General features: G+C 64.0%; 53 protein-coding genes, 1 tRNA gene and 1 pseudogene. 28 read left to right on the forward strand and 27 right to left on the reverse strand.

Annotated features, from left to right (window positions below):
• The 4 genes from J7E83_RS20235 to J7E83_RS20250 form a co-directional block, all read left to right on the forward strand.
• Positions 1-316: transaldolase family protein (locus J7E83_RS20235; protein WP_285289384.1), on the forward strand; the 316-nt coding region annotated here is incomplete at its 5' end.
• A gap of 356 nt (positions 317-672) precedes the next feature.
• The gene (tpiA, locus tag J7E83_RS20240) at positions 673-1,485 is read left to right on the forward strand and encodes a triose-phosphate isomerase (RefSeq protein ID WP_214965824.1); all 813 of its coding nucleotides are present in this window, start codon (positions 673-675) and stop codon (positions 1,483-1,485) included.
• Between the two features lie 268 nt (positions 1,486-1,753).
• The gene (locus tag J7E83_RS20245; protein WP_214965826.1) at positions 1,754-2,332 is read left to right on the forward strand and encodes a TetR/AcrR family transcriptional regulator; all 579 of its coding nucleotides are present in this window, start codon (positions 1,754-1,756) and stop codon (positions 2,330-2,332) included.
• A gap of 78 nt (positions 2,333-2,410) precedes the next feature.
• Complete coding sequence (locus J7E83_RS20250) at positions 2,411-3,268, forward strand: MBL fold metallo-hydrolase (RefSeq protein ID WP_214965833.1); 858 nt, start codon at positions 2,411-2,413, stop codon at positions 3,266-3,268.
• 587 nt (positions 3,269-3,855) lie between these two features.
• Here J7E83_RS20250 and J7E83_RS20255 read toward each other — a convergent pair.
• Together J7E83_RS20255 and J7E83_RS20260 are read right to left on the reverse strand one after the other, a co-directional pair.
• On the reverse strand, positions 3,856-4,659 hold the full coding sequence (locus J7E83_RS20255) for a maleylpyruvate isomerase N-terminal domain-containing protein (protein WP_214965849.1): 804 nt from the start codon (positions 4,657-4,659) through the stop codon (positions 3,856-3,858).
• Positions 4,660-4,712: 53 nt separating this feature from the next.
• Positions 4,713-5,231, reverse strand: a complete 519-nt coding sequence (locus J7E83_RS20260; RefSeq protein ID WP_214965966.1) for a TetR family transcriptional regulator — start codon at positions 5,229-5,231, stop codon at positions 4,713-4,715.
• A gap of 144 nt (positions 5,232-5,375) precedes the next feature.
• On the opposite strand from J7E83_RS20260, the gene J7E83_RS20265 reads away from it, so the two are divergent.
• The 3 genes from J7E83_RS20265 (at position 5,376) to J7E83_RS20275 (ending at position 7,980) form a co-directional block, all read left to right on the forward strand.
• Positions 5,376-6,173: an SDR family oxidoreductase gene (locus J7E83_RS20265; protein WP_214965851.1), complete on the forward strand. Its 798-nt coding sequence runs from the start codon at positions 5,376-5,378 to the stop codon at positions 6,171-6,173.
• Between the two features lie 66 nt (positions 6,174-6,239).
• Positions 6,240-7,067, forward strand: a complete 828-nt coding sequence (locus J7E83_RS20270) for an enoyl-CoA hydratase/isomerase family protein (RefSeq protein ID WP_214965853.1) — start codon at positions 6,240-6,242, stop codon at positions 7,065-7,067.
• Between the two features lie 55 nt (positions 7,068-7,122).
• On the forward strand, positions 7,123-7,980 hold the full coding sequence (locus J7E83_RS20275; protein ID WP_214965856.1) for an alpha/beta fold hydrolase: 858 nt from the start codon (positions 7,123-7,125) through the stop codon (positions 7,978-7,980).
• Between the two features lie 124 nt (positions 7,981-8,104).
• Here J7E83_RS20275 and J7E83_RS20280 read toward each other — a convergent pair whose 3' ends face one another.
• From J7E83_RS20280 to J7E83_RS20300, 5 genes are all read right to left on the reverse strand, one after another.
• A complete protein-coding gene (locus tag J7E83_RS20280; RefSeq protein WP_214965858.1) occupies positions 8,105-8,713 on the reverse strand; it encodes a hypothetical protein in 609 nt (202 codons plus the stop codon).
• Positions 8,714-8,831: 118 nt separating this feature from the next.
• Positions 8,832-10,031: an SLC13 family permease gene (locus J7E83_RS20285; RefSeq protein WP_214965860.1), complete on the reverse strand. Its 1,200-nt coding sequence runs from the start codon at positions 10,029-10,031 to the stop codon at positions 8,832-8,834.
• A gap of 164 nt (positions 10,032-10,195) precedes the next feature.
• Positions 10,196-10,738, reverse strand: coding sequence for a hypothetical protein (locus J7E83_RS20290; protein WP_214965861.1), 543 nt, complete (start codon positions 10,736-10,738; stop codon positions 10,196-10,198).
• A 62-nt stretch (positions 10,739-10,800) separates the two neighbouring features.
• The gene (locus tag J7E83_RS20295; RefSeq protein WP_214965862.1) at positions 10,801-11,088 is read right to left on the reverse strand and encodes a hypothetical protein; all 288 of its coding nucleotides are present in this window, start codon (positions 11,086-11,088) and stop codon (positions 10,801-10,803) included.
• Positions 11,089-11,238: 150 nt separating this feature from the next.
• A complete protein-coding gene (locus J7E83_RS20300; protein WP_214965863.1) occupies positions 11,239-12,012 on the reverse strand; it encodes an SDR family NAD(P)-dependent oxidoreductase in 774 nt (257 codons plus the stop codon).
• Between the two features lie 259 nt (positions 12,013-12,271).
• On the opposite strand from J7E83_RS20300, the gene J7E83_RS20305 reads away from it, so the two are divergent.
• The 4 genes from J7E83_RS20305 (at position 12,272) to J7E83_RS20320 (ending at position 16,354) form a co-directional block, all read left to right on the forward strand.
• The gene (locus tag J7E83_RS20305; RefSeq protein WP_214965864.1) at positions 12,272-13,609 is read left to right on the forward strand and encodes an MFS transporter; all 1,338 of its coding nucleotides are present in this window, start codon (positions 12,272-12,274) and stop codon (positions 13,607-13,609) included.
• Between the two features lie 35 nt (positions 13,610-13,644).
• On the forward strand, positions 13,645-14,556 hold the full coding sequence (locus tag J7E83_RS20310) for a transketolase (RefSeq protein ID WP_214965865.1): 912 nt from the start codon (positions 13,645-13,647) through the stop codon (positions 14,554-14,556).
• A complete protein-coding gene (locus J7E83_RS20315) occupies positions 14,553-15,572 on the forward strand; it encodes a transketolase family protein (RefSeq protein WP_214965866.1) in 1,020 nt (339 codons plus the stop codon). Before J7E83_RS20310 ends, J7E83_RS20315 begins: the two co-directional genes overlap by 4 nt.
• Before the next feature lie 122 nt (positions 15,573-15,694).
• Complete coding sequence (locus J7E83_RS20320) at positions 15,695-16,354, forward strand: GntR family transcriptional regulator (protein ID WP_214965867.1); 660 nt, start codon at positions 15,695-15,697, stop codon at positions 16,352-16,354.
• Positions 16,355-16,999: 645 nt separating this feature from the next.
• Here the strand turns inward: J7E83_RS20320 and J7E83_RS20325 are convergent.
• The 7 genes and pseudogenes from J7E83_RS20325 to J7E83_RS20355 form a co-directional block, all read right to left on the reverse strand.
• Positions 17,000-18,220, reverse strand: coding sequence for an aromatic acid/H+ symport family MFS transporter (locus J7E83_RS20325; RefSeq protein WP_214965868.1), 1,221 nt, complete (start codon positions 18,218-18,220; stop codon positions 17,000-17,002).
• A gap of 288 nt (positions 18,221-18,508) precedes the next feature.
• Entirely contained in the window at positions 18,509-19,507 is a 999-nt protein-coding gene (locus tag J7E83_RS20330; protein ID WP_214965870.1) for a bile acid:sodium symporter family protein, read from the reverse strand.
• A gap of 653 nt (positions 19,508-20,160) precedes the next feature.
• A pseudogene (locus J7E83_RS20335) lies at positions 20,161-20,721 on the reverse strand (aldehyde dehydrogenase family protein); the annotation flags it as partial.
• Between the two features lie 205 nt (positions 20,722-20,926).
• Positions 20,927-21,244 carry a riboflavin kinase gene (locus tag J7E83_RS20340; protein WP_214965872.1) on the reverse strand — a complete coding sequence of 106 codons (318 nt, stop codon included), beginning with the start codon at positions 21,242-21,244 and terminating at the stop codon, positions 20,927-20,929.
• On the reverse strand, positions 21,228-21,713 hold the full coding sequence (locus J7E83_RS20345; RefSeq protein WP_214965874.1) for an NUDIX domain-containing protein: 486 nt from the start codon (positions 21,711-21,713) through the stop codon (positions 21,228-21,230). Before J7E83_RS20345 ends, J7E83_RS20340 begins: the two co-directional genes overlap by 17 nt.
• Before the next feature lie 124 nt (positions 21,714-21,837).
• Positions 21,838-23,256, reverse strand: a complete 1,419-nt coding sequence (locus tag J7E83_RS20350) for a cytosine permease (protein ID WP_251044243.1) — start codon at positions 23,254-23,256, stop codon at positions 21,838-21,840.
• Positions 23,257-23,373: 117 nt separating this feature from the next.
• Positions 23,374-24,309 carry a flavin reductase gene (locus J7E83_RS20355; protein WP_214965879.1) on the reverse strand — a complete coding sequence of 312 codons (936 nt, stop codon included), beginning with the start codon at positions 24,307-24,309 and terminating at the stop codon, positions 23,374-23,376.
• Positions 24,310-24,449: 140 nt separating this feature from the next.
• On the opposite strand from J7E83_RS20355, the gene J7E83_RS20360 reads away from it, so the two are divergent.
• Genes J7E83_RS20360 through J7E83_RS20390 form a run of 8 tightly spaced genes read left to right on the forward strand, consistent with a single transcriptional unit; the run spans position 24,450 to position 29,995 of the window.
• Complete coding sequence (locus J7E83_RS20360; protein WP_214965881.1) at positions 24,450-25,130, forward strand: GntR family transcriptional regulator; 681 nt, start codon at positions 24,450-24,452, stop codon at positions 25,128-25,130.
• A 20-nt stretch (positions 25,131-25,150) separates the two neighbouring features.
• A complete protein-coding gene (locus J7E83_RS21465) occupies positions 25,151-25,276 on the forward strand; it encodes a hypothetical protein (RefSeq protein WP_285289385.1) in 126 nt (41 codons plus the stop codon).
• On the forward strand, positions 25,276-25,884 hold the full coding sequence (locus J7E83_RS20365) for an amino acid synthesis family protein (protein WP_214965883.1): 609 nt from the start codon (positions 25,276-25,278) through the stop codon (positions 25,882-25,884). Before J7E83_RS21465 ends, J7E83_RS20365 begins: the two co-directional genes overlap by 1 nt.
• Positions 25,881-26,435, forward strand: a complete 555-nt coding sequence (locus J7E83_RS20370; protein ID WP_214965885.1) for an amino acid synthesis family protein — start codon at positions 25,881-25,883, stop codon at positions 26,433-26,435. Before J7E83_RS20365 ends, J7E83_RS20370 begins: the two co-directional genes overlap by 4 nt.
• Positions 26,436-26,447: 12 nt before the next feature.
• Positions 26,448-27,188, forward strand: a complete 741-nt coding sequence (locus J7E83_RS20375; RefSeq protein WP_311379839.1) for an alpha/beta fold hydrolase — start codon at positions 26,448-26,450, stop codon at positions 27,186-27,188.
• The gene (locus J7E83_RS20380; RefSeq protein WP_214965887.1) at positions 27,178-28,665 is read left to right on the forward strand and encodes an aldehyde dehydrogenase; all 1,488 of its coding nucleotides are present in this window, start codon (positions 27,178-27,180) and stop codon (positions 28,663-28,665) included. The genes J7E83_RS20375 and J7E83_RS20380 overlap by 11 nt, the downstream gene beginning before the upstream one ends.
• Positions 28,662-28,928 carry a tautomerase family protein gene (locus J7E83_RS20385; RefSeq protein ID WP_251044253.1) on the forward strand — a complete coding sequence of 89 codons (267 nt, stop codon included), beginning with the start codon at positions 28,662-28,664 and terminating at the stop codon, positions 28,926-28,928. Before J7E83_RS20380 ends, J7E83_RS20385 begins: the two co-directional genes overlap by 4 nt.
• A complete protein-coding gene (locus J7E83_RS20390) occupies positions 28,928-29,995 on the forward strand; it encodes an LLM class flavin-dependent oxidoreductase (RefSeq protein WP_214965891.1) in 1,068 nt (355 codons plus the stop codon). Before J7E83_RS20385 ends, J7E83_RS20390 begins: the two co-directional genes overlap by 1 nt.
• A 382-nt stretch (positions 29,996-30,377) precedes the next feature.
• Here J7E83_RS20390 and J7E83_RS20395 read toward each other — a convergent pair whose 3' ends face one another.
• The 9 genes from J7E83_RS20395 to J7E83_RS20435 all read right to left on the reverse strand — a co-directional run bounded on the left by J7E83_RS20395 (position 30,378) and on the right by J7E83_RS20435 (position 40,225).
• A complete protein-coding gene (locus J7E83_RS20395; protein ID WP_214965893.1) occupies positions 30,378-30,998 on the reverse strand; it encodes an XRE family transcriptional regulator in 621 nt (206 codons plus the stop codon).
• A 28-nt stretch (positions 30,999-31,026) separates the two neighbouring features.
• Entirely contained in the window at positions 31,027-32,343 is a 1,317-nt protein-coding gene (locus J7E83_RS20400) for an allantoate amidohydrolase (protein ID WP_214965895.1), read from the reverse strand.
• Positions 32,340-33,476, reverse strand: coding sequence for an FAD-dependent oxidoreductase (locus tag J7E83_RS20405; protein WP_214965897.1), 1,137 nt, complete (start codon positions 33,474-33,476; stop codon positions 32,340-32,342). Before J7E83_RS20405 ends, J7E83_RS20400 begins: the two co-directional genes overlap by 4 nt.
• Positions 33,476-34,849: an FMN-binding glutamate synthase family protein gene (locus tag J7E83_RS20410; RefSeq protein ID WP_214965899.1), complete on the reverse strand. Its 1,374-nt coding sequence runs from the start codon at positions 34,847-34,849 to the stop codon at positions 33,476-33,478. Before J7E83_RS20410 ends, J7E83_RS20405 begins: the two co-directional genes overlap by 1 nt.
• Before the next feature lie 10 nt (positions 34,850-34,859).
• The gene (locus tag J7E83_RS20415) at positions 34,860-35,588 is read right to left on the reverse strand and encodes a protein glxC (protein WP_214965901.1); all 729 of its coding nucleotides are present in this window, start codon (positions 35,586-35,588) and stop codon (positions 34,860-34,862) included.
• The gene (locus J7E83_RS20420; protein ID WP_214965903.1) at positions 35,576-36,484 is read right to left on the reverse strand and encodes a glutamine amidotransferase; all 909 of its coding nucleotides are present in this window, start codon (positions 36,482-36,484) and stop codon (positions 35,576-35,578) included. The genes J7E83_RS20415 and J7E83_RS20420 overlap by 13 nt, the downstream gene beginning before the upstream one ends.
• A 27-nt stretch (positions 36,485-36,511) precedes the next feature.
• Positions 36,512-37,885, reverse strand: coding sequence for a type III glutamate--ammonia ligase (gene glnT / locus J7E83_RS20425; protein WP_214965905.1), 1,374 nt, complete (start codon positions 37,883-37,885; stop codon positions 36,512-36,514).
• 1,202 nt (positions 37,886-39,087) lie between these two features.
• Positions 39,088-39,164, reverse strand: a tRNA-Thr gene (locus J7E83_RS20430).
• A gap of 170 nt (positions 39,165-39,334) precedes the next feature.
• Complete coding sequence (locus J7E83_RS20435) at positions 39,335-40,225, reverse strand: thioredoxin domain-containing protein (RefSeq protein ID WP_214965907.1); 891 nt, start codon at positions 40,223-40,225, stop codon at positions 39,335-39,337.
• A 178-nt stretch (positions 40,226-40,403) separates the two neighbouring features.
• Between J7E83_RS20435 and otsA the strand changes: the two genes are divergently transcribed.
• From otsA to J7E83_RS20455, 4 genes are all read left to right on the forward strand, one after another.
• Complete coding sequence (otsA, locus tag J7E83_RS20440) at positions 40,404-41,906, forward strand: alpha,alpha-trehalose-phosphate synthase (UDP-forming) (RefSeq protein WP_285289386.1); 1,503 nt, start codon at positions 40,404-40,406, stop codon at positions 41,904-41,906.
• Positions 41,896-42,732 carry a trehalose-phosphatase gene (otsB, locus tag J7E83_RS20445; protein WP_214965909.1) on the forward strand — a complete coding sequence of 279 codons (837 nt, stop codon included), beginning with the start codon at positions 41,896-41,898 and terminating at the stop codon, positions 42,730-42,732. Before otsA ends, otsB begins: the two co-directional genes overlap by 11 nt.
• A 228-nt stretch (positions 42,733-42,960) precedes the next feature.
• Positions 42,961-44,043 (forward strand): ABC transporter ATP-binding protein, encoded by a 1,083-nt coding sequence (locus tag J7E83_RS20450; RefSeq protein ID WP_214965911.1) that lies wholly within the window; start codon positions 42,961-42,963, stop codon positions 44,041-44,043.
• Positions 44,044-44,164: 121 nt separating this feature from the next.
• A complete protein-coding gene (locus J7E83_RS20455) occupies positions 44,165-45,583 on the forward strand; it encodes a DUF4032 domain-containing protein (RefSeq protein WP_214965913.1) in 1,419 nt (472 codons plus the stop codon).
• A gap of 16 nt (positions 45,584-45,599) precedes the next feature.
• Here the strand turns inward: J7E83_RS20455 and J7E83_RS20460 are convergent, their stop codons facing one another.
• Positions 45,600-46,970: an FAD-binding oxidoreductase gene (locus tag J7E83_RS20460; protein ID WP_214965915.1), complete on the reverse strand. Its 1,371-nt coding sequence runs from the start codon at positions 46,968-46,970 to the stop codon at positions 45,600-45,602.
• Between the two features lie 203 nt (positions 46,971-47,173).
• On the opposite strand from J7E83_RS20460, the gene J7E83_RS20465 reads away from it, so the two are divergent.
• The gene (locus tag J7E83_RS20465) at positions 47,174-48,904 is read left to right on the forward strand and encodes a glycoside hydrolase family 13 protein (RefSeq protein ID WP_214965917.1); all 1,731 of its coding nucleotides are present in this window, start codon (positions 47,174-47,176) and stop codon (positions 48,902-48,904) included.
• On the forward strand, positions 48,871-49,947 hold the full coding sequence (locus tag J7E83_RS20470; protein ID WP_214965918.1) for a LacI family DNA-binding transcriptional regulator: 1,077 nt from the start codon (positions 48,871-48,873) through the stop codon (positions 49,945-49,947). The genes J7E83_RS20465 and J7E83_RS20470 overlap by 34 nt, the downstream gene beginning before the upstream one ends.
• Here J7E83_RS20470 and J7E83_RS20475 read toward each other — a convergent pair.
• Entirely contained in the window at positions 49,944-50,459 is a 516-nt protein-coding gene (locus J7E83_RS20475; RefSeq protein ID WP_214965919.1) for an SRPBCC domain-containing protein, read from the reverse strand. The genes J7E83_RS20470 and J7E83_RS20475 overlap by 4 nt on opposite strands.
• Before the next feature lie 386 nt (positions 50,460-50,845).
• On the opposite strand from J7E83_RS20475, the gene J7E83_RS20480 reads away from it, so the two are divergent.
• Positions 50,846-51,841 carry a patatin-like phospholipase family protein gene (locus J7E83_RS20480; RefSeq protein ID WP_214965921.1) on the forward strand — a complete coding sequence of 332 codons (996 nt, stop codon included), beginning with the start codon at positions 50,846-50,848 and terminating at the stop codon, positions 51,839-51,841.
• A gap of 465 nt (positions 51,842-52,306) precedes the next feature.
• Here J7E83_RS20480 and J7E83_RS20485 read toward each other — a convergent pair whose 3' ends face one another.
• On the reverse strand, positions 52,307-52,684 hold the full coding sequence (locus J7E83_RS20485; RefSeq protein ID WP_214965923.1) for a DUF2750 domain-containing protein: 378 nt from the start codon (positions 52,682-52,684) through the stop codon (positions 52,307-52,309).
• 356 nt (positions 52,685-53,040) lie between these two features.
• Between J7E83_RS20485 and J7E83_RS20490 the strand changes: the two genes are divergently transcribed.
• Positions 53,041-54,354, forward strand: a complete 1,314-nt coding sequence (locus J7E83_RS20490; RefSeq protein WP_214965925.1) for a UDP-glucose/GDP-mannose dehydrogenase family protein — start codon at positions 53,041-53,043, stop codon at positions 54,352-54,354.
• A 21-nt stretch (positions 54,355-54,375) separates the two neighbouring features.
• Positions 54,376-55,272 carry a hypothetical protein gene (locus tag J7E83_RS20495; protein WP_214965927.1) on the forward strand — a complete coding sequence of 299 codons (897 nt, stop codon included), beginning with the start codon at positions 54,376-54,378 and terminating at the stop codon, positions 55,270-55,272.
• Between the two features lie 170 nt (positions 55,273-55,442).
• Here the strand turns inward: J7E83_RS20495 and J7E83_RS20500 are convergent, their stop codons facing one another.
• Positions 55,443-56,924 (reverse strand): Ig-like domain-containing protein, encoded by a 1,482-nt coding sequence (locus J7E83_RS20500; protein ID WP_214965929.1) that lies wholly within the window; start codon positions 56,922-56,924, stop codon positions 55,443-55,445.
• Positions 56,925-56,929: the final 5 nt, after the last annotated feature.

Genomic DNA, 56,929 nt, shown 5'->3' on the forward strand with positions numbered 1-56,929 from the left:
CCCGGACACCCTGTACGTCACAGAACTCGTGGCACCGGGCGTCGTGAACACCATGCCGGAGAAGACCCTGGACGCCACATTCGACCACGGCGTCATCACCGGTGACACCGTCTCCGGGACGTATGCGGAAGCCAACGCCACCCTGGACGCGCTTGACGCGCTCGGCATCTCCTACAACGACGTCGTGGCCATCCTCGAGTCCGAGGGCCTGGACAAGTTCGTGGCCAGCTGGAAGGAACTGCTGGCCGACGTCGAAGGTGCCCTCGCCGCCGCACGAAGCCACGGGGCCACCCCAGCACTACGGGACACGCCGTAATGGTGCGCTCAACCAGGCATACAGATATCGGCGACACCCAGGTTCCGGCACCGCAGGACTGGACCTCGCTCCAACCGGGAGACATCGTCGAGGTAATCGAACCCGGCGGATACTCCTACGAGGCGCGGATCGAGAGTAAAACCGAGCAATCGGACATCCTCTGGATCAGAAGCCACGGCTTCGGTACGCGGCACCTCCTGCACAATCAGGACGGGACCCGACTCCAGGCCGGCACAACACCTGACCAGCCACAGAACCGTAACCCGCCTGCATTACCGGGCACAGGGAGTTCCCTTCCTGGCCCCGCGGGACTGTCACGCCCGCAAGCCATCACACCAACCATTTGGAGGAAACACATGAACACGTCTGCCAACAGCACCTTTAACCGGACGCCCCTTATCGCCGGCAACTGGAAGATGAACATGGACCACGTCCAAGGCAGCAGCCTGCTGCAACATCTGGCCGAGGCTCTTTATGAGGCAAAGCACGACTATGCCCGGGTGGAGGTTGCCGTCTTTCCGCCCTTCACGACTCTTAGCGCCGTGCAAACCCTGATCCAGGACGATGGCTTGGGCCTGGTCTCCGGCGGCCAGGACCTTTCCCCGTTCGACTCGGGCGCCTACACAGGCGACGTCAGCGGTCAGTTTCTGGCCAGGCTCGGATGTAAGTATGTGCTCGTCGGCCACAGCGAACGCCGCACGATCCATGGCGAAACCGACGCAACTGTGAACGCCAAGGTCAAGGCGACCTTCCGCCACACACTCACACCGGTGCTGTGCGTCGGCGAGGGCCTGGACATCCGCAAAGCGGGCACCCACATCCAGCACACACTCTCCCAGCTACGCGCCGGCGTCGACGGACTCACCTCAGACCAGGCCGCCGGACTCGTAGTAGCGTACGAGCCCGTCTGGGCCATCGGAACCGGCGAAGTCGCCGGACCCGAAGATGCACAGGAAATGTGTGGCGCGATCCGCGCAGAACTGGCCGGCCTGTTCGACGCGGACGTCGCCTCCAAGACCCGGCTGCTCTACGGCGGCTCCGTTAAGGCCAGCAACGCGCCGGCCATGCTGCAAGCGGCCGACGTCGACGGCGTGCTGGTCGGCGGCGCGAGCCTTGATGCGGGTGAATTTGCCAATATTGTGGGCTTCGAGCGCCAGATGGCGGGCTGAGCCAGCCAAGTTTCGTTCCTTGCACGCCCCATACCCTGATGTTGTTTGGGCCGCGCTTCAGGCCGATGAGTAGTTCTCTACCGGTGTCGACGATCTCGCGGCTCGCTGCCGCCGCTGGGGCGGGACTCGGTGCGCACGAAACGGGGCCGGCACTTAACCACGGAGCCTCTTACCCCCGCCCCAGCTATACATCCCAGCGGTGTTGAAGAATGTGACGCCGAACTGCGGGTAGTTGACCCATAGGTACAGAACTGTGTAAGTTGGACGTGTGGGCAGACCCAAAGAGTTCGATCCGGAGACCGCCGTCCTTCAAGCGATGGACGTCTTTTGGCGTCAGGGCTATGCCTCGACCACGCCCCAGGGTCTCTGCGACGCGCTCGGCGTCGGCAAAGGGAGCCTCTATAACGCCTTCGGCGGCAAACGCCAACTCTTCGATCTGGTCCTGCAGAAGTATCTCGACACACAAAAGGAGGTCGTCACGAGCTGGCTCAACGATTCGGGAACGGTCAAGGAGCGGCTGCGTCGAGCGCTGGTGTTCCTCGTGGAGACTGACCTGGCCGACCCCGCTCGACGCGGCTGCCTGGCCACGAACAGCGCCGTTGAATTCGGCGTCGCCGACGCCGACGTCGCGACGCGCGTCCAAGGCCTGTTCGACCACACCGAGCGCGCTTTCGCATCAATGATCGCCGAGGGGCGGCGCAGCGGCGAGCTGCGGACCGACCTCGACGACCAGGCCGTGGCCAGCATGCTGCTGAACACCGTCACCGGCCTGCACGCCCTGGCCCGGCTCGAGAAGGGCCCCGTGAGGATGCTGAGCATCGTCGACGCCACCGTTGGACTTCTTTGACGGACGCCCGCATCGGGATCCCTAATTTTTTTACCATTTTTCTGTACCTGTAAGTCAAAAATGAACTGGAGAACCAACATGACCTCATCACTCAACCTGAACATCTTCTCTGCGCCGGCCCGGGCTGTGAACATCCCTCTCCCTGGGCCTGCGCCTGAGGGCGGCTGGACCTGGCCTCCCACGTCGGCCACGCTGATTTCCGGCGAACGCGAGGCGATCCTGGTCGACACGGTCCCCGGCATCGATGACTCAGCCGAACTCGCCGACTGGATCGAGGCCAGCGGTAAGGAGCTCACCACTATCTTCATCACGCACGCCCACATCGACCATTTCCTCGGAGCGGCCGAGCTACTCAAACGCTTCCCTCGAGCCCATCTGGTGGCCACCGAAGCGACCGCCCGCCTGATCGCCCACGAAGCCGAGACCGGTCAGGAGCGTGCGCTCTACTCGCAGATCTTCGTGGACGAGATCGGCTCCGAGGTAATCGTGCCGGAGACCGTCATCGGCGGCCGGCTCGAGCTCGAAGGCCATGACGTGTTCGCCGTGCCAACCGGCCAGTCCGATGTCAGCGACTCCTCCTACGTGCACATCCCTGAGCTGTCCGCTGTCATCGTCGGCGACATCGCGTACAACGACGTGCACCCGACCCTCGTGACAAGCACGCACGAGACCCGCCAGGGCTGGATCGATACGATGGTCAAGATCCAGGAGCTCGAGCCCGAGATCGTGGTGGCCGCCCACCGCCGCGCCGACGCCGCTGACACCGGGGAGGCGCTGGCCGAGACCATCGCCTACGTCGAGGAGGCCGACGACTTCCTGGCCACCGATCCGACCGCCGAGGAGTTCATCGACCACATGCTGGCGGCCTACCCCCACCGGCTCAACGTCAGCACACTGCACTACGGCACCGCCATGATGGGACTCCGGAAGGCCTAGCGGGTTCTCAGTCCGCTGAGCACTCGGGGGCCGGCATCCACCACCAGCCGGAATGCCGGCCCCTCCGGGCAGGCCCGGGGCGATGCTCCCGACTCCGCTCAGGATATCGCCACTGCCAGGGTCGGACAGGCGTGGAGACCAGTGGGGCGGCGGCCGCGGCCCTTGGGTCTCCACGCCTATTGCAATCCAGGAGCGGGGCACAACGATCCCCCACGGGAGCCGGCCGGCACGGCGAGTGGATCAGCGCGGATGCAGCGTCGAGTAGCTGAAGTCATTCACAGCCCGAACTCAGCAGAAACCCGATCCGCGCCGGTCCCCAATCCTCCTCGACGACGCACTGGGCCAGCCGGAGCCTGCCTTTGGGCGTAAGGATCGCATTAGCGTGGGACATGAACACCTCCTTGCGGGTCGGACTCTGAACAAGCCCACCCCACTCGGAGGTCTTCTTTTGTCACCTATCCACGCCGAGCGCTCCTAACGTCCGTGGTCAATACCCTAGCCAGGCGCCTAATGCTTCGGTCGCGAATGCCACAACCGACTTCCTCCTTCGTGCTGCGGGATGAACGTCGGCCGGCCGGCGTCTGCCTTTAGATGACGTTGATGGTATTGAGGTAGAGCGCGGCGAGATCGGTATCGCCCGCGAGTTCGACGTCGGCGTCGCGCCACGACGATCGCTGCGTTCCCCAGTCGGGGAACGTGATAGCAGGGGCGGTGATGCTGGCAGCCGGGGCGTGGGAGCCAGCTGCGGCGAGGCCGTCGGCGTCGATCCACCAGGTGCCGCCCCCGGGGCCCGTGAGTGTGAGGGTCAGTCCGGCGTCGATTCCGGATACCGGCGCCATCGCGGTTTGGTTGCTGAGCACCGCGGTCATCCAGTCGAGCACAGCGCGCATCCGGTTCCCGTCCGTCGGAGGTGTCTGCAGCCCTAGCGCGGGGGCCATGTCGTGGCGGAGGTGGGTATGCAGGTCGAAGACGAGGGCGCCGCCCACCAGCAGTGCCATCGGGAACTTTCCGAGCTCGTTGAGCCGCATGGGCACCGCCCGCAGCGGGGTGTGCCGAACGAAGGCAAGCATGCGGGCCGAGGTGCCGGTGGCGGTCTCGAACTCGGCCATGACCTGCTCCCGGCTCCACGCACGGCGCACCTGCACGGGGCCCTCGTTGACGACCTCGAGGCTCGGCTGCCGGGCGGCCTGCAGACCGGCGGGGATGTACATGTTGTGGGCGGTGGAGCCGATGTGGCCGACCATGTCGGCGATGCTCCAGCCGGCGGCTTTGCTGGGCGCGTTCCACTGTGCGGAGGTGAGGGAGTTCGCGAATTCGAGCATCACGGCGCTCTCGGTACGGAACGCGGCGTGGAGGTTTTTCAGGTCGGGGGTGGGGAGGCGGTTGGCCATGTCGAATCTGCTTTCGTGGATATTCGCGGAATTTTGCGTAAATCTCGCCCGGGTCAGTTCGAGGCGTGGATGGCTGCCACCGCCGTGTCGTACAGGTCAAACAGCGGCGTCGAACCCCGTAGCCGGAGCCACTCCTCGGTGGCGGCCTGCAGGCAGGTGATCGCCGCGCCGACGATGGCTCTGGCCTCGAAGCTCCGCGCCTCGGAGGCGGGCAGCTTCGGTTCGATCAGGGGGGCGAGCAGATTGGTCCACCTCGCCTGCTTCTCGGCGTGGCCGGCTCGCAGTGACTCGTTGTCGAACAGCATCGAGACGATCTCGAGGCGGTTCTCTGGGCTGGCCTCGATCTCGTCGAGCACCTCGAACGCATGCCGCAGCGACACCCAGACGTCTTCGTCGGCCGGACGGTCGGTGAGTCGCGTCGCGATGACCTCTCCCTGCTCGGACAGGCCACTGAGCGCCAGGTCTTCTTTCGTGCGGAAATAGTTGAACAGGGTGCGGCGCGAGACTCCGGCCGCTGCTGCGACCTCGTCGACGGTGGTCTCGTCGAAGCCCTTCTGGGCGAAGAGCTGCATCGCTGTCTGTGCAAGGAGCGAACGCACGACGGCCCGAGTCTGTTGTCGGATTGGTATGGGAGACATGGCCATGCACTCATAGTACGACATTGCCGGACGGGAAGCTATTTGCACTTAGTGCACGAATGTGCATAGAGTGTGCACATGAACAGAATTGACTACAGCACCCAGACCGTCATCGTCACTGGAGCCAGCTCCGGTCTCGGCGCGGAATTCGCCCGCCAACTCGCCGCCCGAGGAGCAAACCTGGTCCTCGTGGCCCGCCGCGAAGACCGTCTCACCGCCCTCGCAGACGAGCTGACCCACCGCTACGGAGTGAACGTAATCACCGTCGCGCAAGGACTCGACAGGCCGGATGCCGGACGCACGCTTCGAACAGAGCTCGAGTCACGGGGCATCTTCGCCACCGGCCTCGTCAACAACGCCGGCTTCGGAACCCACAACCCCTTTGGCGAGGAGGACCCCGAGCGGCTGCAGCAGCTCATCACGCTGAACATCAGCGCCCTGGTGGACCTCAGCCACGCCTACTTCGACGTCTTCGCCAAACAGAAGACGTCCATCCTGATCAATGTCGCGAGCCTGCTCGGCTTCATGCCGACCCCCTACCTGAGCGTCTACGGCGCCTCGAAGGCCTTCGTGCTGAGCTTCACCGAGTCCCTCTGGGAAGAAGCCCGCGGAACGGGCCTCCGCGTTCTCGCCATCTCCCCCGGGGCGATGGCGACAGAGTTCTTCGACGCCGCCGGCAGTCAGGCCGCCGACTACGGCACCCGCCGCGCCCGCCCCGAAGACGTCGTGAAGACCGCCCTCGACACCGTCAACAAGCCGTCACACCGCCCCTCGGTCATCACCAACGGACGCCCGCTCGCCATCGCTGCCCGCTTCCTCCCGCGAGGCACGGTCGTGCGCTTCATGGGCGCCAGCATCCGCCGCAGCAACCGCTGACCCCGCTCCAACCCACCGACCACACGTCCCGCAGCATAATTTCACCCCAGCCGAATGGAGCACATCATGAGCACGTCAAGCACCGTCGTCCTTGATCGTCCAAGCCCGAAGGTCGCGACGATCACCTTCCACAACCCGCCGGCCAACGTCGTGGCCGCAGAGACGGCTGTCCGGCTTCACGAGATCGTGACAGACCTCGAGAACGACTCGAACGTCCAGGTCGTCCTCTTCAAGAGCGACGTGCCTGACTTCTTCCTCAACCACTTCGACCTTGCCGCCCTCGGTGAGCTGCCGACGCCCCAAGGTGACGAGCTGCCCATCTGGACCGATCTCGTCCTCCGTCTCTCCAAGGCGCCCTACATCACGGTCGCCTCGATCCGAGGACGCACACGTGGAGCCGGCAACGAGCTCGCTCTGGCCCTCGACCTGCGCTACGCAAGCCTCGAGAACGCCTTCTTCGGACAGCCCGAGGTCGGCGCCGGCCTGCTCCCGGGCGGCGGCGGCACCGAGCGGCTCCCTCGCTTCCTGGGCCGGGACCGGGCGCTCGAGGCCATCCTCGGCAGCGGCGACTACGACGCCGCCCACGCGGAGCGTTGGGGCTGGGTGACGCGCGCACTGCCCGACGCCGAGCTCGACACCTTCGTCGATGCGATGGTCAGGCGACTGGCGAGCTTTGACAAGAACTCACTCGCTGCGGCCAAGGCCGCGGTCAACCGGGCCACACTCCCGCCGGACCGTGACCTCGTCGCCGTCTTTTCCGAATTCGCCCACTCGCTGACGCTGCCCGGCTTCCAGGTCCGCGCAGCCGCCACTCAGGCCATCGCCGCAGAGGCCGGGCTCGACTTCGAGTACCGCATGGGCGAGTACATCGCCCGGGCCAACCAGCAGGCCTGACCACCACCGCCCGTCCCGTCACCATTACCAACAACTACCTGAGCAGGAGCACATCATGAGCAGCAACAAGATCTACGCGGCATCCACCGCAGAGACGCAGTACATCGAGACCAAATCGGCCAGGTTCGCCTACCGCCGGTTGGGGCCGGTCGGCGGGGTACCGCTCCTGCTCCTGCACCGGTTCCGCGCCACCCTCGACTGGTGGGACCCGCGCTTCATCCAGGCTCTGGCCGCCGAGCGCGACGTCATCCTCTTCGATAACATCGGGATCGGCTACACCGAGGGCGAGCCGCTGAGGACCGTCGACGCGTTCGCCGACGGAGCAGGGGAAGTCATCGAGGCCCTCGGGCTGTCGCAGGTCGACCTGCTCGGCTGGTCCTTCGGCGGCGTCGTGGCACAGCGACTCGCCGTGCTGCACCCCGAGCGCGTGCGCCGCATCGTGATCGCGGGCAGTGGCTCGGGTGCGGCACCAGGGATGCCAGGCATCCCCGAACGCGTCCTGGCCATCCAGCAGCAGCCCGAGTCCAGCCTCGAGGACGTCCTCTACCTCTTCTACCCCGAAACAGAAGAGGCCAGAGCCCGCGGGCTCGACCACTTCGGACGCGTCCAGGCCGACATGCCTGAAGGGGCGCCACAGGTCACCCAGGAGGCCGCGATGGGTCAACTCGAGGCGATCATGGCCACGATGTCACGACCGTGGGATGACGTCGTGAGTGACCTTAAGGAAATCACAGCTCCCGTGCTCTATGCCGGTGGCGCACACGACGTCATGATCGACGCCTTCGGTTCCTACGCGGCGGTACAGGTACTCCCCAACGCAAAACTCGTCCTGTACAGCGATGCCGGGCACGCGTTCCTGTTCCAGCACCTCGACGAGTTCGTGCGTGAGGTGCTGGTGTTCCTGACCGACTGAGCCTCGGCCCAGACGAGCAAGACTGCAGCAAAGCCGACGACCGTGGCCGCGAGGCACCGCCCGATCGGTCGCAGCCGGATGCACTGATTCCGCCGTTTTCGGTCCCTCGGCAAGCGGGTCGCGATTATTGGGTGGGATGCTGTTCCGGAACCGGGCCAGATGGCCGGTGCGGCGGGTGGGGACCAGGATGCGGGCGTGGGGGGACATGTTTGTGCAGGTGCGGCGGCGGCGGTGGCGGAGCGCCATGTGGCACGGGGTGCGGGTGCCTCGGACCCGCGGGGCGTTCCCCTACTCCCTCGATCGGTTCCTCGCCCATGCCATCGGCAGCCGTTTGCGTCGGCACAGTCACCGCGGCACCCGCCGGTGCGTCCTCCTGGCCTATTCCAGAGGCGGACCCTTCACTGGATATTCCGGCGTCGAGCCCGTAGTAGCTGTAGAGTTCCTGCTCCTGCTTCTCCGTGATCGCGCCGCGGGCACTGTCGATCCGAGGACCGTTCCTGACAACGTCCTTCGCGAAGGCGAGCCTGATCACGGATTCCTCGAGACTGGCACCGAAGAGCGGGGCGAAGGATTCGGACATGCCGAACAGACCCGTCCGCACGGTGACGAAGACCGGGTCCCCGGAATCGCCGCTGGTGAAGACCTGTTCCACGGAGCCGATCTTCTCCCCGGCCGTGTCCACGACGATGCCTCCGTTGAGGACGATGTTGTCAATGTCCTGCAGGCTGAGCATAAGGCACATCCTTCTCGTGATAGAGGGGTTCTGCGGGTACCGTCCGATCTGACCTATATTCTGTCGTGATTCTGCAAGCCCGGCGATAGAGCCCGTTGCCTGCGCCTGACATATGGCCTCACTGACCGGTGGCTGCCACTGCCGCCACCGCCGCCAGGACGGTCAGGGGTGCCACGATCAGGCCGAAGATTGCGTAGCCCTTCCAGGTAATCAGGACATTCATCCGCACGAGCCGATCGTGCCAGAGCAGTGTGGCCAGGGAGGCCCAAGGCGTGATGAGCGAGCCGGCATTGACTCCGACCAGAAGAGCCGCCATGCGCTGCGGAGTCTGGGCCAGGGGTTCGGCCAGCAGGTAGGCAGGCAAATTGTTCAACAGATTGGAACCGACCGCGCCCGTCGCGGCCAGCCGAAGCAAGTCTGAGGCACCTTGGCCTTGCCCGGCGAGCTGGCCCAGCAACACCGGTGCACCCAGCTGTCGGGCCGTTTCCATCACGACAAAGAGTCCGGAGGCGAACAACAACACGGACCAGGGAACCAGCGAGACCTTGAGCACCCGGGGTCGCCGGAGCGCGAACACCCCGGCCAAGACAACGGCGGCAACCACGGCGGGAATCCAGACCGGGACCCCGGACACGAGAGCCGGCAGCAGCAACGCCAGCACAAGGGCGGTTGCGCCAAAGATGACGCGGTCCGTCTCTGCAGGCGTCGATCCTCCCCCGATTTCCTGATCCGGCCTGACCCGCCCAACCGGGATCCGTGAATAGCGCTTGCGAAGATCACGGCGGAAGACCACGCCGACGAACACCAATGGCACCACAATCGCGGCAACGGACGGCGCCCACAGGAGAGCCGCAAAACCGGCAGGACTGATACCGCCCAGACTGTGTTGCGCCAGCAGGTTAGTCAGATTGGAAATGGGCAGCAGCAGGCTCGCGGTATTAGCCAGCCACACAGTGGTCAGGGCGAACGGGAGCGGCGGTAGACCGGCCTGCCTGGTCACGCTGACAACAACCGGGGTCAATAGCACCGCCGTCGTGTCCAGCGATAAGAAGATGGTACTCAGCGTCGCGAAGACAGCGAGGAACAGCCATAAGAGAACGGTGTGTCCACGGCCCTGACGGCGGAGCCGGCGAGCAGTCCAAAGGAAGACTCCGGCCTCGCTCGCCAGCTCCGTCACGACGGTCATTGCGACGACGAACAGCAGGATCGGGGCCACCCGATCAATCAGCGCCGATAAATCGGACAAGGGCAGGGTCCCGGTAGCCACGGCCACCGCGCCGGCCACAAGCAAAACCACCCCGATGATTGCCAGACGCATGAAGAAATCCTATTCCCCAAACACGAAGCGCCAGACCACGAATCCATATCCTTCCTGCCGCAAAGGACGGGGCAAGTTCAGAGAGTGGGCGAGAGAAGGGGTCCCAATTCCTTAGAACGGGACGCCCCTGACGGGAAACACAATCGCGGATCTCTAAGCCAGCCCTATTTCAGCCAGGTTGTGCCGATCCTGTCAATCGAAGAGGACCAGATGCGGCCCAGCCCCCAGGCATGTCCTGCCTTGGCAGTGACGAGGACCCAGAGGACGATGGCGTAAACAACGTGTTCGTCGACGAACGGGTTGGTCTGCAGGGGAAGTCCGGACGCCCACAGCAGCGCGAGCAGGATGGTTCCGCCAAAGGCCGCAGCGGGCAGGGCGATCCCGACAACGAGAGCCGCGCCGACCAAAAGCATTCCGAGCATGAAGGCCCAATCGACCCAAGCCTGGCCGGCCATGGGCTGGAGCATCGCGGCGAAGGGGCCCTGAAGACTCTTGAGGTATCCGGTCGTCGGCGTACCGCCGTGAATCCAGGATTTTGCAGCGGGAGTGCTGAAACCGAGCCCAAAGGCCTTGTCCAAGAAGGCCCACAGAAAAACAAAGCCGACCACGACCCGCAGGACGGCGAGGAGCCTGACCGTCGCGGTCCCATGCTTGACTGATGGAGCGCTGGAAGCAGGCGCAGAAGTGGTCTGTACTGGTGTCGACACGGTGGAGCCCTCCTCGTCTTGGCCACTGGGCACCGAGAGCACCCCGTGGCGTTGATGTCACCTCACCGTTTCGCGGCCGCCGCTCCGAATATCTGGCGGGTTGTCATCCGGTAGCTGAGCTCACCGCAGAGTTGCTGGGGCGTAACCCAGACCTGGTGGCCTTGGCAGACTTCGAATATTTGGCGCGGGTTTTCGCTGTCGGCAGCGAGCCAGAGTGCCGAGGAGTCGGGCATGACGTCTTCAACCAAGCCAGTCCTGAGTGTCTGGCCGTGGAGGCGGATTTCGACCAAAGTGTTGATCAGGAGGTTCCATTCAACGTGCTTTCGGGGAGTTACTCGGTTTGGTGGCATGGTGCTCTCCGCGGTTTATCAGGGCGAATGAGTGGCAGCGGCCTGGCCGACCGCTGCCACTTCTCTGGGAGGAGCTAGCGGGGCTGCGCTTAGTGCGACAGTTTTCTCGTTCCGTTGCCTTCGCTACGGGTCACGAAGGTGCACGCCCTGTTAGTGGAGGTGGCTTCCGCCGTTGATATCGATGGTGGTGCCGGTGAGGTAGGCGGCGTCCTGGGAGGACAGGAAGGTGATCACGGCAGCGACTTCCTCGGTGGTGGCGTTGCGCCCCAGCGGGATGCCGGCGTTGATGGCGGCTTCCTGTTCCTCGGTACTGCCGACGCGGATGTTGGTGTCCACGGCGCCGGGGGTGATGGCGTTGACCGTGACACCGGTGGTGCCCAGTTCACGGGCCAGGGCCTTGGTGAGGCCGAGGATGGCGGCCTTGGCCGCGGAGTAGGGGACCTTGCCGAAGACGCCGCCGCCGCGCTGGGCGGACACGGAGGACATGTTAACGATGCGGCCCCAGCCGTTGTCGATCATGTCCGGCAGGAATGCCTTGGTGACCAGGTAGGTGCCGGTGGCGTTGACGTCCATGACCTTATGCCACAGCTCCAAAGTGGTCTCCAGGAACGGAAGCGGGGAGGTGATCCCGGCGATGTTGGCCAGGGCACCCACGGGCGGCAGGTTGCCGGCGACGACCTCGGCGGCAACAGCTGCCTGGGCGGCCGTGACGGAGGCTTCGTTGGCAACGTCGACCTCATGGCCGAAGGCCGGCACGTTGAACTCATTGCCGATTTCAGCGGCGACCTTCGCGGACTTCTCCCCGTCGAGATCCAGGATCACCACAGCCCAGCCTTCATTGGCGTAGCGGCGAGCGGTGGTAATGCCGATCCCCCGATCCGAGGTTGCCCCGGTGAGGACTGCAGTGCGCTGAATGGTGCTCATGATGCTCCTTGGATACTGGTGCTAAGGGTTGCTACGAAAGTCAGAAGAGGGAGTGATCAACAGATTCAAATGGCAATCGGCGCTGATCCCCTGCTGCAGGTGATGCTAATCACCCTAAGGGCCTTACTGTTGACAGTCAACCCCCAACATTGACGGTTGACATTGCGTCATGATGCGGGTCACACTGGTTTCATCATTGTGTTAACAGTCGACAGCGTTGGAGCTTCGGTTCCATCGCTCATCGAAAGGGATCAACTCCATGAGCAACGAAGCTCTTAAAATGCGTGGCCATGTCCATGGCACTAAGGATGCAAAGCGTGTGGCCATCGGCTCCGGTGTCGGCGCTGTTATTGAGACGTATGACTTCATCGGCTTCGGCACGGCCGCGGCCCTGTACTTCGGTACGGCTTTCTTCCCCACCGGCGACCCCGTCACCGGCACACTGGCCGCTTTCGCCACCCTTGGTGTGGGCTTCGCCGCCCGGCCCATCGGCGGCATCATCGGTGGTCACCTCGGAGACAAGGTCGGCCGCAAGCCCGTCCTGGTAGCCTCCCTGATCCTGATGGGCGTGGCCACGTTCCTCATCGGCCTCCTGCCCACGTACGAGCAGGTTGGCCTGCTCGCTCCGGCACTGCTGGTCTTCGTCCGCGTTGTTCAGGGCCTGGCCTTCGGCGCTGAATGGGGCGGCGCCATCCTGATGAGCTACGAGCACGCGCCCTGGAAGTCCAAGGGCAAGTACACCGGCATCGTGCAGGCCGGCTTCCCCGTGGGCCTGCTCCTGGCGAACCTCGTCTTCCTGGTCAGCGTGAACCTCGGCGGCGAGCTCGCCTGGCGCGTTCCCTTCCTGGCAAGCATCGTGCTGGTCGCCGTCGGACTGATCATCCGCTCCAAGGTCCCCGAGTCCCCCGTCTTCGACGAGGTTAAGGAAAGCGGCTCAATCGTCAAGTCCCCCGTCGTCGAGGTCATCAGGACGGACTGGCGCAACATCGTGAAGGGCATTGGCCTGCGCATCGCCGAGACTGCAGGCTACGCCGTGTCCATCACGTACATGATTTCCTACCTGCACACGCAGCAGTTGGCTGACAAGACCCAGACCTTGGTTGCCCTCTGTATCGCGTCCGCCATTGGCATCTTCGCCACCCAGGCCTGGGGACGGCTGACGGACAGGATCGGCCGCCGGCCGCTTTACGTCTGGTCCACTGCCTTCGCCCTGCTGTTCGGTATCCCGATGTTCCTGCTGGTCAACACTGGAATGTTCATCTTCGTCATTGCCACCATCGTGATCTCCTACGCCGTGTGCCAGAACTCCCTCGCCGGCGCCCAGGGCCCGTGGTTCCCGGAGCTCTTTCAGGCCAAGACCCGTTCCTCCGGAGCCTCACTGGCCTACCAAATTTCCGCGATGGTCTCCGGATTCACCCCCTTCATCACCACGCTGCTGTTCGTTGCCTTGGGCTGGATGGGCCCGGCGCTGCTCTTCAGCTTCTACGCAGCCATCGGCCTCTGGGCAGCAATCGTCACCCGCGAAACCTGGGGCAAGCGCGAACGGCAGCTCGCAGATGACGCCACCAAAAGCACCCCCAACACGGTAAGCGTCTAATGACCACCACACACGAAGCGAAAACGGAGACAGCAATGCCAGTAAGCAACGTCCAGGACCGTGCAACGCAGACCGGGGTGAGCCCCGCCGACGTTCCGCAGGACCGCATCGAAAGGACCAGGGCCGCCGCGTACCGGATCCGGCACCACGCCCTGAACATGGGTGAGGTGCAGGGCCAGGGCTACGTGGGCCAGGCCCTCGGTGCAGCTGACATGCTGGCTACCGTCTACGGGGACCAGCTCCGGTTTCGGGCCGAGGACCCGCATTGGGAAGCCCGGGACCGGTTCCTGCTCTCCACCGGGCACTACGCCATCGGCCACTACGCGGCGCTGGCCGAAGCCGGCATCGTCCCGATCGAGGAACTCGAAACCTACGGGTCTGACGATTCCCGGTTGCCTATGTCCGGAATGTCCACCTACACGCCCGGCATGGAAATCTCCGGCGGCTCCCTCGGGCACGGCCTGAGCATCGCCGTCGGCATGGCCCTGGGCCTGCGGTACCAGGGCTCGGATTCGAGGGTGTTCAACTTCCTTTCCGACGGCGAACTGGACGAAGGCTCCACCTGGGAAGCAGCCATGGGCGCGCACCACCATCAGCTGGGCAACCTGACCGCTATGGTGGACATCAACGCCCTGCAGGCCGACGGCAAGACGGACACGGTACTCCGCACCGAACCGGTCACCGAAAAGTGGGAGTCCTTCGGCTGGTACACCCAGCGGGTGGACGGAAACGACGTCGGCGGGCTGCTGGCAGCGTTCGACAAGGCAGCCGCCCAGGCCGCCGCCGTCGGACGCCCCTCTGTCATCCTGTGCGACACGAAGGTAGGCCGAGGCGTACCACTGCTGGAAAACCGCGAAAAGGCGCACTTCATGCGCATCGAAGAACACGAATGGCAGACCTGCCGCGAACAGCTCACCGCCGGATACGAAGGAAAGGCTTCAGCATGAGCACCACCACCGAGGCCCCAGACACTACAACGGCCGCGAAGCCGAAGCTGAAGACCTCTGCCATGATCGCCTCATTCGCGGACGCCGGCCAGAAGACCAGCTCCGCGCCGTTCGGCCACGCGCTGGTGAAGGCCGCGCAGGAGAACGACAAGATCGTTGGCCTCACTGCGGACCTGGGCAAGTACACCGACATGCACATCTTCGCCAAGGCCTTCCCGGAGCGGTTCTTCCAGATGGGCATGGCCGAGCAGCTGCTCTTCGGCGCCGCGGCCGGTCTCGCCGAAACCGGACTGGTGCCGTTCGCGTCCACCTACTCGGTCTTCGCCGCCCGGCGCGCTTATGACTTCCTGTGCCTGGACGCCGCCGAGCCCAACCTGAACGTGAACATAGTTGGCGGCCTGCCGGGCCTGACCACCGGGTACGGCCCAAGCCACCAGGCAACCGAGGACATGGCGATCTTCCGCGGCATGCCCAACCTGACCATCGTGGACCCCTGCGACTCGATCGACATCGAACAGGCAGTCCCCCAGCTCGCAGCTTCCGAGGGACCCACCTACCTGCGCCTGCTCCGCGGCAACGTCCCCACCGTCCTTGACGAGTACGACTACACGTTCGAACTCGGCAAGGCCAAGGTGCTGCGCGGTGGGAACGACGTCGTGTTCATCTCCTCGGGCCTGATGACCATGCGCGCCCTCCAGGCAGCCAAGGCCCTCGCAGCGCACAACGTGGACGTCGCGGTCGTCCACACCCCCACCATCAAGCCGTTCGATGCCGCCACCGTCCTGGCCGAGATCAACACCGACCGGCTCGCCGTGACGCTGGAGAACCACTCCGTGGTAGGCGGGCTGTTTGAAACCGTCGCCTCCGCCGTCGTCACCGCCGGCCTGGGCAAGCGCGTGGTTCCCGTCGCCCTTCCCGACCAGTTCCTCGACGCCGGGGCCCTGCCCACCCTGCACGACCGCTACGGCCTGGCCGTAGACCGCATCGTGGCGAAAGTGCTCGCCGAACTCGTCTAATCGCAGCGTCAGCCAATGCAGAAAGCACGGCACCGGTCGATCCCGGTGTCGTGCTTTCTGCCGTACTATCGGAATAACAACCGAGTGTAAACAGTCGACTTACAACACTGAGGACAGACGCCATGGCCGGAATGACAGCACCCCTGCTGGGACTGCAAAAGAAAAGCCTGCGCGAGCAGGCGCTTTCGGCACTGAGGACCGCCATCACCAGCGGCGAACTGGCGCCGGGCCGGCACCTGGTGGAAACCGAGCTGTCCGAAATGCTGCAGATCAGCCGGGGAACCCTGCGCGAGGCGCTGCGCCAGCTTGAACAGGAAGGCCTGCTTTCCGCAGGGCCCCGCGGCCGGCTGTCCGTCCGGCACCTGGACGAGAAGGAAATCCGCGACATCTTCGCCGTCCGGGCCGCCCTCGAATCCCTGGCCGCGCGCACCCTTTGCGAGCTCCCGGACCGCGCCCATGCCATCGAATCCCTCCATAAGACCATTGACCTAATGGAGGCAGCCCAGGATGCGTCATTGGAGGAACGGATCGAATCTGACATGGAATTCCACCGGACTCTGTGCCACCTGACCGGCAATGAAACGCTGCTTCACTCCTGGCAGTCCCTGGAAGGCTCAATCCGGATGTCCATCATGTTCGGCGGCCTGGAAAAGGGCGTCAAGAACATGAGCGTTGACCGGCACCGTGACATCGTAGCGGCAATTGAAACCGGTGATGCGTCCCTCGCCCGCAAGACTATCCGCGCGCACATGGACACGGCAGCTGACAACCTGGTCGCCTGAGGGCTGACGCCTCCCCTGTCTTCAAACCAGAAGTCGATGGAAGCTGCGCGGGGTCAGTTCGAACGCTCACGAGGATTCGGTGCCATTGAAGCTCCTGTGCCAGCCAGTCGCAGGGTTAAGCCTTCATGGAGAGATGTCGGTGTGCGGAGTGGAAACTTGTTCTAGGACTTGCTGGGAGCACTCCTTGGCGGGCCAGGTGGTCAACGTGCCAGTTGGAGCGCACGATCAGCCCCCGGCCCAGAACGCACAAGCCCCCAGGACTTGGTCCAGAGTCCCGGGCCTCCAGGTGACGCCAAAATGTCAGGCTCGCTGTCGACCTTTCGAATATCCATGCTTCGTGTGAAGACTTGGCATGCACTCACGATTCGTCGAAGTGGTACACAGACTGACTGCTTTCCACACATTGGCGGAACGATGCGTGCTTTCAGTGTCGATTGTCCGAAACGGCGACAGAAAGTCCGACTCCTATGATGGACAGTCCGCCCATACGTCCGATCGTGGTCGTTCGTTCTGGAGATCTCGTCAGCCAGGTGCGGGCGCGCCCCTTCAAAGGCCAAACACACCAAGTATCAGCCGCAGCAATGGCAACGGAGCTTCGCTGGTTTTTCGCCGGCTGACAGTGAAAGCTAAGGGCCCTACCCGCACCTAGGGAGCAGTGACGTCCGTGCGGGTGGTGGCAATGGCGTGCGGGACCGCCAGCAGGGCTACCACGGCGAGGGCTCCTGCGGCCGCGAAGACATAGAACCCCCAAGGGTAGGCAATGCCTGCCGCAACCAGTCCGCCTGTCACGGCAGGTCCTGTAATGGCGCCAACACGGCCGACGCCGGCAGCAAATCCGAGGGCTGTTGCACGGAGGCGGGCCGGGAACAACTGGCTCACCCACGCGTAAACGAGCACCTGCGAGCTGAAGACGAATACTCCGGTGACGAAGACCAGGGCGTTAAGCAGGATGGGGTTGTCAACCTTGATGCTCAAGAGGGCAAGGAAGACTGCCGAAAGGCCGAACCACAGCAGCACGATGGGTTTGGTCCCGTGCTTGTCTGCCAGAATGCCGGCGATGATGAGGCCGGCAACGGCGCCAAGGTTCAGGACCAGGAGCAGGGAAAGCCCGGCGCTGACGGGATAACCAGCGGACGCCATGAGTTGCGGAAGCCAGGTGTTCAGGCCGTATACCAGCAGCAGCCCCATGAATGATGCCCCGGCGATCGCCGCTGCAACCAGCGGGTAGGGCTTCTGCACCAGGTTCCGGAATCCGGTCCGCTCCTCCTCTGTCCTGACGGCCTGTGCTGCCGGCAAGGTCTCCGGCAGTTTGAACCACAGGAACGGCAGGAGGACCAGGCCCGAAAGGCCTCCCACCACAAACATGATGCGCCAGTCGGGAATGACCATCAATGCCAGGAAGGCGGTGGCTACAGCGCCGGCGTGGTAGCCAGTCATCGTGCGGGTGGTTGACTTACCTGCGGACCCGGCCGGCGCGTAGTCGTTCATGTAGGCGAGGGCGGCCGGCAGGCACGCTCCAAGCCCAACCCCGGCCAGAAGCCGGAAAACACCGAACATTGCCACGTTGGGAGCCCAGACCACCGCGAGGGTGAAAAGCGAGAACCACAGCACGCAAGCGACCAGCAGTTTTCGGCGCCCGAAGCGGTCGGAGAGCGGGGCGATGAAGAGGGCCCCCAAGCCCACTCCCACCAGGGAAATTGTGGCGACGAATGTGGCACCCACCGCATCAAAGCCAAGCTCGCCGGTCTTGATCAGCGTCGGGATGACGGTGCCAAGCACCACCAGGTCAAAGCCGTCCAGGACCATAGCCAGCCAGCAGAGCCACACTGGCCACCGGGACGCTGGGGCGGAGGGAGAAGTTGTCATGGAATCCTCATTGATTAGGGACAAAAATAGAAGCACGAGCCATCGAGAGCGCTATCACAGGTACAAGTGACCCACAGCATGCAGTTCTGTCCATCAAGAATAGAGGATGTTCGCGAATCGGACCAATGTTCGAGATTCGAACTTTCCAAGAAACACGCACGCCTGGTATCAGCCCAGCTGTGGCCACTGAACTTCGCAGGGTTTTTCGCCGTATGACTCCGCCTGGCCAGCATCACTGCCAAGCCCTCGCCCTGCCCGAGCATGCGCTTCGGGAGCGCCGGCGGCTGGTCAGCCCTTGGCATCTCCCAGCGGGCGGCGGGCCAGCCAAGCAGCGACGATGGCGCCGGAAATGTTATGCCACAGCGAGAACACAGCCGACGGCAAGGCAGCCAGCGGGCTGAAGTGGGTGGTGGCCAAGGTGGCTGCAAGGCCGGAATTCTGCATGCCCACCTCGAAGGCCAAAGCACGGCGCGCCTTGCTGTCCAGCCTGCCAATCTTTCCGGCAAGGTAACCCAGTCCCAGTCCAAAACCGTTGTGCAGCACCACGGCCAGGAAGACGATGCCGCCTGCTGCCACGATCTTGCTAGCACTGCCGGCCACCACAATGGCCACGATCAGGGAAATCACGACGGCGGAGGCCCAAGGAAGGGCCGGCAGCACCTTCGCCACGAGCTTTTTGAGGAACAGGCGGGCCAGCAGGCCGGCGACCACCGGCAGGAGGACTGTCTTGGCGATGTCCAGGACCATGCCTGCGGCGTCGATCTGGAGGTAGGACCCGGCGAGGAACAGGACCAGCAAGGGGGTGACGATCGGGGCGATGAGCGTGGAAACGGTGGCGACTGCCACGGACAGGGCGACGTCGCCCTTGGCCAGGAAGGCCATCACGTTGGACGCAGTACCGGACGGCGCACACCCCACCAGGATCAGGCCTACGGCCAGTTCGGGTTCCAGGTTCAGCCCCATGGCGATGACCCAGCCGGCCCCGGGCATGATCACGTAGTGCGCCAGAATGCCCAGCGCCACCGCCCAGGGGCGCTTGGCCACTGCAGCAAAGTCGGGCGGAGTCAGGGTGAGGCCCATGCAGAACATGATGATCCCCAGCAGGTAGGGCACGCTCGGGGCCAGCGGCTTGAAGGCGCCGGGAAGCAGGAAGCCCACAATGCCAGCGGCAACCACCAGCAGCGGAAAAACGGTGACGGCGACGCGGGCGATCTTCGCTTCCGCGGCCAATGCCGGGTTTACGGGTGTTTCTGGAGGGGTGTTCTGGGGTTTCGTTGCCTCAAGCATCCAATCATGCTGGCACTACGTGGTATCTCAATTCCAGTTCGTGACCGGCGGTGGTAACAAGTGCTGAGAACCGGAGCGAGTTCTGGGGGCTTAACTCCCAGCCAGCTAACGACAGTCTTACGGGGCCGCCTTGAGTAAAGGCTATGGCGGTGGCGCCGGGCGGCCTGCAAGGAAATCCCAAGCTGCTGCGGTGGCATGAGGAGAAGCCCGCCCCTCACACCCTCTTGGCAATAGCCAGCTCCCTGGCCAGAAAATCCAGCGCCGGCTGCCCTGCACATGCTCCTGGGTCTACCGCTCCGAATTTCTAATCCGAATGCCGGGAACTAACCTCGCAATCAAACGGGCAGCAGCCCTGATTGGGTGAGTCAAAGGGGAGCCACAGTTGGAATAGGCCTCTTCCGGGCCAACCGCGAGAGCAAGACCGCAGGTCAGGTCTGCAGTTGATCCCCTGTCGGATTTCGAACCGATAACACGCCCCGAATCGCGGCTGGAATAAGACTGGACAGCGCCGTGCACGGCACTGAAACCGCACGTAAACGAAATGTCAGAGCCTCCTGTCGGATTCGAACCGACGACCCCCGCTTTAGGTCTGGACGCCCTCGGGCAGGCCTGGAAGGTGTCGTTTTGCCCAGAATCTAGAGGCTTCTGCGGTCAACCATGGTGCAACCGGCGGCCACGGCAGGGGCCACTTTACGGGTGGCCATCGCCAGCGGGAAGTTCCACGGTGTGATCAGCAGGCACGGGCCTACGGGTTTGTGTTGGACGAGGATCTTGTTTTTGCCCTCGGGCGTGGTGAGGTAGCGCCCGTAGTCCCGGACTGTTTCTTCGGAGAACCAGCGCAGGAACTCCGCCCCGTAGGTGACCTCGCCGCGGGCTTCAGCCAGGGGCTTGCCCATCTCCAGGGTCATCAGCAACGCGAAATCCTCCGCGCGCTCAGTGACCTGGTCAAAGGCGCGGCGCAGGATCTCGGCGCGCTCCCGAGGGGCCGTGCGGGCCCAGGACGCCTGGACTGCGTCGGCTGCGTCGAGCGCGGCAAGAGCATCCTCACTGGTGGCCGAGGCGAGGGTGGCGAGAACCTCCCCTGTAGCGGGGTCGTGGACGTCGAACGTGCTGCCGTCGGACGCGTCCCGCCACTGTCCGTTGATGAGCAGCCCGGTGGGCACGGACGCGAGGAGCTTTACTTCATGCTCGGTGGTCACGATCTCGGTGGTCATGGTTTTTCCTTCAGCCACTTGGGGGCTCCTTACAAAGGCTTGATGGATTGATCATTGCGCAGCGGCCCGAGTCCGGGGCAGCTGCGCAGGCGAAATCGCGGCGCCGCACACATCGTGCAATCCTGGCGGAACGAGCCACGGATAGTGCTGTTGGGCCCAGTTCCGGGTCCCAATGACATGGTGGTGCAGTTGCTTGATCAGGGCGTTAATGCTTGAGAAGGCTTGCTGGCCCCATAGCTTGGCTCAGCGTGACGGTCAGCTTCTGTCCAAGGTCCTCGTTGAATTCAAGGAGGTGGGCTTCGAGCAGCTTGTTTCTCACCTGGGGATAAAACGTCCGGCGTCGTCCGATGGAACCTGCCGCGACCCTGGACACACCGGAGGCGGTCCGGACCACCGCAGCCCATACTCCGTCCTCGATCTGGTCATCGAAGAGCTGGATGTTGGCGGTAGGGAACCCGAGGGTGTTGCCTCCTTCGTCGCCGTGTTCGGCGGTGCCTGAATCACCGTCATGATCCTGCTTCATGTTGGTCGGGCAGGACCGGGGCCGCCTCGAGTACCTGGTCCAGCCACGCCACCCTGTTGATGTATCGCCTGATCTTCGAAGGCGCCGCCCAGCGAAAAGTGTCGTGTTCGTCATTGATGGTCAGTCTGCGGCGTCGGGTGACGGCGGTGAAGGTGTGCACCAGCCATGGATTGCCGTGGTGGTCTGGCAGGAGAAGTGGCGCTCCCTGCCGGAAATCGATCAGGTCGTTCTCGGTCAGCCCTGTTTCCTCACGAAGTTCCGCAATGGCCTGCCCTTCAGGGGAGGTTCCAGGTTCGAGATATCCGGTGATGCAATGCCACCGTCCGCGGTCATGTCCGACGGACTGGCTTCGCTTGAAGAGGGCGATCCGTCCCCGCCACTCGAGGATCACGGCCACCACGGTGCGGGGCGGGTATTCTGCGGGTCTATATGCCTCTCCGTTTACCGGTAACAGCGTTGCGGAACTCATAGCGATCCTCGTCCGGCTCGGTAGTTGTGGGGCGGTTTCGTTGCTCCGTATGTCGGTGGCTATCCATGCCAGTTTGTGGACTGGCCAGGTGGCTCCCCGCCTGTCGGCGGGGAGCCACCTGTCCCTAGAGGGTTTGCCCGGCGCTGCTGCGGTCGAGCATTTTGTGTCCGGAGAGACGCGGGCGCCGGTGGGTGGCGAAGTAGACGCCGGCCGCGATGGCGGCTCCGACATAGTAGGAGAGGTCTCCTATTTGGGGGAACGCGGCTGCAATGGGGCCGGTGTAGATCGAGGACATCCAGAACGGAGATGAAAGGGCCACGCCTGCGGCCCATGCCACGAAGCCCCATTCAAACTTCCTGCTCTTGTCGAAAAGCTCGCGCAGGCCGCGTTCGGTGCGGCGTCCTCCGAAGAGGTAGTCGCACACGAGGACGGCTACGTAGGGGGCGATGCAGTAGGCGGTCAGGTTGAGGAATGCGGTGAAACCTGTGTTGAACCCTTCCTGGCCCCACAGTGCTACGAGGTATGAGGCGACACAGATGATCACGACGGCGGTGTGGCGCTTGACGGGCACGCCCATGGTCTGGATGGAAATTGCGCCGCCGTAGACGTTCAGAAAGTTTTGGGTGAAGGAGGACAGGGCGACGACGCCAAGTCCGACGGCGGCCCAGGGGCCCATGAGCTCCTTGAGGGCGCCGATGCTGTCGCTGGCGGTCGCGGTTGACCCGAGGACTGTGCCCAGAAGACCCATCCATACCATCGTTACGGCGTTGCCGAGCATGGTTGCCCATCCGGCGCCGCGGCGGTTTCCCGGCGTGTTGGGCAGATAGCGGGAGTAGTCCGATGCGAAGGGCATCCAGGCCACGATGAAGGAGAAGAACCAGCCGAAGAAGGTGATCCATCCGCCGATGCCGTCGAAGCCCTTTGCTGTTGGATTGAAGTCGTTGACGATGTGTCCGTTTGCGGCAGCAACTACGGTGATGAAGACGAAACCGATCACCAGGACGAAGGAGAGGATGCGCTGGAGGAAGTGGATCAGGTTGTACCCGATGACTGCTACGCCAAGCTGGATACCCATGAGGACGAGCGCCGAGAGCCAAAATGGTATGTCGGTCAGCAATGCGATGGCCTTGCCGCCCAGGATGACAGTCACTGCTGCCCAGCCGATGCCGGCGAAGACGTTCACATATGCCACCGGGAACAGGTTACCGATGAACCCTAGAGGTCCTCGGCCCTGCATTTGCTGGGGTACGCCCAGCCGGACGCCCATGGCGGACAGGTACCCCATTCCGGCCGAGGAAGTAACGCCGGCGAGGGCGATCGCCAAAGCAGCGGCCCAGAAAGGGAGTCCGAAGTAGGTGGCGCTGAAGCCGAGAACGACGATGGGGAAGTTCATGCCGGCCGCGAACCAGAGGAAAAACTGCGAACGCGGCTTGCCATGGCGTTCAACGTCGGGGATGTGCTCGATGCCGTACGGCTCGATCTTGGTGAGGCTGTCGCGATAGCCGCGATCTACGGCGATGCTGTCTTCTGAGACGGTACTCATGGTGTCTGGGCTCATTTTTTGTCCTATTGTGGGATGCGCACCTTGGTGCGCTGCTTGAGAGCAGGTTGTGTCGGTGCGGCTGGTTTCCTGTGCGAGGCTTATCAGCCGTGCCGGCACTTAGAGTTCGGCGAGATTTCCGCCGTCGTAGAACCGTCCGGCCTTGTAGACCATCGGTGCCGTGTTGTCGATCTCGGCGTGCCGAACCCGACAGATGAAGACGGTGTGGGTCTTCGCTTGAAATCGTTCCTGAATTTCGGCTTCGAGGGATGCGGCCGAGCCGTCCAGAAGGGGGCTGCCGTTCGGACCCTCATGCCACTCGAGCTCCGCAAACTTGTCCGGGGCCTTGGAAGCGAAGACACCCACCGTGTCCCGCTGGCCCGTTCCCAGGATGTTGATGCCCAGATGGCTCGATGAGAAGAGCGCCGGGTAGGTGCTGGAGGTCTTCTGGACGCATACGAGCACGAGGGGTGGCTCGATGGAGACGGAGCAGTACGAGTTCGCTGCCAGTCCTTTGGGGGTTTCGCCTTCCTTGGTGGTGACCACCGTGACGCCCGTGATGAACTGGCGGTTGAACGCCTTCATCAGATCTGCGTCGAGCTCGGGGACGGCGCGGTCTCCAATTTCCGGCGCGGCGATCCCGCGCAGGGGGCGAATCCCGAGGCTTGCCAGCAGCTCACTGCCATCCCACGTCACGGTCTCTTTCGTGATCTTCCCGTCCTTGAGGATCAGGATGTTCGAGCCCCTGGTCTGAACGGTAAGTCCTGTTGCCGGGACACCGAGGTATTCGTGGGTGTGGGTGCCAGTGGACGTCCAGAAGACGGCCACCGTTTCCGAACCTTCGACGATGTCATCGACGGTCGTGCGCAGGTCCGGGAATGCTACCCGCACCGCGGCGATCTCGGCTTTTAGACCGGCGATGTCGACGGTTGCGCCTGTCGCCTTACTGCTACGCGTGTAGCCAGCCGCCAGGAGGCCGTCGAGAGCAGTGAAGTCACCCTTGTCCCAAGCAGCGAGCCAGGCTGACGTGATCAGCGTTTCGAGTATCTGTTGCATACCAATGACGGTAAGGCAGGTCACATGACCGCGTCAACAGAAACTTAGAAAAACCCTGTAAACATTGGAAATTCCGGTGTTTCGAAAAGGTAACCTCCGGCTCTTGACGCGCTTCTTGCATGCAACATAGGCTGTTAAGCATGCAAGATGAAATGGTGCTGAGTGTTGAAGCGGCCGAGCGGAACGGGCTCCTCGAAAAGATCAGGAGGCTCGTCCTGGGCGGCGACTTCCCGCCGGGGGCGGTTTTGCCGGAGGCTTTCCTTGCCCAGGAGTTCGAAGTCAGCCGCACTCCGGTACGGGAAGCCCTCAAGCAGCTTCAGAATGAGGGGCTGGTGGAGATACGTCCGAAGGTGGGAACCTTCGTCCGCGAGCCGACCCGCAGGGAGATTATCGAGCTGTTCCAGGTCAAGGAGTCCCTTGAGGGACTTGCAGTGTCGCTGCTCGCCCGCCGCGGCGCGACAGCGGAATTGTCTGCGCTCCGCCTGAACCTCGAGGACTCCGAGGCCGCGGTCCTCACGAATGACAGCGAGGCCTACGCCCGGCTGGTACATGAGTTTCACTGGACCATCGTCAGGGGCTCGGACAACCTCAAACTTGTTGAGCACTATGAACGGCTCATGAACCAGCTCGCGTACCAGCGGCTGGTCCTGCGCACCGTTGAACACCCGGGCAGGCTCGCAGCCTCCACCCGGGAACACCGCGCGGTCCTCGAAATGATCGAGCACAAAGACCCCTTCGGCGCAGAAACCGCCATGAGGAACCACGTCCATGCCTCATCCCGAGAGGCTCTCACCGATCCGGTGCAGTCGCTCCGGAACTGAACCACCCACGAAAGGATGCCATGCGCTTCTCTATTTGCCGTGCCCTCGCCAACTACTGCACCCACCTGAAGAGCACCCGCGAACACGCGAAGGCGGTCGGGGACTACCGGTTTACAAACCAGGCCGCCCCGGCCGGGACCAAATAATGAACGACCAGGGACTGGGCATCCGCAAGATCGTCTATTACAGCGAAGAGATACTGCTCGAAAACGGCATCTCCCCCGCCGCCCCGGCAGTCCGTGCAACGGCGGCTGCAGTCGTAGCCAACCCCTGGTTGGGTGGAAAGGTTACCGATGACCTGAACGAGGAAGTCATCCGGCTGGCCCCGGTGCTGGCACGCAAACTCACCGACGTGCTAGCGAAGGAGCTCGGAGGTGTGGACGCAATTCAAGCCTTCGGCAAGGCAGCGATAGTGGGCACCGACGGCGAGATTGAACACGGCGCGGCCCTCATCCACACACCGTTCTTCGGCAACCTCGTCCGGGAATATTTCGACGGTGAATCCATCATCTGCTTCGCCGACGACCGAGCCGACGCCGGCGCATCACTCGTCGTACCCCTCTGGCACAAGAACGCCGCCGCCACCCGCACGCACTACCAAACCATTACCACCCGGATCAGCGACGCGCCCCGGCCCGGAGAGATCGTCGTCGTCCTCGGCGCATCAACCGGACCCCGCCCCCACTCACGCATCGGGGACCGGCTCACCGACCCCGTCGTCAAAGCAGACATCATAGGAGAACTAGTTTCATGAGCATTCGAAAAATCGTCACCCTAACCGAAGACATCCTGATCGAAGGCGGACGGGACGTCACGCCCAACGCGCGGGTCGCCGTCGTCGCAGCCATTATCAAGAACCCCTGGGCTGGCCAGGGTTTCGTAGAGGACCTATCAGCGGGAATCGACGGAAACGCCTCCGAAATCGGCGCCACGCTCGCCCCCCGCGTGCTCGAAGCCCTCGGCGCCCCCGCCGAAGCGTACGGCAAAGCCGCCATCGTCGGCCTGAACGGAGAAATCGAACACGGGTCCGGGCTCATCCACACCCTTGCCTTTGGAAACCACTTCCGCGACGCCGCCAACGCCACCACTCTGTTGCCTGCCGTGGAAAAACGCGGGCCGGCCGGTGTTGTGTTCGACATTCCGCTCAAGCACATCACCGACGCGACCATCCGTTCCCACCACCAGAGCATCGAGGTGCGGATCAATGACGCGCCGCACGCCGACGAGATCGTGATCGCCCTGGCCGCCGCAGCCCAGGGACGCCCCCAGCAGCGGCTCGCCGCGTTCAGCACCGAAACGAAGTAGGAGACTGCCCTCGTGAGCCGCCCCCGCATCGCACTCATTCACGGAGTCGGCCTCGACGGATCGATGTGGGGGCCGCTCCGTGAATTCCTCGAACCCGAATACGACGTTCAGGTCCTCGAACTCCTCGGCCACGGAAACCGCGGACACATTGCGCCCGAGGGGGTGTCACTTGAAGAGCTCGCCACGGACGTCGCAGAGCACCTGGAACCGGGCACTCATGTCGTGGGCTTCTCACTCGGCGCCCTCGTCGCGCAACACCTGGCGCGATTCCGGCCCGACTTGGTGGCCTCCCTGGTTTCCGTCGCCTCGGTATGTGAACGTACATCCCAGGAACACGCCGCGGTGATGATTCGCCTGGCCGCAGCGGCATCTGACTTTCCCGCCACGGTGGAGGCGTCAATCATGCGGTGGTACCCCAAAGGGTCCTCTGTTCCGGGCGAATTGATCCAGGCCACGAGGGAAGTACTGCTTCGCAACGACCCCCAATCCTTCCTGGCCTGCTATCGCGTCTTCGCAACCGCAGACGCGGAAATCGCCCCTGAACTCCCCCGGATTACCGTTCCGTCCCATGCCGTGACCGGAGAACTGGACCAGGGCTCAACGCCGGAGATGAGCGCCCGGCTCGCCGCGGCCATCCCCGGCTGCACTTACTCCGTCATCAGCGGGGCCCGCCACATGATGCCGGTCGAACAGCCCCACCAGCTCGCCAACACCCTCACTGCTTTCGTCAAGGAGCATTCACATGTCCACTGATCGCCGCTACGAGCACTTCATCAACGGGGAATGGGTTGCCCCGTCTTCCGGGCAATACTTCGAGAGCACCAACCCGGCCACGCTCGACGTTCTGTACCGTGCGGCGCGCGGCAATGACGCCGACATGGAGCGGGCCGTGTCAGCCGCTTCTGCAGCCTTCCAAAACCCCGCATGGCGCGACCTCAGCCAAACAAAACGCGGGCACCTGCTGCGCCGCCTCGGTGACCTGGTCGGAGAACACGCGGACGAACTCGCTCGCATGGAATCCGAAGACAATGGCAAGCTTCTGCGGGAAATGCGCGCCCAGCTCGCAGCGATGCCCGAGTACTACTACTACTACGCCGGGCTGGCGGACAAAATCCAGGGCGACACCATCCCGGGCTCCAGCCGCGCAATGCTGAACTACACCCTGCGCGAACCCCTCGGCGTCGTGGGAGCCATCACGCCCTGGAACTCGCCGCTGACGCTGACCACCAGCAAGCTCGCCCCCGCCCTCGCCACGGGCAATACCATCGTGATCAAACCGTCCGAATACACTTCAGCCACTGTCCTGCGCCTGGCATCGCTGGCCGACGAAGCCGGATTCCCGCGCGGTGTCGTCAATGTCGTCACCGGCTTCGGCGCAGAAGCCGGAGCCGCGCTGGTCGAGGACCCCCGGCTCGCCAAAATCTCGTTCACTGGCAGCACCGCCACCGGTGCCCGCATCGCCTCCTCAACCGCTTCCCGCTTCATCGGTTCGACGCTGGAACTGGGCGGCAAGTCCCCGAACATTGTCTTCGCCGACGCCGACGTGGCAAATGCGTCCATGGGAGTGGTGGCCGGCATCTTTGCCGCGGCCGGTCAGACCTGCATTGCAGGCAGCCGCGTGTTTGCCCACAAGTCCGTCTACGACGAACTGCTTGAGCGTGTCGCTAATCGTGCCCGCAGCATCGTCATTGGAGACCCGCTCCTTGACGCAACGGAACTCGGGCCCCTGGCCTTCCAGGACCAGCGGGACAAGGTGGCCAGTTATGTTGACCTTGGCGTCTCCGAAGGTGCCACCGTTCTGACCGGCGGCGGCCGTCCAAATACCGGCCTCAACGGCTACTTCTTCGAGCCCACCGTACTCACCGACGTCAACAACTCCATGCGGGTGGTCAGGGAGGAGATATTCGGCCCCGTCGCTGCGATCATGCCCTTTGAAACAGAGGAAGAAGTCCTCGCCCTGGCCAACGACACTAGCTACGGACTGGCCGCAGGGATCTGGACCACCAACCTCTCCCGGGCGCACCGCATGGCCAGCCGACTCGAGGCCGGGACCATCTGGGTCAATACTTACCGCACCATGTCTCCCCAGTCACCGCGCGAAGGCTTCAAAACCAGCGGAGTCGGCGTCGAACACGGCATCGAAAGCATCCGCGAATACACCAGACTCAAAAGCATCTGGATCAACACCGACGAATCCCCCATCGCCGACCCCTTCATCATGAGGAGCTGAACACCTTGCCACTTATCGAAGTCTCGATTGCCCGGGGCCGGACCCCCGAGCAGCTCCGCTCCCTCATCGGCGCGCTTCACCGGGCAGCCGAAACCTCCGTGGGCGCGGCACCGGAAAACACCACTGTCATCATCCGGGAAATTGAACACGAACACTGGTCCCGCGGCGACCAGAGCATCGCCGAACGCAATGCAGCAGCCCAGGAAACAACAGCCATCAACGAGGCGTCGGCGGACACCGCCGCAGAATCAAGGAGTCACTAATGCGCTTTTCCCTCTTCGCCCACATGGAGCGCTGGGACGAGACCGTCTCGCACCAAGAATGCTTCGAGAACTTAACGGAACTCACGCTCATCGCGGAAGCCGGCGGGTTCAGCACCGTCTGGATTGGTGAACACCACTCGATGGAGTACACCATCTCCCCCAGCCCCATGCCCCAGCTTGCCTACCTGGCAGCACGCACATCGCGCATCCGGTTGGGTGCCGGAACAATCATCGCCCCCTTCTGGAACCCGCTCCGCGTAGCCGGGGAAACGGCGCTCCTGGATGTCATCAGCAACGGCCGCATGGAAGTGGGACTGGCCCGCGGCGCCTACCAGTTCGAGTTCGACCGCCTCATGGGCGGCATGTCTGCAGTTGATGGCGGCAAGCACCTGCGCGAGCTCGTCCCGGCCGTGCGCGCGCTCTGGGAAGGCGACTACGCGCACGACGGCGAGGTGTGGCAATTCCCAACCTCCACCAGCGTCCCCAAGCCACTGCAGAAGCCGACCCCACCCATGTGGATCGCCGCCCGGGACATCTCCTCGCACGAGTTCGCCGTCGCCAATGGCTGCAACGTGATGGTCACGCCGCTCATGAAGGGCGACGAGGAGGTCGAAGACCTTGCGCGCAAGTTCGACACCGCGGTGGAGAACAACCCCGGCGTCCCCCGCCCGGACCTCATGGTGCTCCGCCACACGCATGTCCACGCCGCAGACGAGCCCGAGGGATGGCGGCGTCCGGCCGAGGGCATCCAAAAGTTCTACCGCACCTTTGATGCCTGGTTCGGAAACAAGACCACTCCCAAGAACGGTTTCCTCGAGCCCAGCCCCGAGGAGAAGTTCGCCGACCGCTCGGAGTTCACGCCAGAATCCCTCCACCAGACGGCGATGATCGGGACACCTGAAGAGGTCATCCAGCGGCTTCGCCACTACGAGGCGCTCGGCGTCGACGAGTTCAGCCTCTGGGCCGACAACAGCCTGACCCACGAGGAAAAGAAACGCTCGCTCGAACTCTTCATCAAGCACGTCATCCCGGCCTTCCAGGAGCAGACGGCTACTGCGGCACGCTGATGTCAATCGGTGCCGGGGTCCGGGCCGGAGCCAATCGGCTCCGGCCCGGGGCCCGGCACTCCTCTTGCCCCGGCTTAACAGATGTGGCAGACGCCCTCATGTCTATGGAGCGGACGCACGCCTGCGGGCCCTCCGCCGCCTCCGTACGATAGCTCCCGCCGCACACCCAGGACATCGGCGGCACCATCGGTATCAGCCGCGGTCTGGTAACCCAAGGCATAAACAAGCTCAAGGGCGTCGGCGTTGTAACGGCAGAGCCGTGGCACCAAAGTATCGTGGCACAGCAGCGCCCCGGCGCCCTTGATGGCAAGGCGAACCTGCGTCTTGATGTTTTTGGGGAATTGTGTGGGCGCGCATGCTCGAAGAAGGAACTCCGACGGCTTTATTTGGCCGATATAGCCAGGAAGCGGATGGGCAGGTCCAGCAGTTCCAGCGGGCCGTGGGGTCCTTCGCCGTCGAGAAGCAGTGAGTCCCCCGCCTCCATGGTGTATTCGTAGGCTCCGTGGCCATAAATCATCTTGCCGGAGAGCATGTAGATGAATTCGGTTCCGGGATGCTGGAACAGCGGGAAAACGTCGGAGGCGTCTGTCAGCGTGACCAGCGTGGGCTCGAGGGCATCCGTGCGGCCCTTAAGGGTCCCGAGGACACGGTATTCGTGCCCGTGCTGGGTACCGCTGCGCACGGTCAGGCTGCCCTGGCCGTTCTTGGTGAAGGTCGCGTCCCGGTCGGTGTCCGCACCACGGAACAGGGCCGTGACCGGTATTTTCAGCCCGTCAGCCAGTCGCTGCAGCGTGGTCAGCGAACACGAGGTGCTCGCCGACTCAATTTTGGAGATCATCGCCTTGGACAGTCCCGTCCGTGCTGCAAGTTCGGCCGCCGAGAGCCTCTGGGCCGTCCGGTAGCGGCGCAGCTGCCCCGCAATAACGCGTTCGAGTTTCCCTGCCACCGCGTCTGCTGCTGCATCTACTGACACGTCCGTCTCCCCGCCAGTCTGATTGGTCATCCAGCCATCATAGGCAGGGCCACAGCCTCTATCCGGTCATGCGAGACTCACCCAGCAGACCCTCGAGAACGTCCGCCAAGGCCTTGGCCCCTGCCTCAGCATCGTGGTCCTCCACCAGTTCCTCCGGCGAATGCGAGATCCCGGTGGGGTTCCTAACGAACAGCATGGCCGTGGGGATGTGGACTGCCAGCACTCCGGCGTCGTGGCCTGCGCCTGTGTCCAGGACGGGTGCTCCCGGGATCAGGGCCTGGAGCTGGTCTCGGAGCCCGGAGTCGAAGTGGACTGTGGGACTCACAGATTCAACGTCGAACGTGACAGTGCAGCGCTCCTCGGCAGCAATGACCTGGGCATTGAGATGAATGGATTCCACCAGGGCGGCGGTGACTTCGTCCCGGGGGTGCCTGACGTCGATCCACATATCAACCCGGGAGGCGATGACGTTGGTTCCCCCGGGTACGGGCTGCAACCGGCCCACGGTCGCGCGGGCATCCTTGTAGTTCCTGGCCGTATCCCGTATGCCGATCATGATCTTGGCTGCGGCAATCATCGGATCTTTCCGGTCCTTCATCAGGGTGGTTCCGGCGTGGTTGCCCTGGCCGCGTACTGAGAGCTTCCACCGGCCGTGGCCCAGGATGGAGGAGCCGATGGCCACCGGCCTGCGAAGATCGATCAAGCCCCTGCCCTGTTCAACGTGGAGTTCAACGAACAAGCCCAGCCGCTGGAGGGTTTTGTGGTCGGCGCCGATGAACCGGGGGTCTTGCCCGTTGGCCGCGGCCACGTCAGCATAGGTGTTGCCGTCCGCGTCTTTGAGGTTGCGGGCTTTGTTTGGGTCCAGCGCGCCGGTGAGCAGGCGCGAACCCAGGCAGGCGACGCCGAAGCGGGAGCCTTCCTCTTCCGGGAAGACGGCGATTGCCAGCGGCCTCCGGGGGCGGATGCCGCGGTTTTTCAGGATGTCGACGGCGACCAGCGCGGAGGCTACACCCAGGGGGCCGTCGTACTCGCCGCCGCCGGGAACAGAATCGAGGTGGCTGCCGGTGACGACGGCGTCCCTGCGTGTGCCGGTGGCGGTGTCCCACCAGGCCCAGATGATTCCGTTGTTGTCGGTGGTGACGTCCAGCCCGCGCCCGCCGGCCTGCTCGATGAACCAGCTTCGCAGGTCGGTTTCGGCGGTCGAGAAGACCGGGCGGGAGTATCCGCCGCGGCGCGTGTCTGTTCCGACGCTGGAAATGTCCCGCAGGAGACCGGCGACGGTGCCGGTTGCCGGTTTAGTCGCGGAGGAAGTCACGGGACGGTCCGTTCTGTAGGTCTGGTTGAGCGCACGGGCCAGCGGATGCTGACTGGTCATCTGGTGCTGATCCGGGCGGTTGCCTGGCGGAACCGGGCGGGGACATCGCCGGTGCCTATTGCCAGGCCGGCCGCCCACTGCCCGATCAGCGGCGCGAACTTCGCACCGTGCCCCGAGCACGGGGACAGCACTGTCAGGTTGCCCGCCCGGTCGATGACGAAGTCCTCGGTGGGCGTATTCGTGAACAGGCACGTGGCCTCGGCGTATGGCTCCGGGTCAAGGCCGGGAAGGTACTTTCGGACATAATCCACCACCCGCCCCCGGTTCTCCGGATCCACAAGGCCGGTTTGGGCGGCGGCTGAGGGGATGAACTTTCCGCCGTTGTATTCGGCGACTTTCTGCCCGGCGAAGCCGGCATCCCGTCCTCCAGGCAGGCCGTAGGTCTGGATGGCCGAGCTCTTATGGATGAACGTGGGCCACGGCTTTTCGTCACGGTACCGGAAGTGGTAGGCCTGCTCCTGCCGGACCGTGATCTCCGGGAGTCCGGCAAGGAACCCGGCCGGGAGCGACAACTCCCCCAGCAGCGAAGGCAGCCAGCCGCCAGCGCTGACAATGACGTTCCCGGCGTCGATGCGCTCCCCTGCCGCGGAAACTACACGGTAGCCCGCACCCGTCTTTTCCGCCCCCGTAACGTTCCAGCCGGTCAGCAACCTGGCGCCATGCTGCACTGCTAGGTCGATCATGGCTTTGACCGAGCTCTCGGCGTCAATCACGCCGGCGCCGGGGTGCCAGAGCACCGGAGTATCGAAATGGATCTGGGGCCAGCGTGATCGGGCCTGGGCCGCGCTGAGAAGTTCGTGCTCAATGCCGGCACCTGCCAGGACCCGGGCCAGGTGCTCCGGGTCCCTTTCGGGACCGTAATCCACCGCGCCGGCAGGGGTGATCAGTTCCAGGCCGCTGGCCCGGTCGAGTTCATCCCACAACGCTTTCGACTCGAGAACGGCACGGGTATAGAAGCCGTCCGGATAGGCGTACCGGAAGATCCGGGCCGAACCGTGCGAACTGCCGTCGTGGCTTGCCGGGACCGTGCGCTCCAGGATCGTGACGTCATGGCCCTGGGAGGCGAGCTGCCAAGCGGTGGCGGCGCCGGCCAGTCCGGCGCCAACCACAACATATTCCGAGGATTCCGCCATTACATGGCTCCGGGGATCCAGGACGTGCCGGCCAGCGGGACGCGGGCCATGGCTGAGGCTTCGATGGTCAGTGCCACGAGGTCCTCCGGCTCGAGGTTGTGCAGGTGCGACTTTCCGCAGGCCCGGGCGATGGTCTGGGCTTCCATGGTGAGGACGCGCAGGTAGTTGGCGAGGCGCTTGCCGGCGGCTACCGGGTCCAGCCGGGAGGAGAGTTCCGGGTCCTGGGTGGTGATGCCGGCCGGGTCGCGGCCGTCCTGGAAATCGTCGTAGAACCCGGCTGCGGAACCCAGGGCTGCGTATTCGGCGGCGTAGCGGGGGTCGTTGTCGCCCAGGGCGATCAGGGCCGCGGTGCCGATGGCGACGGCGTCCGCGCCCAGGGCCATGGCCTTGGCGACGTCGGCGCCGGTGCGGATGCCGCCGGAGACAATGAGCTGGACCTTGCGGTGGACCCCGAGTTCCTGCAGCGCCTGGACGGCCTGCGGGATGGCGGCGAGCGTTGGGATGCCGACGTTTTCGATGAAGACCTGCTGTGTCGCGGCGGTGCCGCCCTGCATCCCGTCCACCACCACCACGTCCGCGCCGGACTTCACCGCAAGGGCGGTGTCGTAGTACGGGCGGGAGGCACCGATCTTGACGTAGATGGGCGTCTTCCAGTCGGTGATTTCACGCAGTTCCCCGATCTTGATTTCCAGGTCGTCCGGGCCCGTCCAGTCCGGGTGCCGGCTGGCGGACCGCTGGTCGATCCCGACCGGAAGCGTGCGCATTCCGGCGACGCGTTCGGTGATTTTCTGGCCCAGGAGCATGCCGCCGCCGCCGGGCTTGGCGCCCTGGCCGAGCACAATCTCAATCGCATCGGCCTTGCGCAGGTCATCCGGATTCATGCCATACCGGGACGGGAGGTACTGGTAGACGAGGTGCTTGGACTGGCCGCGCTCCTCAGGCGTCATGCCGCCGTCGCCCGTGGTGGTGGAGGTCCCCACCTCTGACGCGCCGCGGCCCAGCGCCTCTTTCGCGTTGGCGGACAGGGCGCCGAAGCTCATCCCGGCGATGGTCACCGGCGTCTGCAGGTGCAGTGGCCTGCTCGCGTGCCGGTCGCCGAGGACGACGTCGGTATCGCACTTTTCGCGGTAGCCCTCCAGCGGGTAGCGGGACATGGAGGCGCCGAGGAACAGCAGGTCGTCAAAGTGCGGGACCTTGCGCTTGGCGCCCCAGCCGCGGATGTCGTAGACACCGGTGGCGGCGGCGCGCTGGATGTCCGCGATGGTGGCCCGGTCAAACGTTGCCGATTCGCGCAGGCCCAGCTCAGCGATGTCCTGGGGACGGTCCTGGGCGGCGGGGAGAGCCGAGTCCTGGGGCAGTGAGATGATGGTCATGGGAGTGTCCTTAGTACGACGTCGAGTTGTGGACGCTGAAGTGGTAGAGGTTCCGCGCCGATCCGTAGCGCTTGAAGTCCGCGGGGTTGTCGGCGCGTCCGGCGGCGGCCAGCAGCCCGCCGAGCTCGTCGAGGTGTTCAAGCTTCATGGGCTTTTCGATGCAGTCCGCGCCCAGCGAAGCGACCGTTCCCTTGACGTAGATCCGGGCTTCGTAGATGGAGTCGCCGAGGGCATCCCCGGCGTCGCCGCAGACCACGAGCCGGCCGGCCTGGGCCATAAAGGCCGACATGTGGCCGATGTTCCCGCCCACCACTATGTCCACGCCCTTCATCGAGATGCCGCACCTGGCGCCTGCGTTTCCGTCGATGACCACGAGGCCGCCGTGGCCGGTGGCCGCTGCGGACTGGGACGCGTCGCCCTTCACATGGACCCTGCCGGACATGATGTTTTCGGCGAGGCCGACGCCGGCATTGCCGTTGATGGTCACGTCGCCTTTTTGGTGCATCCCGGCTGCGTAGTAGCCGGTGTGGCCTTCGATGGTCACTGTGACGTCCGCGTTGATGCCGACGGCAAGGCTGTGCTTGCCGCCCGGGTTCTCGACAGTCCATGACTGTCCGTCTTCGGCGTGGTGGAGGGCCTGGTTCAGGTCCCGGACCGGGCTGTCAGCAAGATCAACCGAAGTGGCGCTTTCGCTTTTCGTGTTGGCTGTCGTGGTGTCGGCGGCTGTCAGAGTGACCATGTGTAGACCTTTCCGGGTTCCGGTTCAAAGATGCGGGCGTTTTCGATGCCGGGCAGGGCCGCCAGGGCACGGTATTCCGAGGCCATGGCCACGTAATCGACGGTTTCGGCGATGATGGCGGGCTTGCACGCGATCGGATCGCGGACCACGGCCATGCTGTCGGCGGTGGTGACCACCAGGGTGTAGAAACCGTCGAAGACCTTGCCCAGGTTGGTCAGTGCCGTTTCCAGGTCATCGCCCTGCTGCAGGCGGGAGGCGATGTAGCGTGCCGCGACTTCGGTGTCGTTGTCGGAGTCGAACACCACACCTTCGCGCTTGAGTTCCCGGCGGATGGTGGCGTGGTTGGAGAACGAACCGTTGTGGACCAGGCACAGGTCGTCAGCGACGGAGAAGGGGTGGGACCCTCCGGCGGTGACGGCGGACTCGGTGGCCATTCGGGTGTGGGACAGGCCCTGGCTGCCGGCCATGGCCTCCAGCCCGTGCTCGGCCGCGATCTCCATCGGGTGGCCCACGCTCTTCATAACGGCCACGTGCTCGCCGCGGCCGATGATCGTAGAGGCCGGGAGGGTTTCGCTGACCGCTTTAACCAGCAGGTCGGTGTCGACGGCGGCGCTCACCAGGGTGGTGTCCCCGACCACCTTCACGGCTGTTGAAGCGGAGGCGGGCAGCAGGGTTTCCAGCGCTGCCGTGATGGCATCGACCGGCGTGCCCTGGTCTTTGCCCAAAAGACTGAGGGTGGATGTGCCTTTTGAGACGAGTCCCGGGGTGTTGTAGACGGCGAGGCCGGCGGAGTCCGGTCCGCGGTCCACAATCTGGCACATCATGGAGGACAGGAGGCTGCCCAGCTCGGCGTGCAATGAGGGGTTGCGCAGCTGCAGCGCAGCAATTCCGCACATTTGGTGTCCTTTACTTGGGGGGAGTTATCAAATCGAGGTGAGATAGGTGCGGATTTCCCAGTCGCTGACCTGGTTGTGCCAAGTCAGGAACTCTTCTTCCTTGGCGTCCGCGTAGTATTTTCCGATCGCCTCGTCGCCGCTGAGGCTGGAGAGGATAACGGGGTCCTTGCGCAGTGCTTCCACGGCGTGGAGCAGGGTGGCGGGCAGCCGGTGGGCGTCCGGATTCGCCTCCCCGGGACCGGAAGGCAGCCCTGGATCAGAGGAGTTTTCCACGCCGTCCAAGCCTGCGGAAATGGCGGTGGCAATGGCGAGGTACGGGTTGGCGGAGCCGTCCCCGGAACGGAGTTCGATCCGTTTGTCGTCGGGGACGCGGATCATGTGGGTGCGGTCATTTCCGCCAAACGAGGCTTTACGCGGAGACCACGTGGCGCCCGAGGAGCTGGTGGTCGCGCCCGACCGTTTGTACGAGTTGACGGTGGGGGCGAGGAACGCCTGCAGCGCCGGGGCATGGTTCAGGAGGCCGCCTATGAATGAGTAGGCGAGCCCTGAGAGCCCCAGGCCGCGTTCGCCGTCGTCGCCCGGGAACAGTGCCTCTGCGCCGGACCACAGCGACAGGTGGAAGTGGAGGCCGGTGCCCGTTCTGTCGGTGAAGGGCTTGGGCATAAACGTGGCGGTCATGCCGCGCTGTTCGGCGAGGATGTTCAGGATGTAGCGGAGGGTGACCACCCGGTCGGCGGTGGTGAGGGCGTCGGCGTAGTTGAAGTTCTGCTCGAACTGGCCAGCGGCGTCCTCGTGGTCGTTGGCGTAATTGCCCCAGCCCAGGCCGTTCATCGCCTCCGAGATGGAGGTGAGGTGTTCGTACATGCGGGTGACGCCGCGGGCGTCGTAGCAGGGGCGTGGCGAGTCATCACGGGCGTCCGCGGTGCTCAGCGAGCCGTCAGGGTTCTTGTTGACCAGGAAGTACTCCACTTCGGCCCCGACCTTGGCCTGCATGCCATGCTCACCCAGCCGGGCGAGAGTGTTCTTAAGGATCACCCTGGGTGCGTAGGGCCAGGGATTTCCGTCCACGTGGGGGTCACAGTGGACGATCGCCAGCCCTTCTTTGATGAACGGCACGGGCGTGAATGATGTGAGGTCGGGGACGGCGATGAGGTCGGAATCCTGCGGCTTCTGCCCGATCAGCCCGGCGGCGTACCCGGCGAAACCCATCGCGCCGGCCTCGAGCTCGTCTGCGGCTTCGACCGGAACCAACTTCGCGCAGGGCTTGCCTGTCATGTCCACGAACGTGGCCAACAGGAATCGCACGTCGTGGGCCTTCGCGATGTCCGCAAGGGAAATCTGTCCGGCTTCGGCCGGCACCGATTGCTCGGCGAGTACTTCAGGGGTTGCGACACTGGTCATCGGAACTGTCCTGTTCAATTGGTGTTACCTAGTGGGAAACGGCGTTGAACCACAGTAGCCAAAATAATGTTACAGGCGCGCACCCCGCGTGTTAAATCGACATGACGGGCTCGATGGTGAGCGTATTCGGCCTTCCTCTCGTCCAACTGGAGTAGCGCCTGAAAGGCAGCTCATGGTAACTGGGGCGCCAAGAGAGGAAGGCAGGATGGCAGGGGCACATTTCCGTTGCGTCTTCGGAAATTGCTCGTGGACAGGAGTGCCTGCGGTGCCGGGGTAGCCGGATTCGTCGAGTCCCGATGACCTGGCGGTGGCCAGGGGTTCGTCCAAGTCCGGTTAGCGCACACCCCAACCGGACGTCAGGCTGCCACTCGAACACCGTCAAGATGGGGTCCAGAAGGCGTTTCCTGCAGCCTTCTGATGAACGGTCTTGGATTCCAATCTGACAGATGGCATGCGGAACCTCACCTTGTAGCGGGTACACCCTGCCCGGCTGGGATTGGCTGGATTGATCCATTTGTCTACGGCAAACTTGAGGACATCAGAGTTTCGCGTAACTGTGCAGGCACTGTCTGGGGGGTGGGTGCCTTCACTGCGTTCTACTGCGAGTCTGCCCTTCACTGGCTCGTTGGTGGCTGTGCCGGTAAGGGACGCGGCGAGCGCCTGGTGATGGGTTACGGAGCCATACACAGCTGCTGAGCTGCTTTCGGCGACCTTTCAGGCTGGTTATCGGTGTCGAAAAGTCGGCACCAAAACTAGGGGCGCGAAAATGGCAGCGGATCCGACTTGGTTAAGGTGCCAAGTTCGCGCGGAACTGTTTTGGGTTCGCGCCCCCACCCGTAGGGGTGGTGTCGTGAGGCCTATGGACAGCAGATGAAGATGCCTTCAGCTACGCCGCCGACGCTGATTAGGGTTAGTAAAGGGTGAGTACTGAGCGGAACCGGCCTCTTCCTGGCCGCCAGCGGAAGTAGCCCTGCAGGTCAGCGCCCGATATGACCCGCCAGCGTATTCCAACCGAAGATTTAGCCCTTACTTCCTCCGCCGATGGCGACGCAGCGTAAGGGACATTCTGGAGTAAGACTGCAGGCCAGGGCCGTTTACCAAGCCCGCGGTCGGATTAGAACTGGCAAACCTTCCTAATCCTCCGCAGAATCCGCGCATGGGCCTCGCAAACTCCGGAACAAAACCGCAGGTCAACGCCCCCTTGGAGCCCCCTGTCAGATTCGAACTGACGACCCCCGCTTTACAAGAGCGGTGCTCTGGCCAACTGAGCTAAGGAGGCGCACCCCGGAGGGCATGCGCCGAAACGACGCTAGATAAGGTTAGCCCAAGTCCGCCCGCTGGTAAAAACGTCGGCACCAACGGAAGGCGCACGGAACAACAAAGGCCCGGTTCCAGATATATCCGGTACCGGGCCTTTGCCAAGCTGTCCAAGCAGCCCTTGCCGGCTGACTAGCCCTTTGCGGCGATCGCAGCCTGAAGGAAGTCCGGGAAGGGGGTCTGGGCGCTGTCGCCCTTGCCCCACTGCTTGCCGTCAACGAAGACGGTGGGCGTGCCGGTGACCCCTATGGCGTTGGCTTCCTTGGTGGTGAATGCGACGTATGGGCGGTAGGTCTTGTCATCCACGCATTTGCTGATGTCCTGGGCGCCGACTTCTGTGGCCATCTTCTTCAGGTCGTTATCGGAGATGCCCGCGCTGCCTTCTGCAGGCTGTTTCGCAAAGAGCGAGTCCACCAGTGCGGCGTACTTGTCCGGGGACTCGTTGGCAACGCACGCCGCCGCATTGGCCGCGCGGGAGGAGTAGTTCGTGGAGGACCGGGAGTCCAGGAAGCCGAGCGGGCGGTACTCCACGGTGATCTTGCCGTCGTTGCGCAGGGAGGTCAGCTGCTCGTTGTACTTCGACTCAAAGTCCTTGCAGACCGGGCAGATGAAGTCGATGTAGAGAACCACCTTGACGGGTTTTCCGGCCTCGGCCTCGGCACCCGGCGCAACCACTTCGGCAGGAGCGGTTTTTGGTGCGTCCGGCAGGTCAGCAGCATTAACTGTTGCCGGCTCGGTCTTTGCCACGTCCGTGTTGGCGAGCAATGTGACGCCGCCGTGGGCGTTGCCGTTGGCCGGGGTGGGACCCTCGCCTGCGATGGGGGCGTTCTGCTTCATGGTAGTGGTCACCACCAGTGCCACGATTACCAGGATGGCAACCACTGCCGCCACGATGCCCCAGCCGATCAGCAGCTTGTTGCGCTTGTCCTTTTTCAGCTGGGCCTCGCGGATGAGGCGCGCTTTCTCGCGGGCCTCCGCAGTTCGCTCAGCCTTGGACTTACGTAGTTCGTTTGCGGGGGTCATGTGTTCCTTGGGTCGATCGATGTGGGGACCACTCAGTGGCAACTCCATCATTTTAGGGGAGAAAACCGGGAGCTTGCGCTGTCAAGTATTTCTCCGGAATGACCAACGAACGAATAGCACGGAAGATTCCGTCCCGTTATGGTGGGCTAAGAGGCACTAGCAACCCCAGGGGGCCGCAATGCAAACACCCGTCCAGGAAAAACCCACCGCTCCGCCAGACGCCGGCCCTGCCGCAGACGGCTCCAGTATAGGGACAAAATACGACTTCATGGTCGTGTCCAACAGGCTGCCTGTGGACCGATGCCCCACGGGAGAGGGCGGCGACGAAGGGGACGGCTGGCGCCGCTCCCCCGGTGGCCTGGTGACGGCCCTCGCCCCGATGATGACCAAGACCGACGGCGCGTGGGTGGGCTGGCACGGAGCTCCAGATGAGACGGTGGAGCCCTTCAGCCACGGAGGGATGGACCTGGTCCCCGTCCAGCTCAGCACCGAGGATGTTGAGCTGTATTACGAGGGCTTCTCCAACGCTACGCTGTGGCCCCTGTACCACGACGTCATCGCCCCGCCGGAGTTTCACCGTACTTGGTGGGATGCCTACCGCAGGGTCAACAGAAGGTTCGCCGACGCCGTCGTGCGCGCTGCAGACGAAGGCGCCACCGTGTGGATCCAGGACTACCAGCTGCAGCTGGTGCCGCGGATGCTGCGCGAAGCGCGGCCGGACCTGCGGATCGGGTTCTTCAACCACATCCCGTTCCCGCCGCCCGAGATCTTTGCCCAGCTGCCCTGGAGGCAGGCCATCATTGACGGCCTCATGGGCGCCGATCTGGTGGGCTTCCAGCGCCCCAGTGACGCTGGCAACTTCATGCGTTCGGCCCGGCGGTTCCTGGGCGCCAGCGTCAAGCAGCAGCAAGTGCACGTAAAAGGCCAGGACGGCGAGATCACGCACATCGCACGCGCCCAGGCATTCCCCATCTCCATCGACGTGCGCCAGATCAGCGAGCTGGCCAACAAGCCGGAGATCATCGAACGTGCCCGACAGATCCGCCAGGACCTCGGCAACCCCAAGACCATCCTGCTGGGCGTGGACCGGCTGGACTACACGAAGGGCATCCGGCACCGGCTGAAGGCCTACGAGGAACTCCTGAACGAGGGCAAGCTCACCGTGGGCGATGCCACCCTGATCCAGGTGGCCAGCCCCAGCCGCGAGCGCGTGGAACAGTACCGGCTGCTGCGTGAGGAGGTGGAGGGAACGGTGGGCCATATCAACGGCACCTACGACACCATTGAGAACACCGCTGTCCGCTACCTGCACCACAGCTACCCGGTGGAGGAAATGGTGGCCCTTTACCTGGCAGCCGACGTCATGCTGGTGACGGCGCTGCGGGACGGCATGAACCTCGTGGCCAAGGAGTACGTCACAGCCCGCAAGGACAACGACGGAGCCCTGGTGCTGAGCGAGTTCGCCGGCGCCGCGGACCAGCTCAAGCAGGCGCTGCTGATGAACCCGCACGACATTGACGGCCTCAAGGACACCATCATGCGTGCCGTTAATATGTCCCCCAGGGACGCAGCGCGGCGAATGCGGGCCATGCGCAAGCAGATCCTCGAACACGACGTGGACCACTGGTCCGCGGACTTCCTGCAGGCACTCAACGAAAAGGTCATCCGGGATGACTCCTGACGCCCGCGCCGCCAAAGGCCCGCTGACTCTTTCCCCGGAACTCCGGGAGGCACTCCGCGGTATAGCGCAGACAGAACACCTCCTGGTGGCATTGGACTTCGACGGCACCATCTCCCCCATCGTTGACCGTGCCGACGACGCCCGGCCACTTCCGCGCTCCGCCACCGCCCTTGCCGGGCTCGCCGCCTTACCGCGGACGACGACGGCGCTCATCTCCGGGCGGGCCCTGGCCAGCCTGCGCGCCGTGGCTTCACCTCCCGTGGACACGCTGCTCATCGGCAGCCATGGCGCCGAAGCATGGCTGGGCCCCGGGTCTACAGAGCTGACGCTGGACGAAGACCAGAAGTCCCTGCTCGCCGAGGTCCGTGGCATTCTCGAAGAGATCGCGGAACAGGCACCAGGCACGCTCCTGGAAGAAAAACCTGCCGGGGTGGTCCTGCACACCCGGCTCGCAGCCGATGACGTGGCCGAAGACGCTGTGGCAGCCGCCCGCGCTGTACTGCAGGACCGCAAGGGCGTATTCCTGAAGAGCGGCAAGCGGGTCCTGGAAACCTCGGTGGTCAACGCGTCCAAGGGAGAAGGCGTGACCTTCCTGCGGCAAATCACCGGGGCAACGGCGATCCTTTTCGCGGGTGACGACACCACAGATGAAGACGCCCTGGCGCGTCTGGAACCCGGCGATGTGGGCGTCAAAGTAGGACTGGACTTTACCCAGGCGCAGTTCCGCGTGGGGGCCCCCGTACACGTGGCGGAACTGCTGGAAACGCTATTGCAGGAACGCAGCCTCGTGGTGGCAGAAGAAGAGCCGGGGAGGTCCGGCAGCTAGCCGGCTTGACCAATCTCACATGTGACGTCTGTAACATTTAGGCCGAAAGGCCATTCGTCTGACATACTCTAGTCTGTGATGTGGCGCACAAGTAACGTGCGGCGTCACGCGATACTCCTCGGCTTCGGCCGGGGAGTACGCGGCTGCAATGCCGCGGACAACTGAATTACATGAACCATTCACAACGGATCGTCCGGCACGTACCTGCCGGTGAAGGGATTGATAACTGTGGCTACAGTTACTTTTGATAACGCTACGCGTCTGTACCCGGGCACAGAGAAGCCCGCTGTTGACAAGCTCAACATTGATATCGCCGATGGCGAATTCCTGGTCCTCGTGGGACCCTCCGGTTGCGGTAAGTCCACCTCGCTGCGAATGCTCGCAGGCCTTGAGGATGTCAACGCCGGCCGTATCCTCATTGGCGACCGCGACGTCACAGACGTTCCTCCTAAGGACCGCGACATCGCCATGGTTTTCCAGAACTACGCGCTGTACCCTCACATGAGTGTTGCTGACAACATGGGCTTCGCCCTGAAGATCGCCGGCGTCAGCAAGGAAGAGCGTGCAGAGCGCGTCCGTGAAGCCGCAAAGCTTCTCGACCTCGAGCCTTACCTGGACCGCAAGCCGAAAGCGCTCTCCGGTGGTCAGCGCCAGCGTGTTGCCATGGGCCGCGCCATCGTGCGTAACCCGCAGGTCTTCCTCATGGATGAGCCGCTGTCCAACCTGGACGCCAAGCTCCGTGTCCAGACCCGCACCCAGATCGCATCCCTGACCCGCCGCCTGGGCGTCACCACCGTCTACGTGACCCACGACCAGGTCGAAGCCATGACCATGGGCGACCGCGTTGCAGTCCTCAAGGACGGCCTGCTCATGCAGGTTGACACCCCGCGCAACCTCTACGACAAGCCGAAGAACGTGTTCGTCGCAGGCTTCATCGGCTCCCCCGCCATGAACCTCCTGGAACTCCCGGTCGTCGACGGCGGCGTCCAGTTCGGCGGAACGGTCTACCCCGTACCGCGCAACGTCCTCGAAGAGGCACACGGCAGCACCGTCACCCTGGGCTCCCGTCCGGAAGACCTCGAGACGGCCCCGGCCGGCGAGGGCCTGAAGGTTGAGGTGGACGTTGTCGAAGAACTCGGCGCCGACGCCTACGTCTATGGCCACACCACGCTCGATGGCAAGGACCACGACATCGTGGCACGCGTCGACGGTCGCCGTCCCCCGATGAAGGGTGAGGTCATCTACGTACGTCCGCAGTCGGGCCACGTGCACCTGTTCGACACCAAGACCGGCCTGCGCCTGGGCGACTAGTCCCCACCGGCGCCCTGACCAACCGACGGCGGCCCTCCTTCACTGGACGGGCCGCCGTCGGCGTTAATCATGGCTGCGCCATGTTTAGGCTGGCCGCCCCTATGTACGGAAGAATTGACCCATGACCGAGGAATACAGCGCCCAGTGGCACGACGAACCCACCGACTACGCGCAGATCGGTAAGCTGCCGCGGTCTGAGGCGGCCAGTGCCAATGACGATAAGCTCTCCGCGGTCTCAAGCTCGCTGAACATCACTGCCGCCGCTGCCGATCCCGAGTTACTGGACCTCCCTTGGCACATCGCCCTTGAAGACTGGCCGGCGGAGAACCTGGCGGCCCTCCCCCGCGGCATCTCGCGTCACATCGTCCGCTTTGCCCACCTTGGCGGCTCCGTCATCGCCATCAAGGAAACGTCCGAGCACGTGGCCCGCCATGAGTACCACATGCTTCGCAAGCTGGCGCGGCTGGACGTTCCCTGCGTGGAACCCGTCGCCGTCATTGCCGGCCGCACCACCCTCGATGGCCGGCCCCTGAACCCTGTACTGGTCACCCGGCACCTGAAGTTCTCCATGCCGTACCGCGCGCTGTTCTCACAAATGCTGCGCAAGGACACGCTGACGCGCCTCATCGATGCCCAGGCCCTCCTGATGGTCCGGCTCCACCTCATCGGCTTCTACTGGGGCGACGTCTCGCTCTCCAACACCCTGTTCCGGCGCGACGCTGGCGCCTTCGCGGCCTACCTCGTGGACGCCGAAACCGGGGAACTGTATCCGGATCTTTCCACCGGGCAGCGCGAATATGATCTCGAGATCGCCCGGGTGAACATCGCCGGCGAACTCATGGACCTGTTGGACGGCGGCCTGATCGAGGAAAAGGTGGACCCCGTGGCCACCAGTGAACTCATCATGGACAGCTACCGTCGCCTGTGGGCGGAACTGACGGAGAAGGAATCGTTCGAACTCGGCGAGCGCTGGCGCGTGGGCGCACGCATCCGGCGCCTCAACGAACTGGGATTCGACGTCGAGGAATACATGATCAAGACGACCCAAAACGGCTCCACCATCCAGCTCCAGCCCAAGGTGGTGGATGCGGGCCACCACCAGCGGCGCCTCCTGCGTCTTACCGGCCTCGATGCCCAGGAGAACCAAGCCCGCCGCCTCCTCAACGACATGGACTCGTTCCGGGCTGACAACAACCCGGACATGGACGAAGAATACAGCGCGCACCTTTGGGTCAGCCAGATCTTCGAACCCATCGTCCGCTCCATTCCCCGGGACCTCTCCGGCAAACTCGAACCGGCTGAAGCCGTACACGAGGTACTGGAGCACCGCTGGTACATGTCCGAAAAGCAGGGAAGGCACATCCCGCTTGCCGAGGCCGTCCAGTCCTACATCGAGTCCATCCTTCGCCACCGCCGCGATGAGGCTGCCATCATGCTGAATCCTGACACAGAGATGCTCAAGATCCTGGAAGTGGAAACCGAAGAGTCCAGGTACGGCGGCGACGAATCCATCGACGAGTACCCGGACGTCGACGACTAAGCGGCTACCGGACTTCCTAGATGGCTTTGCCTGGGTTCAAGATGCCAGCAGGGTCAAAGAGCTGCTTGATCCTGCGCTGCAGCTCCCTGACCGGTTCAGCCTGTTCAAGGCCCAGCCAGCGAAGCTTGTATTGCCCGACGCCGTGTTCGCCCGTGATGGTGCCGCCCATCTCCAGGGCAGTGGCAATGGAGGCATCCAGCGCAAGATTGAGCCGGTTCATGGCCTCTTTGTCGACGGCGTCGTCCAGCCGATCAATCCAGAAGGTGGGGTGCAGGTTGCCGTCGCCGGCATGGGCCACGACTTTCAGGTTCACGCTGTGGGCCGCCGCCATCACCTCCAGCGCTGCAACGTAGTCCACGAGGCGCGAGCGGGGCACTGCGACGTCTTCGCCCACCCGGTATTCGTCATCCACCTCAACGCCCCGGCTGCTCCTCCTCAGCTCCACCAACTGCTCCGCCTCAGCACTTGCTTCCGTGGTGACGACGGCGCCGCCGGCGGCGAGGACCGCGCGGACCACGTCGGCTTCCGCGCCAGCGCCAAATCCGTCGGTCTGGATCAGGAGCAGTGAGCGGCCGCGGGAGCTCAGGTCCGAGCCGTGGAGGCTGTCGAGCTGGGCAAGCGTGCCGCCGTCGAGCAGTTCCATGATGGCCGGCTGAACCCGGGCGCGGCCCACCGCCAGGACGCCGGAGGCCGCACGCCTGAAATCCGGATAGAACGCGGCAATGGTGTGTACTTCACGGGGCAGGTACTTGAGGCGCACGGTCACGCCCACCACAATCCCCAGTGTCCCTTCCGAGCCGACGAACAGCCCTGTCAGGTCATAGCCCGCCACGCCCTTGAACGTCTGGTGCCCTGTGTGGATGAGCGAACCGTCGGCCAGCACCACGTCCAGTGCGAGGACTGAGTCCCTGGTGACGCCGTACTTCGCGCACCGCAGGCCGCCCGCGTTGGTGGCAACGTTGCCGCCGATCGTGGACATGCGGAAGCTGGCCGGGTCCGGCGCAAACATCAGGCCGTGCACTGCCGCTGCCTCGTTCAGGACTGCGTTCACAACACCGGGTTCGACGACGGCGGTCTCGTCGTCCGGGTTCAGGTCCAGGATCCGGTTCATCCGTTCCAGGGACAGGACCACCGAGTTCCTGGTGGCGTGGGCGCCGCCCGAAACGCCTGTTCCAGCCCCGCGAGCCACCACGGCGACAGCGTGGTGGCTGCAGCTCCGGATCACTGCCTGCACATCCTCCGCCGATTCAGCGAAGACGACGGCAGCAGGCTGCTGGTAGTCCAGGACGGGTGCCTGGTCCACTGCGTGCCACGCGAGCGTGGCCTCATCGGTGCTCACCTTTTCCGGCCCCAACCTGCTTTTCAAGTCTTCAACTATGCTGCCCACGCAGCCTCCGGTCGTCGTCGCATCTGTCCCCCCAGTTTAGGGCTGGCGGACGGACGAAAGGGATTGAAGTTCAGCTTCTGGCTACTCGTTGGAAGCGCTTCCATTACAGCCGATTCCTCCACTCATTTGACAATAAGCACCCTTGTAGTCACATAGGTGGAAGCGTTTTCATTTTTTCGGCAAGGGGCCCTAAACTCAACCCCATGTCCGTTGATACAGTGATCTCCGCCACAGCCCCGCTGACGGGTCCGCTGACCCTCATCCATGACGCCGACAAGGCCCCTGGCTGGTGGCGCTCGGCCGTCATCTACCAGGTGTACCCCCGGTCCTTCCGCGACCTTAACGGTGACGGGATCGGAGACATCGCGGGCATCACCGAGGAGCTGCCGCAGCTCGCGGAACTGGATGTTGACGCCGTCTGGCTGTCCCCGTTCTACCGGTCCCCCCAGCGTGACGCCGGCTACGACGTCAGCGACTACTGCGACGTTGACCCGATCTTCGGTACCCTGGGCGACTTCGACATCATGATGGCCGAGGCCAACCGCCTGGGCCTGAGGGTCATCGTGGATGTTGTTCCCAACCACTGCTCGGCCCAGCACGTGGCCTTCCAGGCGGCCCTCGCGGCACCGGCAGGCAGCCCAGAACGGGATCTGTTCATTTTCCGGAACGGGAAAGGCCCTGAAGGCAACGAGCCGCCCAACAACTGGCAGTCCCACTTCGGCGGTCCGGCCTGGACCCGGATCATCGGACCGGACGGCCAGCCCGAGCAGTGGTACCTGCACCTCTTTGATTCATCCCAGCCCGACTTTAACTGGGACAACCCCGCCGTCCACGCCGAATTTGAGCGGGTGCTCCGGTTCTGGCTGGACCGCGGCGTGTCCGGGTTCCGCGTGGACGTGGCCCACGCCCTGGTCAAGGCCCCCGGGCTCCCCGAGTGGGGCGGCAGGGCGGACGGCAGCAGCTCGCACGGCTTCCCCGGCCACGAGGCGCCCATGTTCGGCCAGCCGGCCCTGCACGACATCTTCCGTGCCTGGCGCCTGATCCTTGACGAGTATGGTCCGGACCGCATCCTGTGTGCCGAAGCCAACGTGGATCCGCTGCCACGCCTGGCACACTGGGTCAGGCCCGATGAGATGCACCAGGCCTTCAACTTCCCCTACCTGCACGCGGGGCTGGACGTGTGGCGGCTCCGCTCGGTCATCACTGACTCCCTGACTTCGCTTGATGCGGTGGGGGCGCCGAGCACATGGGTGCTTTCCAATCACGACGTCGTCCGGCATGCCTCCCGCTTCGGCTACAACGGCTCCGGCCCGCGCGACGGGGACGGCATCGGGCCGGCCGATCCCCAGCCCGATACAGCGCTCGGGCGCCGGCGCGCGGCAGCCGCCTCCATGTTCATGCTCGGGCTGCCCGGCGCCGCCTACCTTTACCAGGGTGAAGAGCTGGGCCTGCCGGATGGCATCGACATCCCGGAGGGCCTCCGGCAGGACCCGACGTTTGCGCGTACCGGCGGCACTCGGCTGGGACGCGACGGCTGCAGAGTGCCGCTGCCCTGGCGCGCCGCGGAGCGCCACAACGGTTTCGGTTCCGGCGAGGATCCCTGGCTTCCGCTGCCGGCGAGCTTCACCGAACTGGCGCGGGACGCCCAGGCGGCGTCGCCGTCGTCGCACCTCTCCCTCTACCGAAACATGCTGGCCCTCCGCCGGCAACTGGCCCTGGGCCGCGGTTCCCTGGCGTGGGCCGAAGAATGGTGCACGGGCTCGTCTCTGGCCTATGTAAACGGCACTACGCTGGTGCTTATGAACCTGAACCACGAACCTCTGAAGATGCCTGCAGGCCGGGTCCTCGTCCGCAGCGCGGAACCTGACGCAGGTCATTTCCTGGCTTCCGGAGAAACCGCATGGCTGGAGATCGATCGGAGCAGCGCGCAGTAGTGGGACTTGCGGGCATCAAGGAGGTAGCCGACAGGGCCGGGCTGTCTATTGCCACAGTGTCCCGGGCCCTCAGCGGCAAAGCAAATGTCTCGGCCAAGAGCCGGCAGCTCGCGCAGGCAGCGGCGGAAGAACTTGGCTTTGTGCCGTCCTACCATGCCGCCAGCCTGGCCTCAGGCCGGAACCACAATGTGGGGCTGGTGGTTCCGTTCGTCCACCGCTGGTATTTCTCCTCCGTTCTGGAGGGTGTATCCACCACGCTGTTGGACGCAGGTTATGACCTGACACTGTACAACGTGGGCGACCAGCCGGAACGCCGCCACAGCGTCCTGAATGACTTCCTGCTACGCAAACGGCTGGACGCGGTGATCGCGGTGGCGCTGGTGCTCAGCGAAGCCGAAATCAAGCAGCTGCTGGCCATACACAGGCCCATTGTGGGAATCGGCGGGGCCCTGGCCGGGGCGTCCACAATCAGGATTGATGATGCACGCCTCGCCCGGATGGCTGTCGACCACCTGATCAGCCTGGGGCATACCCGGATCGCCCATCTGACCGGCGATCCGGAACTGAACAGGGACTTCAAGCTGCCCGGGATCCGCCAACGCAGTTTTGAAACAGCCATGAAGGCCGCCGGGCTCAGTGTCCGGCCGGAATGGCAGGTGTCGGCGGATTTCACCATCCAGGGCGCATACGCCAGCGCCCGCCGGCTCCTTGGTACGGCCGAGCGCCCCACCGCGGTCTTCGCTGCCTCGGACGAGATGGGAATCGGCACCATTCTGGCCGCCCGCGACTTTGGTTTGCGTGTGCCTCAGGACCTTTCGGTCATCGGCATGGACGGACATGAACTGGGTGAAGTCTTTGGACTGACCACCATCGACCAGGACGCCCGAGGCCAGGGCGCGCTGGCAGCCCAGCTACTGCTGGAAAGGCTCGACGCCGGCGCTAAGCAGGGTGCCCGGCTCTCCTCGGGCGTTCCGGCCACCGTGGACCGGGAGTACCCGACCGAGTTCGTGATCAGGACCAGCACCGCTGTTCCGCCTGTCTAGGCCGGCCCTGGTGTCCCGTCGGGTACCGTGCCACCCATGAACCGCACAAAGCGGTTCAGCACGTCCGGCCAGTCAGCTGCATAGGCTGCGCGCGCGGCGGGTGGATCCTCAGCGCCCTCCCAGCCGTCATGGACCAGCCGGACCTCGGTTCCGTCCTCAACAGCCCTAAACGCGACCCGCATTTCCGTGGACCACAGCGCGGTGGTTCCGGGGTGCCAGGTGGCGTGGAAGGACAGTGGCGGCTGCCAGTCATCGATAGTGCCCCAGATGGTGGTCCTGCCGTCATCTGCTGTCTCGAGGATCATGTTCTCTTCAAACTCCACATATGAACCCGCACCATAGACGCCGTGCGATTCCAAAGGCCACCACAAATGAGTGTGGTCGGTGAAGCCGGCGAAGGCCTGGGCAATCGACCCCGGAACGGTCACCGCGCAGATGACGGGGTCCAGGCTATCCTGCTGCTCGGCAGGGTCCGGAACGGAATCATCGGCGTGGCTGAAGAGGCTGTCCATAGGTGTCAACTGTACCGGCGCGCCCAGGGCACACGCTCTCTCACTTCCTGCAGGCTTTACCCCAACGCTCTCTCACTTCCTGCAGGCTTTACCCCAACGCTCTCTCACTTCCTGCAGGCTTTACCCCGACGGCGGTGCTGGCGCCCGGGTTGGGACGTTGCGGTTCGGTGGGAGGCGGTAGCGATAGCGACATGGCAATCCGCATAATGCGATTGCGGACTCGCGTCACGGCGTGCTAGCGTCTTGCTGATCGTGATCCGTCGGCAGGAGGTGAGACCCATGAACGCAGTATCCGCAATGGGTGCTCCCCTGCAGTGCACGATCGCGCGACTGAGCTAGTCGCCACCGGGAGCCCCTAAACAGGCAATTCGCGAAAGGCGACTCCCATGAACACAACACCTTCTTCAACTCTGCATCTCTCCACGACGGCGGTCTCCGACCGGCCGAGGTCCGACCAGGATCAACCGCAGGCAGACGCCACAAAGCAGTTCCCCGCCGTGGGTGAGCGAGCGTTGGTCCTCGGTGGTGGCGGATCAACAGGCAATGCCTGGCTGATTGGCGTTATCGCCGGCCTATTTGATGCGGGGTTGGATGTGACCGCCGCCGATCTGATCATCGGGACGTCGGCGGGATCGACTGCCGCGGCCCAGATCACCAGCGCAACCCCCGCCAAACTGCTTGCCGACATCCTCGCCGTTGCGTCCCAGCCACGGACTGGGCCGGCCGGATCCGGGGGTGGCCCTGTCCGGACTAGACCGGCGATGAATCACATGGAGACAACGAGCGCAATCATAGCGGCCGCTGAGGATCCGGCGGACATGCGCCGCAGAATGGGTGCGTGGGCGCTCGGAACGGATGCGGCGGCGAACAGTTCCAGGCAAACACAGTGGCGCGAGACCGTCGCCGCTCGGCTTCCCAGTCGGCTCTGGCCGAAACAGCGGATGCTCATCACGGCGGTCGACGCCCATACCGGTGAGCCGGTCGTGTTCGACCGCCACGGCGGAGTCGACTTGGTGGACGCCGTGGCCGCAAGCTGTGCCGGTGGCTTCGCATACAGTATCGGCGGGAACAGATACATCGACGGCGGCTACCGATCCAACGCCGAAAATGCTGATCTGGCAGCCGGGTACAGGCGGGTGCTCGTGCTTTCCCCCTTCGGTGGCCGATCACGGACGCCGGCGGACTGGGGCATGCAGCTCGCAACACAGGTCGACCACCTACGCGCAGGCGGCAGCAGAGTCGAAACGATCTTCCCGGATAGCGACTCCGAGCATATGTTCGGCGCCAATGCGATGGATCTGTCGCTGCGTCCGCCCGCGGCACAAGCTGGTTACAACCAAGGCAGAGCCCTCCCCGAGCAGCTCGCCGAATTCTGGCGCTGACGCCCACGAAACCAGTCGAGTCCGTAGGCGTAACGACACCTGCCCATGCTCGATGGCCGACCGCCGCGACACGCCTCGCTACCTTCAGGTGCCCGGCTCTGGACGCGTTCGCATGCAGCCTGCCGGGTGCCTGGCATGTCGTTCACGGCCCGGGTGACCGTTTGCCGGAGAACGCCGACGGCGGCAGCAACGTCGAGAATGGTGGCTCCCCTCACGGGCGGGCCACGGGAAGTGGAGGTCATAGAAGGTTATAACTTGGGCCGTCGACCTAACGGATGCTCTCTCACTTCATGCCGGGTTTTCCCGGATGCTCTCTCACTTCATGCCGGGTTTTCCCGGATGCTCTCTCGCTTCTGGCGGGGTGTGGTTGAAGGCTCCGGTAGGTCTCCTAGCCGGCGGCGGTGCTGGCGGCCTGTTGGGAGGTCCTGGATGTCCGCAAGAAGTGAGAGAGCGTCCCGGGACTCGCTACAGGAAGTGAGAGAGCGTCCCGGGACTCTCACGGGCTGCCAACGATGACAGGGCAGCGGAGGGCAATACGTCGTATCCGGTGGCTCGCGCGCCGGACCAATTGAGCCCGACCAACAGACCGTCCCGTTCCAACCCAGGGAGCCATCGGGAGCGCCACTCATTAAGCGGAATCGAAACGACTTCGAAGCCCCCGTAGGCGGAGACTGTCGACTGAATTTTGCGTGCGCGAGTGGCCAAGGACCAAAACGGCATGCTCCGCACCCCATCCGCGTTGACCGGGGCGGAAAATCCGTTCTTGTCCCGAACTGCCCAAACCTCGCCCAAACGGTGAACTTCATCGAAGAAGGCGTCTGCATGCGCGGCACTAATGCTCATGCAGACATCATCTCAATTACAGGCAGTCGATGACTTCCAAAGGGAGGTTGACACACAGAGGCACTAAAAGTCATGTCCGCCAGGCCAGGCCTGACCCCCCCTATTAACTTACCTTGAGCCGCAGACAGATCGTCGGAAAGACAGTGCCGCCAAGCAGGTCAATTCTTTGCTGAATCACGCCGGCTCAAGGGCATTTCCAGTCCGGTCCCTCCGGTGCGTCGAGCGGGCACAAACGTTTTACACGGAATTCACGACCCCTTGGCCTGCGGGAAAACTCCGCGCCGTAGGGTCTGCTAATGTTGCTCATCAGGCCGTCAGGCCGCTATGGAGCACTTCACCACCGGGGGGAAACGCGAGTGCAAATTTCAGTTATCGGTTGCGGTTATCTTGGAGCCGTCCACTCAGCCTGTCTGGCAGAGCTGGGACATGATGTCGTAGGCATCGACATCGATGAAAACAAGATTGCATCCCTAAGGGAAGGCAATGCCCCGTTTTTTGAGCCAGGCCTTCCAGAACTACTCAGATCAGCCGGTGAAACGGGACGGCTGCGTTTCTCTTCGGAGACAGCTGATGCGCGCGGCGCAAGGATCCACTTCATCGCAGTCGGCACTCCGCAGAAGAAGGGCGAAAACGCGGCGGACCTGCGTTTTGTCGACGCTGCTGTGGAGTCACTGCTGCCGTACCTGTCCGACGGAGACATCGTCGTGGGAAAGTCAACGGTTCCGGTGGGCACAGCCCGCCGCCTCGCGGAAAGGGTGACGGCCGCTAACAGCACAGTCAGTCTGGTGTGGAACCCCGAATTCCTGCGGGAGGGATTCGCGGTCCAGGACACCATCTCCCCGGACCGGCTGGTCTACGGACTGCAGGACCCGGCTGGATCGCCGGGGCCGGCCGCTGTCCTGGATGAGGTCTATGCCGGTGCGCTGGCCCGGGAAACACCCCGAATCATCACCGATTACGAAACGGCCGAACTCGTCAAAGTCAGTGCCAACGCCTTCCTGGCCACCAAGATCTCATTCATCAACGCTATGGCGGAGGTCTGCGAGGCGACCGGCGCTGATGTCACGCAGCTGGCCGACGCGATCGGGCTGGACAACCGGATCGGCCGGCGCTTCCTCAACGCCGGTCTGGGCTTCGGCGGCGGCTGTCTGCCAAAGGACATCCGTGCATTCATGGCGCGCGCCGGTGAGCTGGGCGTGGACCAGGCGCTTTCCTTTTTGCGGGAGGTGGACGCCATCAACATGCGCCGCCGGAACCGTACGGTGGACCTGGCGCGTGAAGTGTGTGGCGGCTCCTTGATCGGCCGTAAGATCGCCGTCCTCGGGCTGGCCTTCAAGCCGGATTCTGACGATGTGCGGGATTCTCCTGCCCTGAACGTGGCGGCCCAGCTGCAGCTGCAGGGTGCGGCAGTTTTGGGGACCGATCCGCAGGCTGTGGATAATGCCCGGCTCCGGTTCCCCGAGCTGACCCTCGTGAAGACTGTGGAGGAGGCGACGGAAGCCGCCGATGCCGTGATGATCCTGACCGAGTGGAAAGAGTACCGGCAACTGGACCCACACTGGCTCGGCCAAATAGTCGGTGCGAAAACCATCGTGGATGGCCGCAACTGCCTGGATCCGTTGACCTGGCGCGCCGCGGGCTGGCGTTACCGGGCGCTCGGGAGGCCCTGAGAACGGCGGGTGATGCGTACCATGAATCTCCGAACTGTCATCCCGTTGCCCGTCCGCAGTACCGTCCAGGCGGCCCGCGTGGGGTGGCGCCGCCAGCGACTGCGCCTTTCCAGTGCCTGGCGGGTCTGGGTTCTGGCCCGCCAGAACCTGACCTGCACCGAACCAGTTACCGGGGATGCGGCGGTCTGCGTCAGCCTGACCACCTACGGGAAACGGCTGGAATCTGTATTCATGACCATCGAATCAATAGCGGCCGGTGCCGTGCGTCCTGCCCGTCTGATTCTGTGGCTGGACGATCCCACGGTATTCGCGGCTCCTCCCGAGGAGCTGCGGCGGCTGGCCAGCCGCGGCCTCGAGATCTATCTGACGGACAATCTGGGTCCGCACACCAAGTACTACCCCTATGTCACCGGGGAGGACGACGGCGTGCTGTCGCTTGTAACGGCCGACGATGACATCGTTTATCCAGTCACCTGGCTGGCCGGATTGATGGAAGCGCACCACCGGCACCCGGAAGACGTGATCTGCTACCGTGCGTGGGTTGTGCGGACCGAGGATGGTGCCCTGTCGCCGTATGACAACTGGGATCCATGCCTGAGCAAGGAGCCGAGCGTGCGGAACTTCGCCACTGGGGTTTCGGGCGTGCTTTATCCTCCGTTGATGATCAGGCAGCTGGCTGCGGCCGGTACTGCCTTCCGCGACGCCTGCCCGGCAGCCGATGACATCTGGCTGCACGCAACAGCTCTCCGGGCGGGACTAAAGGTCCGTCAGGTCACGGCCCGTCCGCAGCACTTCCCGTTGATTCCCGACACCCAGGACGTGGGTCTGGCCCGGAGTAACTTTGTGGGTGGACGCAACGACACTCAGGCGGCGGCCACCTACACGGCAGCGGACATTATGTTGCTTGAGGGTGCTTGAGGCCCAGCGCCCCTGAGCCAGCCGACTGCTACTCCCGTCAACCGCCAACCAAACAGCGTCCAGCCAGCTCCGCATCGGGGAGCTGGCTGGACGCTGACCAAGGACAATCGCTTGGCGCTGCCCGCCGCCGTCGCTTATTCAGACTGCGGCGAGGACTGCGGGCCGACGCGTCAGTTCGCGATCCGGAAGGTCGTTCCTGCACTGGTCGCGATGTTGCCGGCTGCATCAACAGCCTTCGCACGCACCGATACCTGCATGTTCGCGTACTTCCTGGAGTCAAGCGTGGCGGCCCAGGTACCGTCAGCCTGCCTGGTTGCATCTGCCAGCCGGAGGGTGTCCGCCCAGAAACTAACCGCCGTGACTCCTACGTTGTCCGACGCCTGCGCCTTCAGGGTAACAAGGCCCGAGACCGTAGCACCGGAAGCCGGGGACGTCACGTTGACGACTGGGCTCACAGTATCCGCCGGGGGGACCACTATGGCGACGGGTGCGCTGTCCGCTCCGGCGGTCAGCAGTGCCGTAACGCTGCCGTCGTAGTCGTTCGGCGCCGGGATAAGGGACCCTGCCCCGTCAATGCGTGCCTGAAGTCCGTCGGTAAGATGGAAGTCACCAGCGGGGCCATTGACGAAATTTACCTGACCGATGCGGGTACCGTTGTGTCCCACGGAGGCAGGCTGGGCACACAGGCCTTTGTTCCAGGACATCACGATGGTGTTGGTCATCGGGGAGTCGCAGTTGGACAGGTAGCCAACGATATTCCGGTCAAAGACCAGGCCAGGCAGGGTCCCCACTTTGGCCGAGTCGCCGATGAAGGTGTTGTTCCGAAGCGTGAAGTTCGTGTTTTCCGTCGTGGTGCCCATGTCCAGGGTGACACCGCCGGTGCAGAAGGCGGCGACGCAGCCTTGGACGAAGTTGGATTCGACCAGGACATCGTGGGTTCCCCAGCCCATGCCCGGGGAGAAGATGATCCCTGAGTTGTAGCAATTGGACAGGAAGTTGCCTCGAATCACCACGTCACTTGCATCAAACATTTGTATGCAGTCCGAATGGAATCCGTCGAAGCTGGTCTGGGTGTAGTTGCGGATGGTGTTGCCCTGCACGAGGACACCCTTCGCCTGGCCGATCTGCAACCCGTCCGTGGAAACCCCGTTTTCGAAGAGGGAGTTGGTGACCTCCACCTTCTGGCCGCGGATGTACGCTCCGGATCCGTTGACGTGGATCATGTCCAGTTTCACCCGCACAGAAGCTTGGCGGACCATCACTGAGTCGGTAAAGGTCAGGTTCCGCCAGGTGTGGGCGGAAGCGTAAGTGTCCAGGCCTGCAATGCTGACGGCAGCGCCGGCAGCTGGTTCAATGACGATGTTCTCCGGCGTGCGGGCCAGAAAATCCGCAACCAGTCCGGCCTGGGCCGGCAGGGTCACTTTTGCATAGTTTCCCGAGACCAGCTGGACCCTGTCGCCGGATGCGGCCTTTCCGAGGGCGGCTGTCAGTTGGCACGGAGCAGCCTGGGTACAAACGGTGCCGGAACCGGTGGGAGACGCGTAAAGTGACGTCGTCGCGGCTGTGGCTGCGGGGGAAAAGGCTACCAGGGCTGACAGCAGAACCATCAGGAGCGATCCGGTGGTGACGCATTGGCGGATGAGAAATTTCATTATTT

The sequence above is a fragment of the Arthrobacter sp. ISL-48 genome (assembly GCF_018613805.1).
In the GTDB taxonomy this organism is placed as follows: Bacteria; Actinomycetota; Actinomycetes; order Actinomycetales; family Micrococcaceae; genus Arthrobacter.

Coding starts and splice junctions, on each gene's coding strand:
- J7E83_RS20485 (WP_214965923.1), bottom strand. CDS start 52,684: ATGAGCATTAGTGCCGCGCATGCAGACGCCTTCTTCGATGAAGTTCAC.
- J7E83_RS20395 (WP_214965893.1), bottom strand. CDS start 30,998: ATGACCAATCAGACTGGCGGGGAGACGGACGTGTCAGTAGATGCAGCA.
- J7E83_RS20465 (WP_214965917.1), top strand. CDS start 47,174: ATGTCCGTTGATACAGTGATCTCCGCCACAGCCCCGCTGACGGGTCCG.
- J7E83_RS20280 (WP_214965858.1), bottom strand. CDS start 8,713: ATGCTCAGCCTGCAGGACATTGACAACATCGTCCTCAACGGAGGCATC.
- J7E83_RS20355 (WP_214965879.1), bottom strand. CDS start 24,309: ATGCAACAGATACTCGAAACGCTGATCACGTCAGCCTGGCTCGCTGCT.
- J7E83_RS20360 (WP_214965881.1), top strand. CDS start 24,450: ATGCAAGATGAAATGGTGCTGAGTGTTGAAGCGGCCGAGCGGAACGGG.
- J7E83_RS20275 (WP_214965856.1), top strand. CDS start 7,123: ATGAGCAGCAACAAGATCTACGCGGCATCCACCGCAGAGACGCAGTAC.
- J7E83_RS20475 (WP_214965919.1), bottom strand. CDS start 50,459: ATGGACAGCCTCTTCAGCCACGCCGATGATTCCGTTCCGGACCCTGCC.
- tpiA (WP_214965824.1), top strand. CDS start 673: ATGAACACGTCTGCCAACAGCACCTTTAACCGGACGCCCCTTATCGCC.
- glnT (WP_214965905.1), bottom strand. CDS start 37,885: ATGACCAGTGTCGCAACCCCTGAAGTACTCGCCGAGCAATCGGTGCCG.
- J7E83_RS20470 (WP_214965918.1), top strand. CDS start 48,871: ATGGCTGGAGATCGATCGGAGCAGCGCGCAGTAGTGGGACTTGCGGGC.
- J7E83_RS20250 (WP_214965833.1), top strand. CDS start 2,411: ATGACCTCATCACTCAACCTGAACATCTTCTCTGCGCCGGCCCGGGCT.
- J7E83_RS20270 (WP_214965853.1), top strand. CDS start 6,240: ATGAGCACGTCAAGCACCGTCGTCCTTGATCGTCCAAGCCCGAAGGTC.
- J7E83_RS20435 (WP_214965907.1), bottom strand. CDS start 40,225: ATGACCCCCGCAAACGAACTACGTAAGTCCAAGGCTGAGCGAACTGCG.
- J7E83_RS20410 (WP_214965899.1), bottom strand. CDS start 34,849: ATGACCATCATCTCACTGCCCCAGGACTCGGCTCTCCCCGCCGCCCAG.
- J7E83_RS20295 (WP_214965862.1), bottom strand. CDS start 11,088: ATGCCACCAAACCGAGTAACTCCCCGAAAGCACGTTGAATGGAACCTC.
- J7E83_RS20255 (WP_214965849.1), bottom strand. CDS start 4,659: ATGGCCAACCGCCTCCCCACCCCCGACCTGAAAAACCTCCACGCCGCG.
- J7E83_RS20330 (WP_214965870.1), bottom strand. CDS start 19,507: ATGCTTGAGGCAACGAAACCCCAGAACACCCCTCCAGAAACACCCGTA.
- J7E83_RS20420 (WP_214965903.1), bottom strand. CDS start 36,484: ATGTGCGGAATTGCTGCGCTGCAGCTGCGCAACCCCTCATTGCACGCC.
- J7E83_RS20260 (WP_214965966.1), bottom strand. CDS start 5,231: ATGCAGCTCTTCGCCCAGAAGGGCTTCGACGAGACCACCGTCGACGAG.
- J7E83_RS20315 (WP_214965866.1), top strand. CDS start 14,553: ATGAGCACCACCACCGAGGCCCCAGACACTACAACGGCCGCGAAGCCG.
- J7E83_RS20400 (WP_214965895.1), bottom strand. CDS start 32,343: ATGACCAGTCAGCATCCGCTGGCCCGTGCGCTCAACCAGACCTACAGA.
- J7E83_RS20325 (WP_214965868.1), bottom strand. CDS start 18,220: ATGACAACTTCTCCCTCCGCCCCAGCGTCCCGGTGGCCAGTGTGGCTC.
- J7E83_RS20365 (WP_214965883.1), top strand. CDS start 25,276: ATGAACGACCAGGGACTGGGCATCCGCAAGATCGTCTATTACAGCGAA.
- J7E83_RS20340 (WP_214965872.1), bottom strand. CDS start 21,244: ATGAAGCAGGATCATGACGGTGATTCAGGCACCGCCGAACACGGCGAC.
- J7E83_RS20265 (WP_214965851.1), top strand. CDS start 5,376: ATGAACAGAATTGACTACAGCACCCAGACCGTCATCGTCACTGGAGCC.
- J7E83_RS20455 (WP_214965913.1), top strand. CDS start 44,165: ATGACCGAGGAATACAGCGCCCAGTGGCACGACGAACCCACCGACTAC.
- J7E83_RS20320 (WP_214965867.1), top strand. CDS start 15,695: ATGGCCGGAATGACAGCACCCCTGCTGGGACTGCAAAAGAAAAGCCTG.
- J7E83_RS20370 (WP_214965885.1), top strand. CDS start 25,881: ATGAGCATTCGAAAAATCGTCACCCTAACCGAAGACATCCTGATCGAA.
- J7E83_RS20415 (WP_214965901.1), bottom strand. CDS start 35,588: ATGGTCACTCTGACAGCCGCCGACACCACGACAGCCAACACGAAAAGC.
- J7E83_RS20310 (WP_214965865.1), top strand. CDS start 13,645: ATGCCAGTAAGCAACGTCCAGGACCGTGCAACGCAGACCGGGGTGAGC.
- J7E83_RS20500 (WP_214965929.1), bottom strand. CDS start 56,924: ATGAAATTTCTCATCCGCCAATGCGTCACCACCGGATCGCTCCTGATG.
- J7E83_RS20285 (WP_214965860.1), bottom strand. CDS start 10,031: ATGCGTCTGGCAATCATCGGGGTGGTTTTGCTTGTGGCCGGCGCGGTG.
- otsB (WP_214965909.1), top strand. CDS start 41,896: ATGACTCCTGACGCCCGCGCCGCCAAAGGCCCGCTGACTCTTTCCCCG.
- J7E83_RS20495 (WP_214965927.1), top strand. CDS start 54,376: ATGAATCTCCGAACTGTCATCCCGTTGCCCGTCCGCAGTACCGTCCAG.
- J7E83_RS20390 (WP_214965891.1), top strand. CDS start 28,928: ATGCGCTTTTCCCTCTTCGCCCACATGGAGCGCTGGGACGAGACCGTC.
- J7E83_RS20405 (WP_214965897.1), bottom strand. CDS start 33,476: ATGGCGGAATCCTCGGAATATGTTGTGGTTGGCGCCGGACTGGCCGGC.
- J7E83_RS20350 (WP_251044243.1), bottom strand. CDS start 23,256: ATGAGTACCGTCTCAGAAGACAGCATCGCCGTAGATCGCGGCTATCGC.
- J7E83_RS20300 (WP_214965863.1), bottom strand. CDS start 12,012: ATGAGCACCATTCAGCGCACTGCAGTCCTCACCGGGGCAACCTCGGAT.
- J7E83_RS20345 (WP_214965874.1), bottom strand. CDS start 21,713: ATGAGTTCCGCAACGCTGTTACCGGTAAACGGAGAGGCATATAGACCC.
- J7E83_RS20380 (WP_214965887.1), top strand. CDS start 27,178: ATGTCCACTGATCGCCGCTACGAGCACTTCATCAACGGGGAATGGGTT.
- J7E83_RS20480 (WP_214965921.1), top strand. CDS start 50,846: ATGAACACAACACCTTCTTCAACTCTGCATCTCTCCACGACGGCGGTC.
- otsA (WP_285289386.1), top strand. CDS start 40,404: ATGCAAACACCCGTCCAGGAAAAACCCACCGCTCCGCCAGACGCCGGC.
- J7E83_RS21465 (WP_285289385.1), top strand. CDS start 25,151: ATGCGCTTCTCTATTTGCCGTGCCCTCGCCAACTACTGCACCCACCTG.
- J7E83_RS20305 (WP_214965864.1), top strand. CDS start 12,272: ATGAGCAACGAAGCTCTTAAAATGCGTGGCCATGTCCATGGCACTAAG.